50 protein-coding genes and 1 pseudogene (1 of these 51 cut by a window edge) are annotated in these 57,671 nt (G+C 73.3%); 47 read left to right on the top strand and 4 right to left on the bottom strand.

What is annotated here, in order from left to right; translation table 11 throughout:
* From ACH4SE_RS08170 to ACH4SE_RS08110, 13 genes are all read left to right on the top strand, one after another.
* Positions 1-871 carry the 3' portion of a glycosyltransferase family 4 protein gene (locus tag ACH4SE_RS08170; protein ID WP_398542484.1) on the top strand. It extends 290 nt beyond the left edge of the window, so the window shows 871 of its 1,161 coding nt (coding positions 291-1,161); its start codon lies beyond the left edge, outside the window; it ends in the stop codon at positions 869-871.
* A gap of 11 nt (positions 872-882) precedes the next feature.
* Complete coding sequence (locus ACH4SE_RS08165) at positions 883-1,434, top strand: hypothetical protein (RefSeq protein WP_398542483.1); 552 nt, start codon at positions 883-885, stop codon at positions 1,432-1,434.
* Positions 1,435-1,578: 144 nt separating this feature from the next.
* Positions 1,579-2,490 (top strand): pyridoxal 5'-phosphate synthase lyase subunit PdxS, encoded by a 912-nt coding sequence (gene pdxS, locus ACH4SE_RS08160; RefSeq protein WP_398542482.1) that lies wholly within the window; start codon positions 1,579-1,581, stop codon positions 2,488-2,490.
* A gap of 6 nt (positions 2,491-2,496) precedes the next feature.
* Positions 2,497-3,087: a pyridoxal 5'-phosphate synthase glutaminase subunit PdxT gene (gene pdxT, locus ACH4SE_RS08155; RefSeq protein ID WP_398542481.1), complete on the top strand. Its 591-nt coding sequence runs from the start codon at positions 2,497-2,499 to the stop codon at positions 3,085-3,087.
* A 64-nt stretch (positions 3,088-3,151) separates the two neighbouring features.
* Complete coding sequence (locus ACH4SE_RS08150; protein WP_398542480.1) at positions 3,152-3,904, top strand: YebC/PmpR family DNA-binding transcriptional regulator; 753 nt, start codon at positions 3,152-3,154, stop codon at positions 3,902-3,904.
* A gap of 116 nt (positions 3,905-4,020) precedes the next feature.
* Complete coding sequence (gene ruvC, locus ACH4SE_RS08145; RefSeq protein WP_398542479.1) at positions 4,021-4,665, top strand: crossover junction endodeoxyribonuclease RuvC; 645 nt, start codon at positions 4,021-4,023, stop codon at positions 4,663-4,665.
* A complete protein-coding gene (gene ruvA, locus ACH4SE_RS08140; protein WP_398542478.1) occupies positions 4,662-5,273 on the top strand; it encodes a Holliday junction branch migration protein RuvA in 612 nt (203 codons plus the stop codon). Before ruvC ends, ruvA begins: the two co-directional genes overlap by 4 nt.
* Before the next feature lie 59 nt (positions 5,274-5,332).
* A complete protein-coding gene (gene ruvB / locus ACH4SE_RS08135; RefSeq protein ID WP_398542477.1) occupies positions 5,333-6,442 on the top strand; it encodes a Holliday junction branch migration DNA helicase RuvB in 1,110 nt (369 codons plus the stop codon).
* 159 nt (positions 6,443-6,601) lie between these two features.
* Positions 6,602-7,072, top strand: coding sequence for a preprotein translocase subunit YajC (yajC, locus tag ACH4SE_RS08130; RefSeq protein WP_398542476.1), 471 nt, complete (start codon positions 6,602-6,604; stop codon positions 7,070-7,072).
* A 78-nt stretch (positions 7,073-7,150) separates the two neighbouring features.
* Positions 7,151-8,911: a protein translocase subunit SecD gene (gene secD / locus ACH4SE_RS08125; protein WP_398542475.1), complete on the top strand. Its 1,761-nt coding sequence runs from the start codon at positions 7,151-7,153 to the stop codon at positions 8,909-8,911.
* Complete coding sequence (gene secF / locus ACH4SE_RS08120) at positions 8,911-10,098, top strand: protein translocase subunit SecF (protein ID WP_398542474.1); 1,188 nt, start codon at positions 8,911-8,913, stop codon at positions 10,096-10,098. Before secD ends, secF begins: the two co-directional genes overlap by 1 nt.
* A gap of 154 nt (positions 10,099-10,252) precedes the next feature.
* Positions 10,253-10,813, top strand: coding sequence for an adenine phosphoribosyltransferase (locus tag ACH4SE_RS08115; protein WP_398542473.1), 561 nt, complete (start codon positions 10,253-10,255; stop codon positions 10,811-10,813).
* Positions 10,814-10,954: 141 nt separating this feature from the next.
* Positions 10,955-13,414 (top strand): RelA/SpoT family protein, encoded by a 2,460-nt coding sequence (locus ACH4SE_RS08110; RefSeq protein ID WP_398542472.1) that lies wholly within the window; start codon positions 10,955-10,957, stop codon positions 13,412-13,414.
* Between the two features lie 113 nt (positions 13,415-13,527).
* On the opposite strand, the gene ACH4SE_RS08105 is transcribed toward ACH4SE_RS08110, so the two are convergent.
* On the bottom strand, positions 13,528-14,757 hold the full coding sequence (locus ACH4SE_RS08105) for a DUF349 domain-containing protein (protein WP_398542471.1): 1,230 nt from the start codon (positions 14,755-14,757) through the stop codon (positions 13,528-13,530).
* Positions 14,758-14,927: 170 nt separating this feature from the next.
* On the bottom strand, positions 14,928-15,788 hold the full coding sequence (locus ACH4SE_RS08100; protein ID WP_398542470.1) for a peptidylprolyl isomerase: 861 nt from the start codon (positions 15,786-15,788) through the stop codon (positions 14,928-14,930).
* A 354-nt stretch (positions 15,789-16,142) separates the two neighbouring features.
* On the opposite strand from ACH4SE_RS08100, the gene ACH4SE_RS08095 reads away from it, so the two are divergent.
* From ACH4SE_RS08095 to rpsD, 5 genes are all read left to right on the top strand, one after another.
* Positions 16,143-16,856: an MBL fold metallo-hydrolase gene (locus ACH4SE_RS08095; RefSeq protein WP_398542469.1), complete on the top strand. Its 714-nt coding sequence runs from the start codon at positions 16,143-16,145 to the stop codon at positions 16,854-16,856.
* An 11-nt stretch (positions 16,857-16,867) separates the two neighbouring features.
* Entirely contained in the window at positions 16,868-18,130 is a 1,263-nt protein-coding gene (gene hisS / locus ACH4SE_RS08090; RefSeq protein WP_398542468.1) for a histidine--tRNA ligase, read from the top strand.
* Between the two features lie 102 nt (positions 18,131-18,232).
* Complete coding sequence (locus ACH4SE_RS08085; protein ID WP_398542467.1) at positions 18,233-18,889, top strand: vitamin K epoxide reductase family protein; 657 nt, start codon at positions 18,233-18,235, stop codon at positions 18,887-18,889.
* A gap of 58 nt (positions 18,890-18,947) precedes the next feature.
* Positions 18,948-20,303, top strand: a complete 1,356-nt coding sequence (locus ACH4SE_RS08080) for a replication-associated recombination protein A (RefSeq protein ID WP_398542466.1) — start codon at positions 18,948-18,950, stop codon at positions 20,301-20,303.
* Positions 20,304-20,580: 277 nt separating this feature from the next.
* Positions 20,581-21,195 carry a 30S ribosomal protein S4 gene (gene rpsD / locus ACH4SE_RS08075; protein WP_398542465.1) on the top strand — a complete coding sequence of 205 codons (615 nt, stop codon included), beginning with the start codon at positions 20,581-20,583 and terminating at the stop codon, positions 21,193-21,195.
* Positions 21,196-21,216: 21 nt separating this feature from the next.
* On the opposite strand, the pseudogene ACH4SE_RS08070 reads toward rpsD, so the two are convergent.
* A pseudogene (locus ACH4SE_RS08070) lies at positions 21,217-23,367 on the bottom strand (ATP-binding protein).
* 338 nt (positions 23,368-23,705) lie between these two features.
* Here ACH4SE_RS08070 and ACH4SE_RS08065 point away from each other — a divergent pair.
* The 16 genes from ACH4SE_RS08065 (at position 23,706) to fusA (ending at position 41,262) form a co-directional block, all read left to right on the top strand.
* Positions 23,706-24,122 carry a DUF948 domain-containing protein gene (locus ACH4SE_RS08065; RefSeq protein ID WP_398542464.1) on the top strand — a complete coding sequence of 139 codons (417 nt, stop codon included), beginning with the start codon at positions 23,706-23,708 and terminating at the stop codon, positions 24,120-24,122.
* A 5-nt stretch (positions 24,123-24,127) separates the two neighbouring features.
* Positions 24,128-24,466 carry a DUF6167 family protein gene (locus ACH4SE_RS08060; RefSeq protein ID WP_398542463.1) on the top strand — a complete coding sequence of 113 codons (339 nt, stop codon included), beginning with the start codon at positions 24,128-24,130 and terminating at the stop codon, positions 24,464-24,466.
* Positions 24,466-27,135: an alanine--tRNA ligase gene (gene alaS, locus ACH4SE_RS08055; protein ID WP_398542462.1), complete on the top strand. Its 2,670-nt coding sequence runs from the start codon at positions 24,466-24,468 to the stop codon at positions 27,133-27,135. Before ACH4SE_RS08060 ends, alaS begins: the two co-directional genes overlap by 1 nt.
* Positions 27,132-27,644, top strand: coding sequence for a Holliday junction resolvase RuvX (gene ruvX, locus ACH4SE_RS08050; protein ID WP_398542461.1), 513 nt, complete (start codon positions 27,132-27,134; stop codon positions 27,642-27,644). Before alaS ends, ruvX begins: the two co-directional genes overlap by 4 nt.
* A gap of 101 nt (positions 27,645-27,745) precedes the next feature.
* On the top strand, positions 27,746-29,632 hold the full coding sequence (gene mltG / locus ACH4SE_RS08045; protein ID WP_398542460.1) for an endolytic transglycosylase MltG: 1,887 nt from the start codon (positions 27,746-27,748) through the stop codon (positions 29,630-29,632).
* Positions 29,633-29,672: 40 nt separating this feature from the next.
* Positions 29,673-30,518, top strand: a complete 846-nt coding sequence (locus ACH4SE_RS08040; RefSeq protein WP_398542459.1) for a shikimate dehydrogenase — start codon at positions 29,673-29,675, stop codon at positions 30,516-30,518.
* Positions 30,519-30,621: 103 nt separating this feature from the next.
* On the top strand, positions 30,622-31,806 hold the full coding sequence (gene aroC / locus ACH4SE_RS08035) for a chorismate synthase (RefSeq protein WP_398542458.1): 1,185 nt from the start codon (positions 30,622-30,624) through the stop codon (positions 31,804-31,806).
* On the top strand, positions 31,803-32,345 hold the full coding sequence (locus ACH4SE_RS08030; protein WP_398542457.1) for a shikimate kinase: 543 nt from the start codon (positions 31,803-31,805) through the stop codon (positions 32,343-32,345). The genes aroC and ACH4SE_RS08030 overlap by 4 nt, the downstream gene beginning before the upstream one ends.
* The gene (aroB, locus tag ACH4SE_RS08025; RefSeq protein ID WP_398542456.1) at positions 32,342-33,469 is read left to right on the top strand and encodes a 3-dehydroquinate synthase; all 1,128 of its coding nucleotides are present in this window, start codon (positions 32,342-32,344) and stop codon (positions 33,467-33,469) included. The genes ACH4SE_RS08030 and aroB overlap by 4 nt, the downstream gene beginning before the upstream one ends.
* A complete protein-coding gene (gene aroQ, locus ACH4SE_RS08020; RefSeq protein WP_398542455.1) occupies positions 33,466-33,906 on the top strand; it encodes a type II 3-dehydroquinate dehydratase in 441 nt (146 codons plus the stop codon). Before aroB ends, aroQ begins: the two co-directional genes overlap by 4 nt.
* Positions 33,907-33,974: 68 nt before the next feature.
* Entirely contained in the window at positions 33,975-34,931 is a 957-nt protein-coding gene (locus tag ACH4SE_RS08015; RefSeq protein ID WP_398542454.1) for an AAA family ATPase, read from the top strand.
* A 199-nt stretch (positions 34,932-35,130) separates the two neighbouring features.
* Entirely contained in the window at positions 35,131-36,264 is a 1,134-nt protein-coding gene (locus ACH4SE_RS08010) for a M24 family metallopeptidase (RefSeq protein ID WP_398542453.1), read from the top strand.
* Positions 36,265-36,318: 54 nt separating this feature from the next.
* Complete coding sequence (efp, locus tag ACH4SE_RS08005; protein WP_398542452.1) at positions 36,319-36,885, top strand: elongation factor P; 567 nt, start codon at positions 36,319-36,321, stop codon at positions 36,883-36,885.
* 2 nt (positions 36,886-36,887) lie between these two features.
* Complete coding sequence (gene nusB / locus ACH4SE_RS08000) at positions 36,888-37,313, top strand: transcription antitermination factor NusB (RefSeq protein ID WP_398542451.1); 426 nt, start codon at positions 36,888-36,890, stop codon at positions 37,311-37,313.
* 106 nt (positions 37,314-37,419) lie between these two features.
* A complete protein-coding gene (locus ACH4SE_RS07995) occupies positions 37,420-38,874 on the top strand; it encodes a pyridoxal phosphate-dependent decarboxylase family protein (protein ID WP_398542450.1) in 1,455 nt (484 codons plus the stop codon).
* Between the two features lie 342 nt (positions 38,875-39,216).
* Positions 39,217-41,262, top strand: a complete 2,046-nt coding sequence (fusA, locus tag ACH4SE_RS07990) for an elongation factor G (protein ID WP_398542449.1) — start codon at positions 39,217-39,219, stop codon at positions 41,260-41,262.
* Positions 41,263-42,248: 986 nt separating this feature from the next.
* On the opposite strand, the gene bldD is transcribed toward fusA, so the two are convergent.
* The gene (bldD, locus tag ACH4SE_RS07985) at positions 42,249-42,749 is read right to left on the bottom strand and encodes a transcriptional regulator BldD (protein ID WP_031515395.1); all 501 of its coding nucleotides are present in this window, start codon (positions 42,747-42,749) and stop codon (positions 42,249-42,251) included.
* A gap of 185 nt (positions 42,750-42,934) precedes the next feature.
* Here bldD and pyrR point away from each other — a divergent pair, with 185 nt between their 5' ends.
* The 13 genes from pyrR to metK all read left to right on the top strand — a co-directional run bounded on the left by pyrR (position 42,935) and on the right by metK (position 57,671).
* Positions 42,935-43,558 carry a bifunctional pyr operon transcriptional regulator/uracil phosphoribosyltransferase PyrR gene (gene pyrR, locus ACH4SE_RS07980; protein WP_398542448.1) on the top strand — a complete coding sequence of 208 codons (624 nt, stop codon included), beginning with the start codon at positions 42,935-42,937 and terminating at the stop codon, positions 43,556-43,558.
* Positions 43,559-43,653: 95 nt separating this feature from the next.
* Positions 43,654-44,634 carry an aspartate carbamoyltransferase catalytic subunit gene (locus ACH4SE_RS07975; RefSeq protein WP_398542447.1) on the top strand — a complete coding sequence of 327 codons (981 nt, stop codon included), beginning with the start codon at positions 43,654-43,656 and terminating at the stop codon, positions 44,632-44,634.
* Positions 44,635-44,636: 2 nt separating this feature from the next.
* Positions 44,637-45,929, top strand: coding sequence for a dihydroorotase (locus ACH4SE_RS07970; protein ID WP_398542446.1), 1,293 nt, complete (start codon positions 44,637-44,639; stop codon positions 45,927-45,929).
* The gene (locus ACH4SE_RS07965) at positions 45,926-46,552 is read left to right on the top strand and encodes a hypothetical protein (RefSeq protein ID WP_398542445.1); all 627 of its coding nucleotides are present in this window, start codon (positions 45,926-45,928) and stop codon (positions 46,550-46,552) included. Before ACH4SE_RS07970 ends, ACH4SE_RS07965 begins: the two co-directional genes overlap by 4 nt.
* Positions 46,549-47,682, top strand: a complete 1,134-nt coding sequence (gene carA, locus ACH4SE_RS07960; RefSeq protein ID WP_398542444.1) for a glutamine-hydrolyzing carbamoyl-phosphate synthase small subunit — start codon at positions 46,549-46,551, stop codon at positions 47,680-47,682. The genes ACH4SE_RS07965 and carA overlap by 4 nt, the downstream gene beginning before the upstream one ends.
* Positions 47,675-50,989, top strand: a complete 3,315-nt coding sequence (carB, locus tag ACH4SE_RS07955; protein WP_398542443.1) for a carbamoyl-phosphate synthase large subunit — start codon at positions 47,675-47,677, stop codon at positions 50,987-50,989. Before carA ends, carB begins: the two co-directional genes overlap by 8 nt.
* Before the next feature lie 179 nt (positions 50,990-51,168).
* Positions 51,169-52,278 carry a quinone-dependent dihydroorotate dehydrogenase gene (locus ACH4SE_RS07950; RefSeq protein ID WP_398542442.1) on the top strand — a complete coding sequence of 370 codons (1,110 nt, stop codon included), beginning with the start codon at positions 51,169-51,171 and terminating at the stop codon, positions 52,276-52,278.
* On the top strand, positions 52,275-53,120 hold the full coding sequence (pyrF, locus tag ACH4SE_RS07945; RefSeq protein ID WP_398542441.1) for an orotidine-5'-phosphate decarboxylase: 846 nt from the start codon (positions 52,275-52,277) through the stop codon (positions 53,118-53,120). Before ACH4SE_RS07950 ends, pyrF begins: the two co-directional genes overlap by 4 nt.
* Positions 53,121-53,450: 330 nt before the next feature.
* Positions 53,451-53,774: an integration host factor gene (locus tag ACH4SE_RS07940; protein ID WP_031515413.1), complete on the top strand. Its 324-nt coding sequence runs from the start codon at positions 53,451-53,453 to the stop codon at positions 53,772-53,774.
* Positions 53,775-53,811: 37 nt separating this feature from the next.
* Positions 53,812-54,435, top strand: a complete 624-nt coding sequence (gmk, locus tag ACH4SE_RS07935; protein ID WP_398542440.1) for a guanylate kinase — start codon at positions 53,812-53,814, stop codon at positions 54,433-54,435.
* A 100-nt stretch (positions 54,436-54,535) separates the two neighbouring features.
* Complete coding sequence (gene rpoZ / locus ACH4SE_RS07930) at positions 54,536-54,808, top strand: DNA-directed RNA polymerase subunit omega (RefSeq protein WP_398542439.1); 273 nt, start codon at positions 54,536-54,538, stop codon at positions 54,806-54,808.
* Positions 54,809-54,947: 139 nt separating this feature from the next.
* A complete protein-coding gene (gene coaBC, locus ACH4SE_RS07925; protein ID WP_398542438.1) occupies positions 54,948-56,198 on the top strand; it encodes a bifunctional phosphopantothenoylcysteine decarboxylase/phosphopantothenate--cysteine ligase CoaBC in 1,251 nt (416 codons plus the stop codon).
* Between the two features lie 258 nt (positions 56,199-56,456).
* On the top strand, positions 56,457-57,671 hold the full coding sequence (gene metK / locus ACH4SE_RS07920; RefSeq protein ID WP_398542437.1) for a methionine adenosyltransferase: 1,215 nt from the start codon (positions 56,457-56,459) through the stop codon (positions 57,669-57,671).

Below are 57,671 nucleotides of genomic sequence, written 5' to 3'. Positions count from 1 at the left end.
CTCGCCGTCCCTCGGCCTGCTCGCCTGCTGGGCCGCGCAGGGCCCGATCGTGGCGACGTTCCACACCTCCAACCCGCGCTCACGCGCGATGATCGCCGCCTACCCGATCCTCCAGCCGGCGCTGGAGAAGATCCGGGCGCGCATCGCGGTGAGCGAGTACGCCCGCCGCACCCTCGTCGAGCACCTCGGAGGCGACGCCGTCGTCATCCCCAACGGCGTCGACGTCGACTTCTTCGCACGCGCCGAACCGCGCCCCGAGTGGCAGGGCGACACGATCGGCTTCATGGGCCGTATCGACGAGCCCCGCAAGGGCCTGCCGGTGCTGATGCGGGCGCTGCCCGCGATCCTCGCGGCCCGTCCGCGGACCCGGCTGCTGGTCGCCGGGCGCGGCGACACCGAGGAGGCCGTCGCGACACTCCCGGAACACCTGCGCGGACAGGTCGAGTTCCTCGGCATGGTCAGCGACGAGGACAAGGCCCGCCTGCTGCGCAGCGTCGACCTGTACGTCGCGCCCAACACCGGCGGCGAGTCCTTCGGCATCATCCTCGTCGAGGCGATGTCGGCGGGCGCCCCCGTCCTGGCCAGCGACCTGGACGCCTTCGCGCAGGTCCTCGCCCAGGGCACGGCGGGGGAGCTGTTCGGCAACGAGGACGCCGACGCGCTCGCCGAGGCCGCGCTGCGGCTGCTCGCCGACCCGGACCGCCGTGCCGCGCTGAGCGAGCGCGGCCGCGCGCACGTGCGGCGCTTCGACTGGTCGGAGGTGGGCGCGGAGATCCTCGCCGTCTACGAGACCGTCGCCGACGGCGCCGCGCGCGTCGCGACCGACGAACGCACACGGCTGCGCGGCTTCTTCGGACCGGCGCGCCGGTAGCCTTGCCGCCCGTGACCACCACCATCATCTGGATCGCGGTGGCGCTCGTCGCCGTCGGCCTCTACCTGAGCTGGACGGCGGGGCGCCTGGACCGGCTGCACGCCCGCATCGACGCCGCACGCGCCGCGCTCGACGCGCAGCTGCTGCGGCGCGCCTCGGTCGCGCAGGAGCTCGCGACCGCCGGCGTCCTCGACCCGGCCGCCTCGATCGTGCTGTACGAGTCCGCCCACGCCGCCCGGCAGGCCGAGCCCGAGCAGCGCGAGGTGGCCGAAAGCGAGCTGAGCCAGGCCCTGCGGGCGGTCTTCCCGGACACCGACGCGGTCGGCGAGGTGCGCGCCGCGCCCGGCGGGACCGCCGCGGTCGGCGAGCTGACGCAGGCGGTGCGCCGGGTGCCGATGGCCCGCCGCTTCCACAACGACGCGGTGCGCGCCGCCCGCGCCGTACGCGAGCACCGCGTCGTGCGCTGGCTGCGGCTGGCCGGGCACGCGCCCTTCCCGCTGGCCTTCGAGATGGACGACGAGCCCCCCGCGCCGCTGACCTCGGAGGGCGCGGGCGTACCGTAGGAGGTGCCCGCGGGACCGGTGGCACCACCGGTGACCTGCGGCGGGAGCCACCCGAGGCGAATTGGCCCTTTCCCGTGGCCACGCCCCACCGGAGGATGGGTGGGGTTTGCCAGCCAGCCACCGTCATCAGTGAGTGAGGTCACCGTGTCCACCACACCGTCCACCGCCAGCACCCCGGAGACCGGCACCGCGCGTGTCAAGCGCGGTATGGCCGAGCAGCTCAAGGGCGGCGTGATCATGGACGTCGTCACCCCGGAGCAGGCCAAGATCGCCGAGGACGCCGGCGCCGTCGCCGTCATGGCGCTGGAGCGCGTTCCGGCCGACATCCGCGCGCAGGGCGGTGTGGCCCGGATGTCCGACCCCGACATGATCGAGGGCATCATCGGCGCCGTCTCCATCCCGGTGATGGCGAAGTCCCGCATCGGCCACTTCGTCGAGGCGCAGGTGCTCCAGTCGCTCGGTGTGGACTACATCGACGAGTCCGAGGTGCTGACCCCCGCCGACGAGGTCAACCACTCCGACAAGTGGGCCTTCACCACCCCCTTCGTGTGCGGCGCCACCAACCTCGGCGAGGCCCTGCGGCGTATCGCCGAGGGCGCGGCCATGATCCGCTCCAAGGGCGAGGCCGGCACCGGCAACGTCGTCGAGGCGGTGCGCCACCTGCGCCAGATCCGCGGTGAGATCGGCCGCCTGAGGGCGCTCGACAACCACGAGCTGTACGCCGCCGCCAAGGAGCTGCGCGCGCCGTACGAGCTGGTCAAGGAGGTCGCCGAGCTGGGCAAGCTGCCCGTCGTGCTGTTCTCCGCCGGCGGTGTGGCCACTCCCGCCGACGCCGCCCTGATGCGGCAGCTCGGCGCCGAGGGCGTCTTCGTCGGCTCGGGCATCTTCAAGTCCGGCGACCCGGCCAAGCGCGCCGCGGCGATCGTCCGCGCGACCACCTTCTTCGACGACCCGAAGGTCATCGCGGACTCCTCCCGCAACCTCGGCGAGGCGATGGTCGGCATCAACATCGACACGCTGCCCGAGTCCGAGCAGTACGCCAAGCGCGGCTGGTAGGACCGTATGACCCGGCCCACCATCGGCGTGCTCGCCCTCCAGGGCGACGTGCGCGAACACCTTGTGGCGCTGGCCGCGGCGGACGCCGCGGCCGGCCCGGTCCGCCGCCCCGAGGAGCTGGCCGGTCTCGACGGCCTGGTCGTCCCCGGCGGCGAGTCCACCACCATCTCCAAGCTGGCCGTGCTGTTCGGCCTGATGGAGCCGCTGCGCGCGGCGATACGCGGCGGCCTGCCGGTCTACGGCACGTGCGCCGGTCTGATCATGCTCGCCGACAAGATCCTCGACCCCCGGTCGGGCCAGGAGACCTTCGGCGGCATCGACATGATCGTGCGCCGCAACGCCTTCGGGCGGCAGAACGAGTCCTTCGAGGCCTCCGTCGAGATGGCGGAGGTCCCCGGCGGGCCGGTCGAGGGCGTCTTCATCCGCGCACCCTGGGTCGAGTCGGTCGGCGCGCAGGCCGAGGTGCTCGCCGAGCACCGCGGCCACATCGTGGCCGTCCGGCAGGGGAACGTGCTCGCCACGTCCTTCCACCCGGAACTGACCGGCGACCACCGCGTGCACGAACTCTTCGTGTCCGCCGTACGCGCCGCCGGATGATCCGATCCCGGTAGGATCGAGCGAGCCGAAGAACAGCAATGGGTGACGCGAAGGAGACTGTCGGATGTCCGGCCACTCTAAATGGGCTACGACGAAGCACAAGAAGGCCGTGATCGATGCCAAGCGCGGCAAGCTCTTCGCGAAGCTGATCAAGAACATCGAGGTTGCGGCCCGGACCGGTGGCGCGGACCCGGACGGCAACCCGACGCTCTTCGACGCCATCCAGAAGGCGAAGAAGAGCTCCGTCCCGAACAAGAACATCGACAGCGCGGTCAAGCGCGGTGCGGGCCTGGAGGCCGGCGGCGCCGACTACCAGACGATCATGTACGAGGGCTACGGGCCGAACGGCGTTGCCGTCCTCATCGAGTGCCTGACCGACAACCGCAACCGCGCGGCCTCCGACGTCCGCGTGGCCATGACCCGCAACGGCGGCTCCATGGCCGACCCGGGCTCGGTGTCGTACCTGTTCAACCGCAAGGGCGTCGTGATCGTCCCCAAGGGCGGGCTGTCCGAGGACGACGTGCTCGGCGCGGTCCTGGACGCCGGCGCGGAGGAGGTCAACGACCTCGGCGAGTCCTTCGAGGTGATCAGCGAGGCCACCGACCTGGTGCCGGTCCGCAAGGCGCTCCAGGAAGCCGGTATCGACTACGACTCGGCGGACGCCAACTTCCTGCCCACCATGCAGGTGGAGCTGGACGAGGAGGGCGCCCGCAAGATCTTCAAGCTGATCGACGCGCTGGAGGACAGCGACGACGTGCAGAACGTCTTCGCCAATTTTGACGTGAGCGACGAGGTCATGGAGAAGGTCGACGCCTGACGCGAGCAGCGGGCGGGCCGGGCGGGAACACACCTGCCCGGCCCGCCCTTTGTTGTCGGTGCGAACCGATAGCCTGCGGGAACGGGCGGACGAGTGTGCGAGGGAAGGGGGCGGCGGTGCGGGTGCTCGGTGTGGACCCGGGGCTCACCCGGTGCGGTATCGGCGTGGTCGACGGCACCGCGGGCCGCCGGCTGGCGATGGCCGGTGTGGGCGTCGTGCGGACCCCGGCGGATGCGCCGGTCGGCGAGCGGCTGGTGCTGGTCGAGCAGGGGATAGAGGCCTGGCTCGACGAGTACGGGCCCGACGCCGTCGCCGTGGAGCGCGTCTTCAGCCAGCACAACGTCCGGACGGTGATGGGGACGGCGCAGGCCAGCGCCGTCGCGATCCTGTGCGCCGCCCGTCGCGGCCTGCCCGTCCACCTGCACACCCCCAGCGAGGTCAAGGCGGCCGTCACCGGCAGCGGCCGCGCCGACAAGGCCCAGGTCGGAGCCATGGTGACGCGGCTGCTGCGGCTGGACGCCCCGCCGAAGCCGGCGGACGCCGCGGACGCGCTGGCCCTCGCCATCTGCCACATCTGGCGCGGCCCGGCCACCGACCGGCTGCTGCGCGCGGCCGCCGGCCAGGCCGCCTCCGCCGGCGTACGCCCCCCGGCCGCGGTCGCCGCCCGCGCCGCCGCGGGCCGCCCCCGGCGGGCCGCCGCCCCCCGCCCCGCCGCATCCGCCGGCACCGACGCCGTACGCAACCAGGAGTCCGCCCCGTGATCGCCTTCGTCAGCGGCCAGGTCGCCGCGCTCGCGCCCGACGCCGCCGTGATCGAGGTCGGCGGGGTCGGCCTGGCCGTGCAGTGCGCGCCGGGCACCCTCGCCGGGCTGCGCATCGGCTCCCCGGCCCGGCTGGCCACCTCGCTGGTCGTCCGGGAGGACTCGCTCACCCTCTACGGCTTCGCCGACGACGACGAGCGGCAGGTCTTCGAACTGCTCCAGACCGTCAGCGGGGTCGGCCCGCGGCTGGCCCAGACCATGCTGGCCGTGCACGCCCCCGACGCGCTGCGGGCCGCGGTCGCCGCGGGTGACGAGAAGGCGCTCACCGCCGTGCCCGGCATCGGGAAGAAGGGCGCGCAGCGACTGCTGCTCGAACTGAAGGACCGGCTCGGTGCCCCCGTCGGCACCGGTGCCGTGCCCCCCGCCGCCGCCGCGGGACCGGCGCCCTGGAACGAGCAGCTGCACGCCGCCCTGCTCGGCCTCGGCTACGCGGCCCGCGAGGCGGACGAGGCGGTCGCCGCCGTCACCCCGCAGGCCGAGGCGGCGGACCGGCCCGACGTGGGGGCGCTGCTGCGCAGCGCGCTCCAGTCCCTCAACCGCACCCGCTGACCGCGCCCGCCCCCGCATTCCGTCCGAGCCCGAGCCGAGAGACCCGAGAGACCACACTCATGAACTGGGACGCCGCCGAAGACGCCGCCGGGCCCGACCGCGCCGACGGCGCGTTCACCGACCGGCTGGTGGGTGCCGCGGCCGACGGTGACGACCAGGCCGTCGAGGCCGCCCTGCGGCCCCGGGACCTGGACGAGTTCGTCGGCCAGGAGCGGGTCCGCGAGCAGCTGGGCCTGGTCCTGCAGGCCGCCCGCAAGCGCGGCGGCACCGCGGACCACGTGCTGCTCTCCGGGGCCCCCGGCCTCGGCAAGACCACCCTGTCCATGATCATCGCCGCCGAGATGGGCGTGCCGATCAGGATCACCTCGGGGCCGGCCATCCAGCACGCCGGCGACCTGGCCTCGATCCTGTCCTCGCTCACCGAGGGCGAGGTGCTCTTCCTCGACGAGATCCACCGCATGTCCCGGCCCGCCGAGGAGATGCTGTACATGGCGATGGAGGACTTCCGGGTCGACGTGATCGTCGGCAAGGGTCCGGGGGCCACCGCCATCCCGCTGGAGCTGCCGCCCTTCACCCTGGTCGGCGCGACGACCAGGGCGGGGCTGCTGCCGCCGCCGCTGCGCGACCGCTTCGGCTTCACCGGGCACATGGAGTTCTACGCCCCCGCCGAGCTGGAACGGGTGATCCACCGCTCGGCCGGACTGCTGGACGTCACGATCGACGCCGACGGGGCCGCGGAGATCGCCGGCCGCTCCCGCGGCACCCCGCGCATCGCCAACCGGCTGCTGCGCCGGGTCCGGGACTACGCGCAGGTCAGGGCGGACGGCACGGTCGACCGGGCGACGGCTGCCGCGGCCCTGGAGGTCTACGAGGTTGACGCGCGCGGCCTGGACCGGCTGGACCGTGCGGTGCTTCATGCCCTGCTGTCCCTTTTTGGCGGCGGTCCTGTGGGTTTGTCCACACTTGCTGTCGCCGTGGGGGAGGAACGTGAGACTGTTGAGGAGGTCGCCGAGCCCTTCCTCGTCAGGGAGGGGCTGCTGGCCCGCACCCCGCGGGGCAGGGTGGCGACCGCTGCCGCATGGGCGCACCTGGGCCTCGTACCCCCGCATGCCACCGGGGGGCAGGGCGCGGGAGGAGGACCGGGACAGACCGGGCTGTTCGGGCCGTGACGCGGCTCGGCTCGTCCGATCAGGAACCCCAGTGCCATGCTTGGCGTTGTTCCAGCGGCGAGCCAGCGCTTAGACTCCGCCGACGCCCTTCCTCCGGAGCGGCACTCACATCCCGAAACCCAGGCCGGCACCGCCGGCCGTGCGAAGGAACGTCAGACCGTGAATCCCCTGATCCTCATCTTCATCGTCGCGATCGGCGGCATGCTGCTCATGACGAGGTCCGCGAAGAACAAGCAGCGCCAGGCCCTCGAAATGCGGGAGAAGATGGAGCCCGGCACCGGGATCCGTACCATCGGCGGCATGTACGCCGTGGTGAAGGAGGTCAACCAGGAGACGGTCCTGCTGGAGCTGACCGACGGCGTGCACGCGCACTTCACCAAGGGCGCCATCTCCGCCGTGCTCAGCGAGCAGGAGTTCAACCGCATCGTCCACGGCATCGAGCCCGACGAGATTGACGACGCGGACGCCGACGGCGAGGACGCAGGCGCCGTCGAGGCCGAGGGCGCGGAGGACACCGCGCAGGACGGCACGCACGGCGACGCCGGTACCGCGGCGGCCGACGGGGACCGGGTGGAGTTGAAGAAGACCGAGGACGAGCCGGGGGCGGGCGGCTCGGCCCCCGCCAAGTAAGGGTCATGTTCGCGCAACACTCGTCACCGTCCGCGGGCGCGCAGGCCCCGGTGCGGTAGGACAGGGAGACACAAGAAGGTGGCAGCAGCCAAGAAGGGCCGCAGGCCCTCGGGGAGCCAGGGTTACCCCGGGCGCGCTCTGGCCGTGATCCTCATCGCCCTGGTGGCGCTGACCGGTGGGATCTTCCTCACCGGTGACCGCACACCCCGGCTCGGCATCGACCTCGCCGGCGGCGTGAGCATGACCCTGACCGCCCGCCCCGGCCAGGGCGACGCGGTGAACAAGGCGAACATGAACACCGCGGTCAACATCATCAGCAACCGGGTCAACGGCCTGGGCGTCTCCGAGGCGGAGGTGCAGACCGAGGGATCGAAGAACATCATCGTCAACATCCCGAAGGGCACCAACGCCGATCAGGCGGAGAAGCAGGTCAACACCACGGCGAAGATGTACTTCCGCCAGGTGCTCGCGGCGGGTGCCGGTGCGCCCGCGCCGGCGACGCCGACCCCGAGCGCCTCGGGCAGCGCCACCCCGTCTCCCAGCTCCAGCAGCACGGCGACCCCCAAGGCCACCGGCAGCGCGAGCAGCAGCCCCTCGGCCAGCTCCTCCGCGCAGGGCCGCGCGCTCAGCGGCGCCCTGACGTCCTCGGTCGACAAGGCGCCCACCCCGATGCCCACCCCGTCGGCGACGGACGGCGCGGGCGCGGCCGGCGGTGACAGCGACACCAGCATCCCCGCCGACCTCCAGGCGAAGTACCAGGCGCTCGACTGCACCAACCCCAAGCAGCGCGCCGCCGCCCAGGAGGCCGCCGGCGACCCGAACCAGAAGGTCGTCACCTGCGGTGACGAGGGCGGTGTCTGGCAGAAGTACGTGCTCGGCAAGTCCGTCATCGACGGCAAGCGCATCTCGGGCGCCAACGCGGCCTTCGACACCCAGCAGGGCAACGGCTGGGTCGTCAACCTGACGTTCGACTCCAAGGGCGCCGGCCAGTTCACCTCCGTGACCAGCAACCTGGCCAGCCAGCAGGACCCGAACAACCGCTTCGCGATCGTGCTGGACGGCAACGTCCAGTCCGCCCCCTCGGTCCACGAGGCCCTGCCCGGCGGCAGCGCGCAGATCTCCGGCTCCTTCAAGCAGCGGGAGGCCCAGGACCTGGCGAACGTGCTCAAGTACGGTTCGCTGCCGCTGGCGTTCGACATCTCCGACAAGACCACCGTCTCGGCCGCCCTCGGCGGCGAGCAGCTGCACGGCGGCCTGGTGGCCGGCGCCGTCGGCCTGGCGCTGGTCGTGCTCTACATGTTCGCCTACTACCGCGGACTGAGCCTGGTCGCCATCGCGAGCCTCATGGTCTCCGCGGGCCTGACCTACACGATCATGTGCCTGCTCGGCCGGGCCATCGGCTTCGCGCTGAACCTGCCCGCCGTCGCCGGTGCGATCGTGGCCATCGGTATCACCGCCGACTCCTTCATCGTCTTCTTCGAGCGCATAAGGGACGAGCTGCGCGAGGGCAGGTCGCTGCAGCCCGCGGTGGCCCGCGGCTGGCCGCGCGCCCGGCGCACCATCCTGGTGTCCGACTTCGTGTCCTTCCTCGCCGCGGCGGTGCTCTACGTCGTGACCGTCGGCAAGGTCCGTGGCTTCGCCTTCACGCTGGGCCTGACGACGCTGCTCGACGTCGCGGTGGTCTTCCTGTTCACCAAGCCGCTGATGACGATCCTGGCGCGCCGCACGTTCTTCGCGAGCGGCCACAAGTGGTCGGGGCTCAACCCGCAGAGCCTCGGAGTCAAGGCGCCGCTGCGCCGTGTCCGCCGTGCCCACAGCACCGAGACGAAGGAAGCCTGATGTCCAAGCTCGGCACTCTCGGTCACCGGCTGCACCGCGGCGAGGTCAGCTACGACTTCGTCGGCAAGCGGAAGATCTGGTACGGCGTCTCCATCCTGATCACGGTCGTCGCGATCGTGGGCCTGGTGGTGAACGGCCTCAAGCTCGGCATCGAGTTCAAGGGCGGCGCGGTCTTCACCACGCCGAAGGCCCCGTACTCGACCTCGCAGGTGCACGACATGATCGCCGGCGACACCGCCGGGCACCCGGCGACGATCCAGAAGCTGGGCAACGGCGGCCTGCGCATCCAGGTCAGCGACATCTCCACGCAGACCTCCAAGGAGGTCCAGGGGAAGATCGCCAAGGACCTCAAGCTCGCACCGTCGAAGATCGACGCGGAGATCGTCGGCCCGAGCTGGGGCAAGGAGATCTCCAAGAAGGCCCTCCAGGGCCTGATCATCTTCCTGGTGCTGGTGGTCATCTACCTGGCCATCGCCTTCGAGTGGCGCATGGCGATCGCGGCCCTCGTCGCCCTGCTGCACGACCTGACGATCACCACCGGTGTGTACGCGATCGTCGGCTTCGAGGTCACGCCGGGCACGGTCATCGGCCTGCTCACGATCCTCGGTTACTCCCTCTACGACACCGTCGTCGTCTTCGACGGTCTGAAGGAAGCCACCAAGGACATCACCAAGCAGAACCAGAGGACCTACAGCGAGCTGGCCAACCGCAGCCTGAACGGCACCCTGGTCCGGTCGATCAACACCACCGTGGTCGCCCTGCTGCCGGTCGCCGCGCTGCTCTTCATCGGCGGCGGCCTGCTCGGCGCCGGCGTGCTCAACGACATCGCGCTCGCGCTCTTCGTCGGCCTCACCGCCGGCGCCTACTCCTCGATCTTCATCGCCACCCCGATCGTGGCGGAGCTGAAGGAGCGGGAGCCGCAGATGCGGTCGCTGCGCAAGCGGGTGCTGGCCAAGCGCAAGGCGGACGCGGTCAAGGCCAAGGAGGCCGTCGCCCGCGGTGAGGACCCGGAGGAGCCGTCCGACGCGCTCCCCGGCGACGACGACGGTGAGGTCGAGGACGAGGCGGCCGCCACGGCGGGCGCCGGAGTGGTCTCTCCGCGCGGCCAGAACGGTACGCGCCCGCGCACCCAGCCGCGCGGCGGCGGCCGCGGCGGCCGGGGCCGCCCGTCCGGCCGGCGGCGCTGACACCGCGCCGCACACGCAGGACCCGAGGGAGCCGCCCGGTCGCCACGGCCGGGCGGCTCCCGCACGTCCGGCGGGGGACAATGGAGCGCACGCCGCCGCCCGTCACCCGCCCCCCTCCCGCCCCTACGACCGAGAAGAGCCGAGGAACCCCCTGATGACCACCACGGAGACCCCGTCCGCCGAGCTGCGCGAGCTGCTGATCGCCCACATCAGGGACGTCCCGGACTACCCGGAGCCCGGGGTGATGTTCAAGGACATCACCCCCCTGCTGGCCGACCCGGTGGCCTTCGGTGCGCTCGTCGAGGCCCTCGCGGCGCTGTGCGCCCGGCACGGTGCCACCAAGGTCGTCGGCCTGGAGGCGCGCGGCTTCATCCTGGCCGCGCCCGCGGCGGTTCGGGCCGGGGTCGGCTTCGTCCCCGTGCGCAAGGCGGGCAAGCTGCCCGGCACCGTGCACGGGCAGACGTACCAGCTGGAGTACGGCACCGCGGAGATCGAGGTGCACACCGACGCCTTCGCCCCCGACGACCGGGTGCTGGTGATCGACGACGTGCTGGCCACCGGGGGCACCGCGGAGGCCGCCGTGGAGCTGATCCGCCGGGCCGGCGCGACCGTGGCGGGCCTCTCGGTCCTGCTGGAGCTGAGCTTCCTCGGGGGGCGCGAGCGCCTGCTCCCCGCGCTCGGCGGAGCTCCGCTGGACGCGCTGATCACCGTCTAGCGGCCCCGGCGCCCCCGGGCGTCCCACGAGCCGTGCCACGTACCGCCCGCCGGCGCGGGGGAGGGCGCCCGGGCACCGCGCGCGCCCGGGTGCCGGCACAGGTCGATACCATGGGATTTCTACCGCGCGTGAGGAGTGCACTTGCCAGACAAGGCCCAGCCCCTCGGCGGCGCGGGCGGTACGGAACCGGCCCCGCGCGGCACGGACGCGCCCGCGCACACCCCCGGCGAGTCCGAGCCGAAGCCGGCGCCGCCCGCCGTCCGGCCGGTCCGCACCCCGGGCAGCGTGGCCCCGACGCGCCCCGGCGCGTCCTCCAGCAGGGTGCGCGCGCGGCTGGCCCGGCTCGGCGTGCAGCGCTCCAGCCCGTACAACCCCGTGCTCGAACCGCTGCTGCGGGTCGTGCGCGGCAACGACCCCAAGGGCGACACCGCCCAGCTGCGGCAGATCGAGGCCGCCTACCAGGTCGCCGAGCGCTGGCACCGCGGACAGAAGCGCAAGAGCGGCGACCCGTACATCACCCACCCGCTCGCCGTCACGACGATCCTGGCCGAGCTGGGCATGGACCCGGCCACCCTGATGGCCGGGCTGCTGCACGACACCGTCGAGGACACCGAGTACGGCCTCGACCAGCTGCGCCGCGACTTCGGCGACCAGGTGGCGCTGCTGGTGGACGGTGTCACGAAGCTGGACAAGGTCAAGTTCGGCGAGGCCGCCCAGGCCGAGACCGTGCGCAAGATGGTCGTGGCGATGGCCAAGGACCCGCGCGTGCTGGTGATCAAGCTCGCCGACCGGCTGCACAACATGCGCACGATGCGCTACCTCAAGCGGGACAAACAGGAGAAGAAGGCCCGCGAGACGCTTGAGATCTACGCCCCGCTGGCGCACCGGCTGGGCATGAACACCATCAAGTGGGAGCTGGAGGACCTGGCCTTCGCCATCCTCTATCCCAAGATGTACGACGAGATCGTGCGGCTGGTGGCCGAGCGCGCGCCCAAGCGCGACGAGTACCTGGCGATCGTCACCGACCAGGTGCAGCAGGACCTGCGCGCGGCCCGTATCAAGGCCACCGTCACCGGACGCCCCAAGCACTACTACAGCGTCTACCAGAAGATGATCGTCCGCGGCCGCGACTTCGCGGAGATCTACGACCTGGTCGGCATCCGGGTCCTGGTCGACACCGTCCGTGACTGCTACGCGGCGCTCGGCACGATCCACGCGCGGTGGAATCCGGTCCCCGGCCGGTTCAAGGACTACATCGCGATGCCGAAGTTCAACATGTACCAGTCGCTGCACACCACCGTGATCGGCCCCAGCGGCAAGCCCGTCGAGCTGCAGATCCGCACCTTCGACATGCACCGCCGCGCGGAGTACGGCATCGCCGCGCACTGGAAGTACAAGCAGGACGCGGTGGCCGGCGCGTCCAAGGTCCGCACCGACAGCCCGCGCTCGGACAAGAAGGACGACGCGGTCAACGACATGGCGTGGCTGCGGCAGCTGCTGGACTGGCAGAAGGAGACGGAGGACCCGGGCGAGTTCCTGGAGTCGCTGCGCTTCGACCTGTCGCAGAGCGAGGTCTTCGTCTTCACGCCGAAGGGCGACGTGATAGCGCTGCCCGCGGGCGCCACCCCGGTGGACTTCGCGTACGCGGTGCACACCGAGGTCGGCCACCGCACGATAGGCGCCCGGGTCAACGGGCGCCTGGTGCCGCTGGAGTCGACGCTCGACAACGGCGACCTGGTCGAGGTCTTCACCTCCAAGGCGGCCGGCGCGGGGCCGTCGCGGGACTGGCTGGGCTTCGTCAAGTCCCCCCGGGCGCGCAACAAGATCCGCGCGTGGTTCTCCAAGGAGCGCCGCGAGGAGGCCGTCGAGCACGGCAAGGACGCCATCGCGCGCGCCATGCGCAAGCAGAACCTGCCGATCCAGCGGGTGCTGACCGGTGACTCGCTCGTCACGCTGGCGCACGAGATGCGCTACCCCGACATCTCCGCGCTGTACGCCGCGATCGGCGAGGGCCACATCACCGCGCAGTCGGTGGTGCAGAAGCTCGTCGACGCGCTCGGCGGCGAGGAGGGCGCGACCGAGGACGTCGAGGAGATCACCGCCCCGCCGCAGACCGGGCGCAGCAAACGGCGGGGGATCGCCGACCCGGGCGTGGTCGTCAAGGGCACGAGTGACGTGTGGGTGAAGCTGTCGCGCTGCTGCACGCCGGTGCCCGGCGACCCGATCATCGGCTTCGTCACGCGCGGCAACGGGGTGTCGGTGCACCGGGCGGACTGCGTCAACGTCGACTCGCTGTCGCAGCAGCCGGAGCGGATCATCGACGTCGAGTGGGCGCCCACCCAGTCGTCGGTCTTCCTGGTCGCGATCCAGGTGGAGGCGCTGGACCGCTCCCGGCTGCTCTCGGACGTCACGCGGGTGCTGTCCGACCAGCACGTCAACATCCTGTCCGCGGCCGTGCAGACCTCCCGGGACCGGGTGGCCACCTCGCGCTTCACGTTCGAGATGGGCGACCCCAAGCACCTGGGGCACGTCCTGAAGGCCGTACGCGGCGTCGAGGGCGTCTACGACGTCTACCGCGTCACCTCCGGCCGCCAGCGGTAGCGCGGGCCCACAGCGGAGCCCTGGGCGCCGCCGCGGGCCGGGCCGTGACGGCGAACGGCTCCCGGTGCACCACGCACCGGGAGCCGTTCGCCGTCACATGCCGCAGGCCGTGGTCAGCCGCCGAACTCCTGAAGGCCCTTGAGCGCCTGGTCCAGCAGCGCCTGGCGGCCCTCCAGCTCGGCGGCGAGCTTGTCCGCCTTGGCGGTGTTGCCCGCCGCGCGCGCCGCGTCCACCTGGCCGCGCAGCTTGTCCACCGCCGCCTGGAGCTGGCCGGTCAGGCCCTGGGCACGGGCCCGCACCTCGGGGTTGGTGCGCCGCCACTCGGCTTCCTCGGACTCCGCGAGCGCCCGCTCGACGGCGTGCATCCGCGACTCGATCCGCGGCCGGGCGTCGCGCGGCACGTGGCCGATGCCCTCCCAGCGCTCGTTGATCGCGCGGAAGGCGGCGCGGGCCGCCTTCAGGTCGGTCACCGGCAGCAGCTTCTCGGCCTCGACGACCAGCTGCTCCTTGGCCGCCAGGTTGTCGCGCTGCTCGCCGTCCCGCTCGGCGAAGACCTCCGCGCGGGCGGCGAAGAAGACGTCCTGCGCCCCGCGGAAACGATTCCACAGGTCGTCCTCGGCCTCGCGCTGCGCGCGGCCGGCCGCCTTCCACTCGGTCATCAGCTCGCGGTAACGGGCCGCGGTCGGGCCCCAGTCGGTGGAGTCCGACAGCGACTGCGCCTCGGCGACCAGCTTCTCCTTGGTGCGCCGGGCCTGCTCGCGCTGCGCGTCCAGCGACGCGAAGTGCGCCTTGCGGCGCTTGGAGAACACCGAGCGCGCGTGGCTGAAGCGGTGCCACAGCTCGTCGTCGCTCTTGCGGTCCAGCCGGGGAAGGCCCTTCCAGGTGTCGACCAGCGCGCGCAGCCGCTCACCCGCGGTCCGCCACTGCTCGCTCTCCGCCAACTGCTCGGCCTCGGCGACCAGTTGCTCCTTGGCAGCCCTGGCCTCCTCGCTCTGCCGGGCCTTGGCGGCACGGCGCTCCTCGCGCCGCGAGTCGACCAGCGCGACGAGCGCGTCCAGCCGGACGGCCAGCGCCGCCAGGTCGCCGACCGCGTGCCCCTCGTCCACGGCCGCCCGCAGGTGCTCGATCGCGGCCAGCGCGTCCTTGGGCGCGAGGTCCGTGGTCCGCACCCGCCGTTCCAGGAGGCCGATCTCCACGACGAGCCCCTCGTACTTGCGCTCGAAGTAGGCGAGGGCCTCCGCCGGGGAGCCCGCCTGCCACGAACCGACCTCCTTCTCCCCGTCGGCCGTACGCACGTACACGGTCCCCGTCTCATCGACGCGGCCCCACGGGTCGCTGCTCACAGCGCCTCCTCCACGTGATGCCCGGCCGGGTGGCGGCTCGACGGCATCGTCCACAGTGTCTCCCCGGCGCAATCCCCGGGTGAATCTCCGGCCGGGCTGTGCGCACGGACCGGTCCAACGCCAACATAGGCGACCATCGCCCCGGCTGTCCGCATCCGATGCGGCGGGAATCAGGATTTGCCGACGGTCGCCTTGTTGATGACGACGGTGGCGTTCGGCGCCCCGTCACCCTGCCCGCCGCTGTTCTCGCCGGCGCCCGCGATCTTGTCCAGCACCTTGAGCCCGTCGGCGCTCAGGGTGCCGAACGGAGTGTAGTTGGGCTGCAGCGGACTGTCCTTGTAGACGAGGAAGAACTGGCTCCCGCCGGTGTTCGGGCCGCTGTTGGCCATCGCCACGGTGCCGGCCGGGTACGTGACCACACCGCTGGCGTCGGCCTTGCCGAACGCCGTCAGGTTCTCGTCCGGCAGCGAGTAGCCCGGGCCGCCGCTGCCGGAGGCCGTCGGGTCGCCGCACTGGAGCACGTAGATGCCCGTCGTGGTGAGCCGGTGGCAGCGCGTGTGGTCGAAGAAGCCGTGGTCGGCGAGGAACTTGAAGGAGTTCACCGTCTCCGGCGCCTTCGCCGCGTCCAGCGTGACCGGCATCGTGCCGCACGTGGTGTCCAGGGTGAAGGTGTACTTCGCGCCCTTGTCGATCGCCATCTTCGGCTTCGACTTCCAGGACGCCGTGCCCGGGTTGCCCGCGGCGGGCTTCTTGCACGGGTCGGGCGCCGCGGTCGCCGCCGCGCTCGCGCTGCCCGAAGCGCTCGGTGTGGCGGAGGCGCTCGCGCCCGCGGCGTCGTCCTTCTTCTTGGAGCTGCCGTCGAAGGCCCCCGCCGCCCACGCCCCGCCGGTCCCCGCCAGGGCGACCACCACGACGGCCGCGATCGCCGCGTTGCGCTGGCGCGCCTTGCGCTGGTGATTCACCCTGCGATTCTGCTGCCGCTCGAACTTCTCCCGGGCGAGCTGCCGCCGCCGCTGATCCTTGGTGACCACTTCGCCTGCTCCCGGTCGCTGGGCCGGACAACTGCCGGCCGCCTCCTGTACGCGTGTGCGCGTCTGCGTCTGTCTGGGTAAGTCTGGTGCGGTTTGCTGTGCGTCTGCTGGGGCGTGCACCCGGCCCGCGGAAGCATTCTGCCGCAGGCCGTGTGAGCTGTGCCTTTGCTGTGGGTCCACGGCGCGGGCCCGGACCCGTACGAGGGTGTGTGCGCAGATCTTCGCGTCCCGTGGCCGGTCGAGTCCAGTCCGCAAACACGCCGATGCACGCCCGATACGAGTTCGCGACCGCGATGTTCCCGCCGGTAGGCTCGTGAGCTGCCGACACCGCCCGCGGACGACAGAAGGACGAACGTGCTCATTGCCGGGTTCCCCGCCGGGGCCTGGGGGACCAACTGCTACGTGGTCGCCCCCGCCGCCGGTGAGGAGTGCGTGATCATCGACCCGGGCCACCTCGCGGCCCAGGGCGTCGAGGACATGCTCGCCAGACACCGCCTCAAGCCCGTCGCCGTCGTCCTCAGCCACGGCCACGTCGACCACGTCGCCTCGGTCGTCCCGGTGTGCGGCGCGCACGGCGTACCGGCCTACCTGCACCCCGCCGACCGCTTCATGCTCACCGACCCCGAGAAGGCGCTCGGCGGCAGCATCGGCGCGGCCCTGATGGGGGAGCTGACCATCGGCGAGCCCGACGACCTGCGGGAGCTCACCGACGGCAGCACGCTGTCGCTGGCCGGGCTGGAGTTCTCCGTCGCGCACGCGCCCGGCCATACCAAGGGGTCGGTGACCTACCGGCTGCCGGAGGCCGCGGACGTCCCGTCCGTGCTCTTCTCCGGCGACCTGCTGTTCGCCGGCTCCGTCGGACGCACCGACCTGCCCGGGGGCTCCACGCCCGAGCTGTACGAGTCGCTGGCCCGCGTGTGCCTGCCGCTCGACGACTCCACCGTGGTGCTGTCGGGGCACGGCCCCCAGACGACCATCGGCCGCGAGCGCGCCACCAACCCGTACCTGGGCGAGGTGGCCCGCGGCCAGGGAGCACCGGACCCGGCGGCTCCCCGACGAGGATTGTGACGACTGCTGACGTGAGCACCATCCAGGCCCCCAAGGGCACCTACGACCTGCTGCCGCCGGACTCGGCCGTCTACCTCGCGGTGCGCGAGGCCATCGCGGCACCGGCCCGCCGGGCGGGCTACGGCTACGTGGAGACCCCCGGCTTCGAGCACGTGGAGCTGTTCTCCCGCGGGGTCGGCGAGTCCACCGACATCGTGACCAAGGAGATGTTCACCCTCACCACCAAGGGCGGCACCGAACTGGCGCTGCGTCCCGAGGGCACCGCCTCGGTGCTGCGCGCGGCGCTGGAGGCCAACCTGCACAAGGCGGGCAACCTGCCGGTCAAGCTCTGGTACTCGGGCTCCTACTACCGCTACGAGCGCCCGCAGGCCGGGCGTTACCGGCACTTCTCGCAGGTCGGCGCGGAGGCGATCGGCGCCGAGGACCCGATGCTGGACGCCGAGCTGATCATCCTGGCCACCGACGCCTACCGCACCCTGGGCCTCGGCCAGGTGCGGCTGCTGCTGAACTCGCTCGGCGACCGCGAGTGCCGCCCCGTCTACCGCGCCGCGCTCCAGGACTTCCTGCGCGGTCTGGACCTCGACGAGGACACCCGCCGCCGGATCGAGATCAACCCGCTGCGGGTGCTGGACGACAAGCGCGAGTCCGTGCAGCGGCAGCTCACCGGGGCGCCGAAGATCTCCGACCACCTGTGCGAGGCGTGCAAGGCCTACCACGAGCAGGTGCGCGAGCTGCTGACCGCGGCGGGCGTGGCCTACGAGGACGACCCGAGGCTGGTGCGCGGCCTGGACTACTACACCCGCACCACCTTCGAGTTCGTGCACGACGGCCTCGGCTCGCAGTCCGCGGTCGGCGGCGGCGGGCGCTACGACGGCCTGTCGGAGATGCTCGGCGGCCCGGCGCTGCCCTCGGTCGGCTGGGCGCTCGGCGTGGACCGCACGGTGCTCGCGCTGCGCGCCGAGGGCGTCGAACTGCCGCTGCCCCGGTCGACCGACGTGTACGCGGTGCCGCTCGGCGAGGAGGCCCGGCGGGTGCTCTTCGGCGTGGTGACGCAGCTGCGCAGGGAGGGTGTCGCGGCGGACTTCGCGTACGGCGGCAAGGGCGTGAAGAACGCCATGAAGTCGGCCAACCGCTCCGGCGCCCGCTTCGCGCTCGTCGCCGGCGACCGGGACCTGGCCGACGGGGTGGCCCAGCTCAAGGACCTCGACAGCGGCGAGCAGGTCGCGGTGCCGCTCGACGCGGTCACGGCCGCCGTCAAGGAGCGGCTGGCCTGAACCGCTCCTTCGTGTACCGGGGCGGTGCAGGCTTATTCCCTCCTGACCGCCCTGGTGCACAATGAGTGTGCCCGCCCCCACGGATCTGAGAGATCGGCGACCATGACGACTTCCGCCCTGGACGAGACGCGTACCTCCGGAGAGAGCGCACCACGCCCGGCCGAAGGCATCGTGGCGGGCAGGGCGTTCACCTGGCTGCTGCTGGTCTGCGGGGCGCTGGGCCTGCTCGCCTCGTTCGTCATCACCGACGACAAGTTCAAGCTGCTCCAGGCCAAGGTCGAAGGCAAGTCGTACACCCCGGGGTGCAGCCTCAACCCGATCATCTCCTGCGGCAGCGTGATGGAGAGCGACCAGGCGCACGTCTTCGGCTTCCAGAACCCGATCATCGGCCTGGTGGCCTTCCCGGTGCTGATCACCCTGGCCGTGGGCATGTTCGCGGGCGCCCGCTACAAGGCCTGGTTCTGGTACGGGCTGCAGGCCGGCGGGCTGTTCGGCGTGTGCTTCATCAGCTGGCTCCAGTACCAGACGATCTACAACATCAACGCCATCTGCCTGTGGTGCTGCCTGGCCTGGATCGTGACCATCGCCACCTTCTGGTACACCGCGGTGCACAACATCAAGCACGGCCTGTACAAGGTGCCGGCCAAGGCGAAGGCGCTGGTGCTGGAGTTCCACTGGGTCGTGCCGGTGCTGTGGTACGGCGTCATCGCGATGCTGATCCTGGTGCACTTCTGGTACTACTGGAAGACCGTCATCTGACCTGGTCCGGACCGTCCGCGGAAGCCGGTTGTCGGTGCCGTGACCTAGGCTTCAGGACGTGGAGCCAGACCTTTTCACCGCCGCCGCCGAGGAACGCCGGGAACGCGACCCGGGTGCCAGCCCGCTCGCCGTGCGGATGCGCCCGCGCACCCTGGACGAGGTCGTCGGGCAGCAGCACCTGCTGCGGCCCGGCTCACCGCTGCGGCGCCTGGTGGGGGAGAGCGGCGGCGGGCCGGCGGGGCCCTCGTCGGTGATCCTGTGGGGCCCGCCCGGCATCGGCAAGACGACGCTGGCGTACGTGGTGAGCAAGGCCACCAACAAGCGCTTCGTGGAGCTCTCGGCGATCACCGCGGGCGTCAAGGAGGTCCGCGCGGTCATCGAGAGCGCCAAGCGGCAGTCCGGCGGCTTCCAGCGCGAGACGGTGCTCTTCCTCGACGAGATCCACCGCTTCAGCAAGGCCCAGCAGGACTCGCTGCTGCCCGCCGTGGAGAACCGCTGGGTCACCCTCATCGCGGCCACCACGGAGAACCCGTACTTCTCGGTGATCTCCCCACTGCTGTCCCGCTCGCTGCTGCTGACCCTCGAACCGCTCACCGACGACGACGTGCGCGGGGTGCTGCGCCGCGCGCTCGCCGCCGAGCAGGGCCTCGCGGGCGCGGTGGCCCTGCCGGAGGACGCCGAGGACCACCTGCTGCGGATCGCCGGCGGCGACGCCCGCCGGGCGCTCACCGCGCTGGAGGCGGCCGCGGGAGCGGCGCTGGCCAAGGGCGAGGACACCGTCACCCTGGCCACCCTGGAGCAGACCGTCGACCGCGCGGCCGTCGCGTACGACCGGGACGGCGACCAGCACTACGACGTGGCCAGCGCCCTCATCAAGTCCATCCGCGGCTCGGACGTGGACGCGGCGCTGCACTACCTGGCCCGGATGATCGAGGCGGGGGAGGATCCGCGGTTCATCGCCCGGCGGCTGATGATCTCGGCGAGCGAGGACATCGGCCTCGCCGACCCGACCGCGCTGCCCACCGCCGTCGCCGCCGCGCAGGCGGTCGCGATGATCGGCTTCCCGGAGGCGTCGCTGATCCTGTCGCACGCCACCATCGCGCTCGCGCTCGCGCCCAAGTCCAACGCGGCGACCACCGCGATCGGCGCGGCGCTCGCCGACGTCAAGGCCGGCAAGGCGGGCCCCGTCCCGGCGCACCTGCGCGACGGCCACTACAAGGGCGCCGCCAAGCTCGGCCACGCGCAGGGCTACGTCTACCCGCACGACGTGCCCGGCGCCGTCGCCGCCCAGCAGTACCTGCCGGACACGCTCGCCGGGCGCCGCTATTACGAGCCGACCCGCTACGGGGCGGAGGGCCGCTACGCCGACGTCCTGGAGTGGGTGCGCGGCCGGCTGGAGGGCAGGGGCGAGTAGCCGCAGCGGGCCTGCGGGCCGCTGCGGGCCGTGATCCGCGGCACAGCGGGGGGTGGCGGCCGGGCGGTGGGAATGGGCCGCCGCCGGGCCGGGTTACGCTCGCACGGAGTGCGCGCGCCGTACGGCCGGCAGGCCGCCGGGCGCTCCTTCCTCCTCGGGACGCGGCTGACCGCGCCGCGGCCTTCTCCGGCCGCCGTGCGGGGTTCCCCTGGTCGAAACCTGCGTACTCCTTCAGTTAAGGTAAGCCTTACCTAATTTCGATGGAGGTTCGACGCACGTGAACCAGTCGCGTCCCAAGGTCAAGAAGTCCAGGGCACTGGGCATCGCGCTGACCCCGAAGGCGGTCAAGTACTTCGAGGCCCGCCCCTACCCGCCGGGCGAGCACGGCCGCGGCCGCAAGCAGAACAGCGACTACAAGACGCGGCTGCTGGAGAAGCAGCGACTGCGCGCCCAGTACGACGTCAGCGAGCGGCAGATGCAGCGCGCGTACGACGCGGCCAAGAAGGTCGCCGGGCTGCGCACCGGTGAGGCGCTGATCATCGAGCTCGAACGGCGCCTCGACGCCCTGGTGCTGCGCGCGGGTCTGGCCCGCACCATCTACCAGTCCCGCCAGATGGTCGTGCACGGCCACATCGAGGTCAACGGCCGCAAGGTCGACAAGCCGTCCTTCCGGGTCCGCCCCGACGACGTCGTCCAGGTCCGCGAGCGCTCCCGGGAGAAGACGCCCTTCCTGGTCGCCCGCGAGGGCGGCTGGGCCGGCGAGGGCGAGACCCCGCGCTACCTCCAGGTCAACCTGCAGGCGCTCGCCTTCCGGATGGACCGCGACCCCCACCGCAAGGAGATCCCGGTGATCTGCGACGAGCAGCTCGTCGTGGAGTACTACGCCCGCTGAGCCCCCGCACGGGCCCGTACGTCAGCCCGCCGCCTCCGGAGAGGCGGCGGGCTCGTGCGTACGGGGGGCGGGAGGCCGCGCCGCACCGCGCTGCTCCGCCGGGCCCGCGCCGCCCCGCGGCCGGTTCAGCGCCCGGTGCGCCGCCGCGTCCAGGCCCAGGAGGGCGCCCTCGCCGAGCGCCGCCGCGTAGGCCGCGTCGCCCAGCGCCGCCCGCACCCGCTGCTCGCACACCGCGTGCGGGGCGTTGAAGTACCGCGAGCCGAACAGCCGCAGGCCCACCGAATCCCACAGCCGCCGCGCCGCGCCCTGCAGCACCGCCGCCTCGTACGGCGCCCCCTCGCCCTCGGTCACGAGCGCCAGCAGCTCCAGTGCGAGCACCGTGCCCACCAGGTCGTCGAAGCTGTGGTCGATCGCGAGCGCCTCCTCGGCGAACCGCCGTGCCCGCTCCGGCCGCCCGTCCAGCCAGGCCGCGTACGCCAGCACGTACAGCGCGTAGGCCAGCGTCCACCGCTCCCCGTGGTCGGCGCAGATGTCGCGGACCTCCTCCGCCAGGCGCACCGCCCTGGCGACGTCGCCCTGGAAGGCGACCGCCATCGCCAGCTCCACCTGCGCCATCAGCACGTTGCTGTTCAGCTCGCCGATCCTGCGGTAGCGCAGCAGGGCGTCGCCGATGAAGCGCTCGGCACGCGGCATGTCGTCCGACACCAGCGCCAGGCAGCCGAGCCGGTGCACGGCGTACGCCTCCGCGGTCGCGTTCCCCGCCGCGAGCGCCTACTCGCGGCAGTCCTGGAGCACCGCGAGCGCCGCCGCCGAGTCGCCCTGCAGCAGGGCGACGTAGCCGTACACCCACATCGCCTTCGCCCGCGCCTCCGACGGCTCCGCCGGGACCTCCAGGGCCCGGTCCAGCCAGTGCCGGCCCTCCGCGAGCCGCCCGCAGCCCACCCAGCAGAACCACAGCGTGCCCGCGAGGTACTGGCCCACCGCCGGGTCCTCCGCCGCCTCGCCCGGCAGCCCGTCGAAGCTGAACTCCAGGGCCAGCCGCAGGTTCGGCAGATCCGCCGCGACGCGCGCGGCCACCTCCGCCTGCCGTGGGCTGAACCAGTCCAGCTCGCACCAGGTCGCCACGCCGAGGTACCAGTCGCGGTGCCGCCGCCGCACCCGCGGCTCGTCGCCCAGCGCCGCCAGCCACCCGGCGCCGTACTCGCGCACGCTCTCCAGCATCCGGTAGCGGACCAGGTCCTCACCGTCCTCCTCGCGGGCCAGCACCGACTGCGCCACCAGCGCCGCGACCGCCTCCACCACGTCGTCCTCGGCGAGCCCGGTGCCCGCGCAGACGTACTCGGCGGCGTCCAGGTCGAAGCGCCCGGCGAAGACCGACAGCCGGGCCCACAGGAGCCGCTGCGCCGGACTGCACAGCTCGTGGCTCCAGCCGATCGCGGTACGCAGCGCCCGGTGCCGTTCCGGCGCGCTCGGGTCACCGCCGGTCAGCAGCCGGAAGCGGTCGCCGAGCCGGTCGAGTAACTGCTCCACCGACAGCGCGCGCAGCCGCACCGCCGCGAGTTCCAGCGCCAGCGGCAGTCCGTCCAGCCTGGCGCACAGCTCGGTCACGGCCGCGCGGTTGGCCGGCGTCACGGCGAAACCGGGCAGCACGGCGGCCGCCCGGTCGGCGAACAGCTCCACCGCCTCCGACCCGGGCGGCAGCGGCCGCAGCGGCAGCAGCCGCTCACCCGTGATGCCGAGCGCCCTGCGGCCGGCGGCCAGCACGCGCAGCCCCGGACTGCGCCGCAGGAGTTCGGCGACCAGCTCCGCGCAGGCGTCCGCGAGGCGGTCGAAGCCGTCGAGGACGAGCAGCACGTCACGCCCGGCCAGATGCTCGACGAGCGCGGCGCGCGGCGCCCTGCTGGTGTGGTCCGGCAGCCGCAGCGCCTCGGCGAGGGTGTGCTCCAGCAGGTCCGCGGCGGGCAGCGCGGCCAGTTCGGCGAGGTGGACGCCGTCGGTGAAACGGTCCTGCAGAGCGGCGGCCGCGCGCAGCGCGAGGCGGGTCTTGCCGACGCCGCCCGCGCCGGTCACCGTCACCAGGCGTTCCGCTCCGCGGAGGGCGGCGGTGACCTGCTCCACGTCGGGCGCCCGGCCGACGAAGCGGGTCAGCTCCGCTGGGAGGTTCGTCCTCATGACTGACGGAGCGTACCGGTACGTTCGCGCTCCGTACAACGGCGCCTGCGGGCTGCGCCTGGCGGTGGGGCCGCGCCCGGGCGCCTCCTGCGGTGGGTGCCGCGGCCTTCCCGCCGCCGCGGCCGGCCGCGCGGTCCCCCGCGCTCCCGGACGACGCCGACCCCGCGCGGCGAGGTCAACCACGGGGGGAGCGGCGACCCGCGCGCGCAACCCGCCACCCGCCGCAGGATCCGCCCCGGCGGATCACGGCACCCGGGGGTAAAGCGGTGCGGGGCCCGGCCCGCGGGGCGGTAAGGTCGGGAGTCACTGACCTGGGGACCAGAGGAAGGCGCGGCAAGGTGTCCGGTGGAGAGGTGGCCGGCGTAGCCGGCCTGATCGTGGCGGTGTTCTGGGCGATCCTCGTGTCGTTCCTGGCCGTCGCGCTGGCGCGGCTGGCCCGCACGCTGCGGAGCACCACCGAGCTGGTGGCCGGCATCACGGAACAGGCCGTTCCGCTGCTCGGCGAGGCCTCGGACGCCCTGCGCTCGGCGCACGCCCAGCTGGACCGGGTCGACACGATCACCGCGGACGTGGCCGAGGTGACGGCCAACGCCTCCGCGCTCTCCTCCACTGTCGCCAGCACTTTCGGCGGCCCCCTGGTGAAGGTCGCGGCCTTCGGCTACGGGGTGCGGCGGGCGGTCGGGCGGCAGGCCCGGGCCGGCGCGGACGTGCCGGCCGCAAGGCGGCGCGGACGCCGCAACCGCTCGAAGGACTGAGGCCCATGTTCCGCCGTCTGTTCTGGTTCCTGACCGGTGCCGCCACCGGTGTGTGGGCCACCAGGAAAGTCAGCCGCGCGCTGCGCCGGCTGAGCCCCGACAGCCTCGCCGCGACCGCCGCGGACCGCGCGCTGGAGACCGGCGCGCGGCTGCGCGAGTTCGCCGCCGACGTCAGGTCGGGGATGGCGCAGCGCGAGGGCGAGCTGCAGGACGCGCTGGGCCTGACCGGCGGTGAGCCCGACCGGGCCGCCCGCCGCCCCGCACCGCGGGAACTGGACACCGACCTCCCGGCACCGCGCCGGGGCATCGCGTACAACCCGTACGACCGGAAGGACGAACACTGATGGAGTCGGCAGAAATCCGCCGCCGCTGGCTGCGCTTCTTCGAGGAGCGCGGGCACACCGTTGTGCCGTCGGCGTCCCTCATCGCCGACGACCCGACGCTGCTGCTGGTCCCGGCGGGCATGGTGCCCTTCAAGCCGTACTTCCTCGGCGAGGTCAAGCCGCCCTTCGCGCGGGCCACCAGCGTGCAGAAGTGCGTCCGTACCCCGGACATCGAAGAGGTCGGCAAGACCACCCGGCACGGCACGTTCTTCCAGATGTGCGGCAACTTCTCCTTCGGCGACTACTTCAAGGAAGGCGCCATCCGCTACGCCTGGGAGCTGCTCACCGAGCCCCTGGACAGGGGCGGTTACGGCCTGGAGCCGGAGAAGCTCTGGATCACCGTCTACGAGGAGGACGACGAGGCCGAGCAGATCTGGCGGGACGTCATCGGCGTCCCCGCCGAGCGGATCCAGCGGCTCGGCAAGGGCCCGAACTTCTGGTCCATGGGCGTGCCCGGCCCGTGCGGTCCGTGCTCGGAGATCAACTACGACCGCGGCCCGGAGTTCGGCGCCGAGGGCGGTCCCGCCGTCAACGACGAGCGCTACGTGGAGATCTGGAACCTGGTCTTCATGCAGTACGAGCGCGGCGCGGGCGAGGGCAAGGAGGACTTCCCGATCCTCGGCGACCTGCCCGCCAAGAACATCGACACCGGCCTCGGCCTGGAACGCCTCGCGATGATCCTGCAGGGCGTCCGCAACATGTACGAGACCGACACCCTGCGGGTCGTGATCGACAAGGCCACCGAGCTGACCGGCGTGCCCTACGGCCGCTCGCACGACACCGACGTGGCGCTGCGCGTGGTCGCCGACCACATGCGCACCTCCGTCATGCTCATCGGCGACGGCGTCACGCCCGGCAACGAGGGCCGCGGCTACGTGCTGCGCCGCATCATGCGCCGCGCCATCCGCAACATGCGGCTGCTGGGCGCCCACGAGCCCGTGGTGGCCGAGCTGCTGGACGTCGTCATCGGCATCATGGGCCTGCAGTACCCGGAGCTGGTCACCGACCGGGGGCGCATCGAGACCGTCGCGCTCGCCGAGGAGGCCAACTTCCTCAAGACGCTCAAGACCGGCACCAACATCCTCGACACCGCGGTGACGGAGACCAAGGCCAAGGGCGGCACGGTGCTCGCCGGCGACCAGGCCTTCCTGCTGCACGACACATGGGGCTTCCCGATCGACCTCACCCTGGAGATGGCCGCCGAGCAGGGGCTGTCCGTGGACGAGGACGGCTTCCGGCGGCTCATGAAGGAGCAGCGCGACCGCGCCAAGGCCGACGCCCGCGCCAAGAAGACCGGCCACGCCGACCTGTCCGCCTACCGCGAGGTCGCCGACCGCACCGGCGGCACCGAGTTCACCGGCTACGCCGTGGACCGCAACGAGGCCACCGTCGTCGGCCTGCTGGTGGACGGCCTGCCGTCGCCCGCCGCCACCGAGGGCGACGAGGTCGAGGTCGTCCTGGACCGCACGCCGTTCTACGCCGAGGGCGGCGGCCAGCTCGCCGACACCGGGCGCATCCGGGTCGAGGGCGGCGCCGTCGTCGAGGTCCGCGACGTGCAGCAGCCCGTGCCCGGCGTCAGCGTGCACAAGGGTGTCGTCCAGGTCGGCGAGGTCACCGTCGGCGCCTCGGTGCTCGCCCAGATCGACCAGGTGCGCCGCCGGGCCATCGCCCGCGCCCACAGCGCCACCCACCTGACCCACCAGGCGCTGCGCGACGCCCTCGGCCCCACCGCCGCCCAGGCCGGCTCGGAGAACTCGCCCGGCCGCTTCCGCTTCGACTTCGGCTCGCCCACGGCCGTCCCCGGCACGGTGCTCACCGACGTCGAGCAGAAGATCAACGAGGTGCTGGCCCGCGAACTCGACGTCACCGCCGAGATCCTGCCGATCGCCGAGGCCAAGCGGCAGGGCGCCATCGCGGAGTTCGGCGAGAAGTACGGCGAGCAGGTGCGCGTCGTCACCATCGGCGACTACTCCAAGGAGCTGTGCGGCGGCACGCACGTCGGCAACACCGCCCAGCTCGGCCTGGTCAAGCTGCTCGGCGAGTCCTCCATCGGCTCCGGCGTGCGCCGGGTCGAGGCCCTGGTGGGCGTGGACGCGTACAACTTCCTGGCCCGCGAGCACACCGTCGTCGCCCAGCTGACCGAGCTGGTCAAGGGCCGCCCGGAGGAGCTGCCCGACAGGATCGCCGGGATGCTCGGCCGGCTCAAGGACGCCGAGAAGGAGATCGAGCGCTTCCGCGCCGAGAAGGTGCTCCAGGCCGCCGCCGGGCTCGCCGAGAGCGCCGAGGACGTCAAGGGCGTCGCCCTGGTCACCGGCACGGTGCCGGAGGGCACCGGCGCCGACGACCTGCGCAAGCTGGTCCTCGACGTGCGGCAGCGCGTCACCGGCGGCCGCCCGGCCGTGGTGGCCCTGTTCACCGTGGTCAAGGGCCGCCCGCTGACCGTGGTCGCCACCAACGAGGCCGCCCGCGAGCGCGGCGTCAAGGCCGGCGAGCTGGTGCGCACCGCCGCCACGGCGCTCGGCGGCGGCGGTGGCGGCAAGGACGACGTGGCGCAGGGCGGCGGCCAGAACCCGGCCGCGGTGCCCGAGGCCGTCGAGGCCGTGCGCCGGCTCGTCGCCGAGAAGGCGTGAGCGTGCACGACGCGGCAGGCGGCGCCGAGCCGCCGCGGCCCGCCCTGCGGCGCGGCCGGCGGCTCGGTGTCGACGTCGGGGACGCCAGGATCGGGGTCGCCTCGTGCGACCCGGACGGCATCCTGGCCACCCCCGTCGAGACGGTCCCGGGCCGCGACGTGCCGGCCGCGCTGCGCCGGCTGGCCCAGATCACCGCGGAGTACGAGCCGATCGAGGTCGTCATCGGGCTGCCGCGGTCACTCAACGGAACCGAGGGCCCGGCCGCGGCCAAGGTGCGGGCCTTCGCGCAGGGTGTGGCGAAAATCATCAGCCCCGTGCCCGTGCGGCTGGTGGACGAGCGGATGACCACCGTGACGGCCGCGCAGGGCCTGCGCGCCTCGGGGGTGAGGTCGAAGAAGGGACGCTCCGTAGTCGATCAGGCAGCCGCGGTCATCATTCTGCAGAGTGCCCTGGAAGCCGAACGGCTGTCGGGCAGAGCTCCCGGGGAGAGCATCCAATCCTCTCCCTGATCGCGATACGGTAACGTTCCGCGCGACACGGCGGCGCCTCATGGCGCCGCCCGTTTCGCAAGGTCGGCAGGCCCGATGCCGGCCGCGTACCAAGGGGACCGATGACTGACTATGGCCGGGGCTCCGGCTCCGAACCGTGGGACCCGGACGATCCGCTGTTCGGCGACACGTACGACCGGGGTCAGGGATACCAGCAGCAGCCGCAGGGACAGTACGGCGGCGACTGGCAGGACCCGTACGGCACAGGCCAGCACCAGCAGCAGTACCCGCAGCAGGGCGACGGCCAGTACCCGCAGCAGCAGTACGGGCAGCAGGGCTACCCGCAGCAGCACGGCAGCACCGGCCAGTACCCGCAGGAGGGCGGCTACCCGCAGCAGGGCGGCTACGACACCGGTTCCCACCAGACGTACGGCACGGGCACGCACGGCACCTACGACACCGGCACCTACGACACCGGCGGCCACGGCACGTACGACACGGGCAGCCACGGCACGTACGACACCGGCTCGCACCAGTCCGGCGGCTACGGCGCCCAGGAGGCCTACGGCCACGGCCCGCAGGATCCGTACGGCACAGGCCGGCACCAGCAGCACACCGGCTACTACGACCAGTCCGGCGGCTACCCGCAGCAGCCGCAGTACCGGCAGCCCCCGCAGCCCGGCCCCGCCGGCGGGCAGCCCGCGGGCGGTCCGGGCCAGGGCCCCGTCCAGGGGCATCCGGAGCAGCCCGCGCCCGGCACCCGGCCGCAGGAGCCGCGGAGCACGCCGCTGCGCGGCGGCCCGGCGGCCACCGACTGGGACGCCGGCGAGGACAAGCACCCGCGCGAGCACAACTTCTTCGCCGACCGCGACGACGACGATGACGACGACGCCCCGGCGAGCGACAGCCGCACCGACGGCCGCCGCGCCGGGCGCGACCAGCAGGGCGGCCGCAAGCGCCGCAGCGGCTGCGCGTGCTTCGTCGTCGCGCTCGTGCTCGTCGGCGGGCTCGCCGGCGGCGGCTACTACGGCTACGGCGTCTACCAGGACCACTTCGGCCCGGCCCCCGACTACTCCGGCCAGGGCTCCGGCTCGGTGCAGGTCACCATCCCCAAGGGCGCGACCCTGACCACCATGGGCAACCTGCTCAAGGAGGCCGGCGTGGTCAAGAGCGTCGAGGCCTTCACGACCGCGGCCAACAAGAACCCCAAGGGCACGAGCATCCAGGCCGGCGTCTACCTGCTCAACAAGCAGATGTCGGCCGACTCCGCCGTCGCGATGATGCTGGACCCCAAGTCGCAGAACGCGATGATCATCGCCGAGGGCATGCGCGACAAGCAGATCTACGCGGCGATAGATACCAAGCTCGGCCTGAAGGCCGGCACCACCCAGGCCGTCGCCAAGGCGAAGTACAAGACCCTGGGCCTGCCGGACTGGGCCGTCGTCGGGCACAACGTCAAGGACCCGCTGGAGGGCTTCCTCTTCCCGGCGAAGTACAGCGTCGCCAAGGGCATGAAGCCCGAGGAACTGCTCAAGCAGATGGTCAGCCAGGCCAACGCGGAGTACCAGCAGCTCAACCTCGCGGACGAGGCCGGGAAACACGGCCTGTCCGGCCCGTACCAGCTGCTCACCGTCGCGAGCCTGGTGCAGGCGGAGGGCAAGACGGACGACGACTTCCGCAAGATGGCCAAGGTCGTCTACAACCGGCTGGACCCGGCCAACAAGCAGGGCACCAACGGCCTGCTGCAGTTCGACTCGACGTACAACTACGTCAAGAACCGCAGCCAGGAGAAGATCTCCAACAACGAGATCCTCTCGCTGAAGGACAAGTACAACACCTACGTCTACCGGGGCCTCCCGCCCGGCCCGATCGGCAACCCGGGCGTCGAGGCGCTCAAGGCCGCGATGAACCCGGACTCGGGCCCCTGGTACTTCTTCATCTCCAAGGACGGCAAGACCACCGAGTTCACCGAGACGCGCTCGGAGTTCGAGAAGATCAAGAACGACTAGCGGCCCAGCGGCCACCGGCAAGAAGCGAGCGACGACCCCAGTGAACCCCACCGCACCCTCCGGCGGCGCCCGCCGCGCCGCCGTGCTCGGCTCGCCGATCGCCCACTCGCTGTCCCCGGCGCTGCACCGCGCCGCGTACACGGCGATGGGGCTCGACGGCTGGCGCTACGACCGCTTCGAGGTCGACGAGGCGGCCCTCCCGGCCTTCCTCGCCGGCCTCGACCCGGCGGAGTGGGCCGGGCTGTCGCTGACCATGCCGCTCAAGCGCGCGGTGATCCCGCTGCTGGACGAGGTCACGCCCACCGCCGCGTCCGTCGAGGCCGTCAACACCGTGGTGTTCGGCCCCGGCGGGCGCCGCGGCGACAACACCGACATCCCCGGGCTGCTCGCCGCCCTGGACGAGCGCGGCATCACCACCGTGCCCTCCGCCGCCGTGCTCGGCGCCGGCGCCACCGCGTCCTCGGCGCTCGCCGCCCTCTCGCGCATCTGCACGGGCGAGGTCACCGCGTACGTCCGCAGCGCCGGCCGCGCCGCCGAGATGCGGCAGTGGGGCGAGCGGCTCGGTGTGGCCGTGCGCACCGCCGGCTGGGACGGCGCGGCGGCGGCCTTCGGCGCCCCGCTGGTGATCGCCACCACCCCCGCGGGCGCCGCCGACCACCTCGCCGCCCACGTCCCCGGCCACCCCGGCGCCCTCTTCGACGTCCTCTACCACCCGTGGCCCACCCCGCTGGCCGCCGCCTGGTCGGCCCGCGGCGGCACCGTGCTCGGCGGCCTCGACCTGCTCGTCCACCAGGCCGTCCTCCAGATCGAGCAGTACACCGGCCGCACCGGCGTCCCCGTGGACGCGATGCGCGCGGCGGGCGAGTCGGCCCTCGGCGCCGGCTGACCGCGCGACCCCCCGTCCCGCACCCTGGACGCAGGTCAGGGCCGGGACGCGAAACGTGGGAGGATCGGGGCGAGAACGGCAGGGCTTTGTCGAGGGAGCACCGTTGAGCAGGTTGCGCTGGCTGACCGCGGGGGAGTCGCACGGCCCCGCACTCGTGGCGACGCTGGAAGGGCTGCCCTCCGGGGTACCCGTCACCACCGGCCTGGTGGCCGACGCGCTCGCGCGGCGGCGGCTCGGCTACGGGCGCGGGGCGCGGATGAAGTTCGAGCGCGACGAGGTGACCTTCCTCGGCGGCGTACGCCACGGCCGCACCATGGGCAGCCCGGTCGCGGTCATGGTCGGCAACACCGAGTGGCCCAAGTGGGAACAGGTCATGGCGGCCGACCCGGTCGACCCGGAGATCCTCGCCGGGCTCGCCCGCAACGCCCCGCTGACCCGGCCCCGGCCCGGCCACGCCGACCTCGCCGGTATGCAGAAGTACGACCTGGACGAGGCCCGGCCCGTCCTGGAGCGCGCCAGCGCCCGGGAGACCGCGGCCCGTGTCGCGCTCGGCGCCGTCGCCCGCTCCTACCTCAAGGAGACCACCGGCATCGAGATCGTCTCGCACGTCGTCGAACTCGCCGCCGCGAAGGCCCCGTACGGGGTGCTGCCGGTGCCCGCGGACGAGGCCCGGCTCGACGAGGACCCGGTGCGCTGCCTCGACGCCGACGCGAGCAAGCGGATGGTCGCCGAGATCGACCAGGCCCACAAGGACGGCGACACCCTCGGCGGCGTCGTCGAGGTGCTCGCCTACGGGGTTCCGGTCGGGCTCGGCTCGCACGTCCACTGGGACCGCCGGCTCGACGCCCGGCTCGCCGCCGCGCTCATGGGCATCCAGGCCATCAAGGGCGTCGAGGTCGGCGACGGCTTCGACCTCGCCCGCGTCCCCGGCTCGCAGGCGCACGACGAGATCGTGCCCGGCCCCGACGGCATCCGCCGCAGCTCCGGGCGCTCCGGCGGCACCGAGGGCGGGATGAGCACCGGCGAGCTGCTGCGGGTGCGCGCCGCGATGAAGCCCATCGCGACCGTGCCGCGGGCGCTCGCGACCGTCGACGTCACCACCGGTGAGCCCGCGCAGGCCCACCACCAGCGCTCCGACGTGTGCGCGGTGCCCGCCGCCGGCATCGTCGCGGAGGCCATGGTCGCGCTCGTGCTCGCCGACGCCGTCGCCGAGAAGTTCGGCGGCGACTCCGTCGCACAGGTCCGGCGCAACGTGCAGGACTACCTCGACCACCTGGTCGTCCGGTGACGGCGCCCGGCGCGGGCACCGCCGGCGGACCCCCCGCCGTGGTGCTGGTCGGGCCGCCCGGCGCGGGCAAGTCCACCACGGGCCGCATCCTCGCCGAACGCCTCGGCGTCGGCTACCGCGACACCGACGCCGACATCGAGGCGACCGCGGGCAAGCCGATCCCGGACATCTTCGTCGACCAGGGCGAGCCGCACTTCCGCGCGCTGGAGCGCGCCGCCGTCCGCGACGCGCTGGCCGGCCACGGCGGTGTCCTCGCGCTCGGCGGCGGCGCCGTCATGGACGCCGGGACCCGCGCCCTGCTCGACGGCCTGCCGGTGATCTTCCTCGACGTCGGCCTGCACTCCGCCGTCCACCGCGTCGGCCTCGACGCCCCGCGTCCGCTGCTCGCCGTCAACCCGCGGCAGCGCTGGCGGGAGCTGATGGAGGCACGCCGTCCGCTCTACACCGAAGTCGCCAGGGCCGTCGTCCCCACCGACGACCGCACCCCCGAGGACGTGGCCGACGCCGTCCTCGACGCACTCCAGCTGAAGGACGCATGAGCGACACCCCCGGGACCACCCCCGCCGCCGACCCGACCGCGCCCCCGGTCCGCATCACCGTCGCCGGGACGGCCGGAACCGATCCGTACGACGTGCTCGTCGGCCACCAGCTGCTCGGCGAGCTCCCCGGGCTCATCGGGGAGAAGGCCAGGCGTGTGGCCGTCGTGCACCCCGAGGCGCTGGCCGGCACCGGTGAGGCCGTCCGCGACGACCTCGCCGAGCAGGGCTACGAGGCCGTCGCCGTCCAGGTGCCCAACGCCGAGGAGGCCAAGACCGCCGAGGTCGCCGCCTACTGCTGGAAGGCGCTGGGCCAGAGCGGCTTCACCCGCACCGACGTCATCGTCGGCGTCGGCGGCGGCGCCACCACCGACCTCGCCGGCTTCGTCGCCGCGAGCTGGCTGCGCGGGGTCCGCTGGATCGCCGTACCCACCACGGTGCTCGGCATGGTCGACGCGGCCGTCGGCGGGAAGACCGGCATCAACACCGCCGAGGGCAAGAACCTCGTCGGCGCCTTCCACCCGCCCGCCGGCGTCCTGTGCGACCTCGCCGCCCTGGACTCGCTGCCCGCCAACGACTACGTCAGCGGTCTCGCCGAGATCATCAAGGCCGGCTTCATCGCCGACCCGGTCATCCTCGACCTGATCGAGGCCGACCCCGAGGGCGCCCGCAGCCCCGGCTACGCCCGCACCGCCGAGCTGGTCGAACGCGCCATCCGCGTCAAGGCCCAGGTCGTCTCCAGCGACCTGAAGGAATCCGGCCTGCGGGAGATCCTCAACTACGGCCACACGCTCGCCCACGCCATCGAGAAGAACGAGCGCTACCGGTGGCGGCACGGCGCCGCCGTCTCCGTCGGGATGGTCTTCGCCGCCGAACTCGGCCGCCTCGCCGGCCGTCTCGACGACGCCACCGCCGACCGGCACCGCGCCGTCCTCGGCGCGGTCGGCCTGCCGCTCACCTACCGCGGCGACCAGTGGCCGCGGCTGCTGGAGACGATGAAGGTCGACAAGAAGTCCCGCGGCGACCTGCTGCGCTTCATCGTCCTCGACGGCCTGGCCAAGCCCACCGTCCTGGAAGGCCCCGACCCCGCGATCCTGCTCGCCGCCTACGGGGAGGTGTCCGCGTGACCCGCCCGGTCCTCGTCCTCAACGGGCCCAACCTCGGCCGCCTCGGCTCCCGTGAGCCCGACGTCTACGGCTCCACCTCGTACGCGGGGCTCGTCGAGCGCTGCACGTCCTTCGGCACGGAGCTCGGCTTCGCCGTCGAGGTCCGCGAGACCAACGACGAGGGCGAGCTCATCCGCTGGCTGCACGAGGCGGCCGACGGGCGGGTGCCCGTCGTCCTCAACCCCGGTGCGTTCACGCACTACTCCTACGGCCTGCGCGACGCCGCGGCCCAGAGGACCGCGCCCCTCGTCGAGGTGCACATCTCCAACCCCTACGCGCGCGAGGCGTTCCGCCACGAGTCCGTGATCGCCCCGGTGGCCACGGGCACGATCGCCGGCTTCGGCCTCACCTCCTACCTGCTCGCCCTGCAGGCGCTGGCCGACCTCCCCGCCGCGTAGGGCCGGGCCCCGCAGGGGGGCGGGCGCCGCGCGGGAGAGCACCCGCCGGCCGGTGGCCCGGGACCACGGTGAACTCCCTGAGGGCCGGTGACCACCCGGCCCCCGGTGGGGCCTGCCACGCGGTTCCCCGCGCCCCCGGTCCGCTGCCCCGCGGCGCGGCCGCACGTGCCGCCCTCCGCCGGGGGGCGGCCGCGAAAACCCGTCCGGCCGGGGCAGGGCACCGGGGACGTTTCGCGCGCGTTCACCAAACGAAGCACGGGAACGGTACCGTTCCATGTCAACCCGCGCGGCAGCGCACACCGCACGAGATGGAGTCGGCCGACATGCAGCACGCTGTGGGGGCGCCGCAGCCCGGCGGGGGCCCGACGCCCCCGGCCGTAAGCGTGACCGGGCACTTCCCGCTGCCGCCGGCGGCCCCGGTCCAGGCGCCCGTACCGGACGCCAACGGCTCGCTGGGCGGCGCCGCCCAGGGCCCGGTGGCCGTCCTGCTGATCGGCGCCGCGGGCGCCGGGAAGACGACCATCGCCCGCCACTGGGCCGACAACCGCGGCGCCCCGACCGCGCACATCAGCCTGGACGACGTGCGCGAGTGGGTGCGGGCCGGGTTCGCCGACCCGCAGGCGGGCTGGAACGAGCACTCCGAGGCCCAGTACCGGCTCGCCCGGCGCACCTGCGGATTCGCGGCACGCAACTTCCTGGCCAACGGGGTGTCCTGCATCATCGACGACGCCGTCTTCCCCGACCGCCCGGCGGTCGGGCTCGGCGGCTGGAAGCGGCACGTGGGGCCCGGCCTCGTCCCCGTGGTGCTGCTCCCGGGCCTGGACATCGTCCTGACCCGCAACGCCGAGCGCTCCGGCAACCGACGGCTCTCCGACGAGGAGGTCGCCCGTATCCACGGGCGGATGGCCGGCTGGTACGGATCCGGCCTGCCGATCATCGACAACTCCCACCTCGACGTCGCGGCCGCCGCCGCGGCCCTCGACCGCGTGGTGCTGCGCAGTTTGCAGGGCCCTCCGACGTGGTAGCCCCCGCCCCGTCGGGGGCGCGGGGAACCGCGCGGGCAGCCACCCGCCGGACGGCCTTCCGGGCCGGTGACGGCCCGTGCCGCGGAGGGGCGGGGCGCGTACTTCCCCGCGGCGCCGTGAGCGCCCGCCGCCGCGCGCGGCGGCACCGCAAGGAGGCCGAAAACGGGCGAGGGCCGACACGTCGACTTAAGCTCGCCGCATGGCGGAGGTGCATGGGATCCGGCGGGACCGGCTGCGCGAGCGATGCGCCGCGGCAGGCGCGGCCGCCGCGCTGATCACGCGACCGGCGAACGTCCGGTACCTGACCGGCTGCGCGCCGCCCGGCTCCGCGCTGCTGGTCGGGCCGGACACCGAGGACACCCTCGTCCACCTGCGGCCGCCGCCGGACGACGAGGGCGCGGGCGCCGACCCGCGCAGTGCGGGGGAGCGGCCCCCGGAGGACCTGCGGGCCGCCGTGCTGCCCTCGCCGGACGGTGACGCAGCCGTGGCGGCGGCCACGCTCGCGCGCGAGCAGCGCGCGGGGTCCCTCGCCGTCGAGGAGCACCACCTCACCGTGGCGCGCCACCGCGCCATCCGCTCGGTCGCGAACGGTATGCCGATGTCCGACCTCGGCGGGGCCGTGGAGCAGCTGCGGCTGGTCAAGGACGAGCACGAGATCGCGGCGCTGCGGATCGCCGCGGAGATCGCCGACCAGGCGCTCGGCGAGCTGCTGGAGTCGATCCTGGTGGGCCGCACCGAGCGGCACCTGGCGCTGGAGCTGGAGCGGCGCCTCGTCGACCACGGGGCGGACAGCGCGGCCTTCCCCACCTCCGTGGGCACCGGGCCCAACAGCGGCACCGCCCGGCACGTACCGACGGACCGGCGGGTCGAGGAGGGCGACTTCCTCACCGTGCGGCTCGGCGCGTGCTATCGCGGCTACCGCTGCGAGGTGGGCCGCACGTTCGTGATCGGCACGGCTCCGGCAGGCTGGCAGATCGACCTGTACGACCTGGTCTTCCACGCCCAGCGGGCCGGCCGTGAGGCCCTGGCACCCGGTGTGGCCTGCCGGGACGTCGACCGGGCGAGCCGGCAGCCGCTGGTCGCGGCGGGGCACGGCGACGGCGTCGCCCAGTGGTCGGGGCACGGTGTGGGCCTGGAAATCGACGAGGACCCTCAGTTGTCACCTGCGGCCATGGGTAAACTGGACGCTTGCGTGCCGGTCACCGTCGAGCCGGGGGTCCACCTTCCGGGCCGCGGCGGGGTCCGCATCGACGACACACTCGTCGTACGCCCCGCGGCGGACGGCGGGCCCGAGCTACTCACCATCACGACCAAGGAACTCCTCGCCCTGTGACGGGCAGGGGGTATCCGCGGTCCCCGAAGCAGCACATTCAGGAGATCCGCAACCGTGGCCACCACGAACGACCTCAAGAACGGCCTCGTGCTCAAGCTGGACGGCGGTCAGCTCTGGACCGTAGTCGAGTTCCAGCACGTCAAGCCCGGCAAGGGCCCCGCCTTCGTGCGCACCAAGCTGAAGCACGTGCTCTCCGGGAAGGTCGTCGACAAGACCTTCAACGCGGGTGTGAAGGTCGAGACCGCCAACGTCGACAAGCGCGGCATGCAGTTCTCCTACAAGGACGGCACCGACTTCGTCTTCATGGACACCGAGACCTACGACCAGATCCACATCAGCCCCGAGGTCGTCGGCGACGCCGCCAACTACCTGCTGGAGGGCTTCGACGCCACCGTGGCGATGTACGAGGGCGCGCCGCTGTACGTCGAGCTGCCCGCGGCCGTCGAGCTGGTCATCGAGTACACCGAGCCGGGCGTCCAGGGCGACCGCTCGACGGGCGGGTCCAAGCCGGCGCGACTGGAGACCGGCTACGAGATCGGTGTCCCGCTCTTCATCACCACGGGTGAGAAGGTCAAGGTCGACACCCGTACGGGCGACTACCTCGGCCGGGTGAACAGCTAACCGTGGCCGCACGGAACAAGGCCCGCAAGCGCGCCTTCCAGATCCTCTTCGAGGCGGACCAGCGGGGCGCCGACCCGGTGACCGTCATGGCGGACTGGATCCGGCTCGCCCGGACCGACGACCGGCAGCCGCAGGTCACCGAGTACACGATGCAACTGGTCGAGGGCTACGCGGCGCACGCCGAGCCGATCGACGAGCTGCTGTCGCGGCACGCCGTGGGCTGGACGCTGGACCGGATGCCCGCCGTCGACCGCAACGTGCTGCGGCTCGGCGCGTACGAGCTGATCTGGGAGGACGACGTCCCGGACGCGGTGGTGCTGGACGAGGCGGTGGAGCTGGCCAAGGAGTTCTCCACCGACGAGTCGCCGTCCTTCGTCAACGGCCTGCTCGGCAGGCTCATGGAGCTCAAGCCGACCCTGCCGCGCTAGCCGCGGGGTCCCGCGCGTACCCCTGACCAGGCCCGACAGCAGAAGGTGAACAATATTCTGCTTCGGGCCTGGTGCATGCCGCACGTCGTGGCCTAGATTCCCGCGCATGGACGATGCGGCCGCCCCCGGCGACGACACGATCCTGGCCGACCTGGAGCGGCTGCGGGCGGCCGACCTGCCCGTGCACGGCGGCCGCACGATGGCCTACGTGTACGACGCCGGGCTCGCCGGCCTGGACGGGCTGGCCGCCCGCGCACACGCGGCGTACGCGGGCGTCAACGGACTGGACATGACCGCCTTCCCCAGCGTCGTCGCGCTGGAGAACGACATCGTCCGGCAGGCCGCGGCCCTGCTCGGCGGCGGCCCGGGCACCGCCGGCACCTTCACCAGCGGCGGCACCGAGAGCTGCCTGCTCGCGGTGCTCACCGCCCGTGAGCACGCCGCCCGCACCCGGGGGGTCACCGCGCCCGAGATCGTGCTGCCGCACACCGCGCACGCCGCCTTCCACAAGGCCGCCGCGCTCTTCGGGCTCACCCCCGTCACCGTCCCCGTCGACCCCCGCACCTTCCGGGCCGACCCGCACGCCACGGCCGCCGCTCTCACCGACCGCACCGCCCTGGTCGTCGTCTCCGCGCCCTCGTACGCGCACGGGGTCGTCGACCCGGTGGCCGCCGTCGCCGCGGCCGCCGCCGAGCGCGGGGTGCTCTGCCACGTCGACGCCTGCATCGGCGGCTGGTACCTCGGCCACCGGCGGCTCGCCGGCGGGATCGCGCCGCCGCCGCCGTTCGACCTGGCCGTGCCCGGCGTCACCTCGCTGTCGGTCGACCTGCACAAGTACGGCTACACCCCCAAGGGCGCGTCCGTCCTGCTCTTCCGCGACGCCGAGCTGCGCCGGCACGGCTGGTTCGCCCACGCCTCCTGGCCCGGCTACCCGGTCGTCAACGCCACCTTGCAGGGCACCAAGTCCGCCGGTCCGCTCGCCGCCGCCTGGGCGGTGCTGCGCAAGGTCGGCACCGCCGGCTACACCGACCTGGCCCGCAGGGTGCACGAGGCCACCGGACGGCTCGTCGAGGGCGTCGAGCGCATCGAGGGCCTGCGCGTGCTGGGCGCGCCCGACGCCTCCCTGGTCGCGGTGGCCGCCGCCGAGGAGGGGATCGACCCCTTCGTCGTCGCCGACGAGATGCGGCTGCGCGGCTGGTACCTCCAGCCGCAGCCCGCGTACGGCCCGTCACCGGCCAACGTGCACCTGACCATGACCGCCGCCGTCGCGGAGGAGGCCCTGGTCGACGAACTGCTCGCCGAACTCGCCGCCGCGGTGGCGCGGGCCCGCGCGCGGGGACCCGCGACCGCCGACCCGGCCGTCGCCGCGGCCGCGGCCGGGCTCGACCCCGCGGCACTCGGGCCGGAGGAGGTGGCCTTCGCGCTCGGCGTCGCCGGGGTCGGCGCGGACGGCGCACTGCCGGAGCGGATGGCGCCGGTGCTCGCCGTACTCCAGGCGCTGCCCGCGCCGCTGACGGAGCGTCTGCTGCCCGAGGTCGTCGCGCGGCTGTACACCGCCTGAGCCCGCGGCCCCGCGGGGGACGCCGAAAATGCCGTGCCCGCCGCGGATCCGCCGCGCTACGCTCACGCCCATCAACCGCGCGCCCCGCCACCACGAGGGCGCGCCCGCCGACGAACGAGGGGAGACGGCCGTGCGTACCGCCGCCGCCATCCCCGCGACGCGGCACCGGGTGATCCTGGTGTCCTCGTGCCTCCGGCGCCGGCTGCGCGGCCGGCCCCGGACCCCCTGACGCACCCTCACGCCCCGCCCGCCCGGACGCCTCTGCGGCCGGTGCCGCGGGCCCGGTGCGCCCCGGGGGAATCGCGCCGCCCGTTTCCCGGATCACCCGAAAGGCCCAGGGCCGTGCGCAGCACCCGCACCCGTCAGACCGCCAACCCGCTCGCGACCGTCCGCAACATCGGCATCCTCGCCCATGTGGACGCGGGCAAGACCACCGTCACCGAGCGGATCCTCTATCTCACCGGCGCCACCCACAAACGCGGCGAGGTCCATGACGGCACCACCGTCACCGACTTCGACCCGCAGGAGCGCGACCGCGGCATCACCATCTTCGCCGCCGCCGTCTCCTGCGACTGGGCCGGCCACCGGATCAACCTCATCGACACGCCCGGCCACGTCGACTTCGCCGACGAGGTCGAACGCTCGCTGCGCGTCCTCGACGGCGCGGTCGCGGTCTTCGACGCGGTCGCCGGCGTCGAGCCGCAGAGCGAGTCGGTGTGGCGGCAGGCCGAGCGGCACGGCGTCCCGCGCATCGCCTTCGTCAACAAGCTGGACCGGGCCGGCGCGGACCTCGACGCCGCGGCCGAGTCCATCCGGCAGCGGCTGCACACCGTACCGCTGGTCGTGCAGCTGCCGATCGGCCGCGAGGACGGCTTCACCGGCGTCGTCGACCTCGTGGCGATGCGTGCGCTGGTGTGGGCGGACGGCGCCGCCCCGTGCACGGAGGGCGACATCCCCCCGGAGCTGCGGGACGAGGCCGCGCGGCGCCGCCGGCTGCTGGAGGAGACGGTGGCCGGGCTGCACCCGGCCGCGCTGGAGGAGTTCTGCGCCGGACGGGCGCTGAGCCCGCAGGCGCTGACCGCGGTGCTGCGCGACCTCACCCGTGACGGCGGGGCCGTCGTCGTGCTGTGCGGCTCGGCCTACCGCAACCGCGGCGTCGAACCGCTGCTGGACGCGGTCGCCGCCTACCTGCCCTCGCCGCTGGACGTCCCGGCGGTGCGCGGCCGGGCGGGCGACGGGCCCGCCGAACGGCCCGCCGACCCGGCGGCGCCCTTCGCGGGGCTGGTGTTCAAGGTCAACGCGACCGCCACCGGGCGGCTCACGTTCCTGCGGGTCTACTCGGGCACGCTGCGGAAGGGGGACACGGTGCTGGACGCGGGCGCCCGGCGCGCCGAACGCGTCGGCCGCATCCTGCGGGTGCAGGCCGACCGGCACGCCGAGGCCGAGCAGGCCGTCGCCGGGGACATCGTCGCCGTCGTCGGCCCCAAGGGCGCGCGCCCCGGGACGACGCTGTGCACGCCCGGCGCGCCGCTGGTCCTGGAACCGCCGGTGACGGCCGAGCCGGTCGTCTCGGTCGCCGTCGAGGCCGCGCGCAACGCCGACACCGAACGGCTCGTCGCCGCGCTCGCCCGGCTCGCGGAGGAGGACCCGTCGCTCGCCGTCCGCACCGACGCGGAGACCGGCCAGCTCCTCCTGGCCGGCATGGGCGAGCTGCACCTGGAGGTGGCGGTGGAGAAGGTGCGCATCGACCACGGCATCCGGGTCGCGGTCGGCCCCCCGCAGGTCTCGTACCGGGAGACGGTGCTCCGCGGGGTCACCGGCCACGTCCACCGGCACGTCAAGCAGGACGGCGGCGCCGGGCAGTACGCGCACGTCGTGATCGACGTCGCCCCGCACGGCGGGGGAGAGGAGGGGTTCGTGTTCGCGTCCACCGTGACCGGCGGGCGGGTACCGCGCGAGTACGTGCGCGCGGTGGCGGACGGCTGCCGGGACGCGCTCGCCGAAGGGCCGCTCGGCGGGCACCCCGTCACGGGGCTGCGGGTCGACCTGACGGACGGAGCCACGCACCCCAGGGACTCGTCCGAGCTCGCCTTCCGCACCGCCGGCCGCGACGCCCTGCGGGCGGCGCTGAGGGAGTGCGAGGTCGGGCTCCTGGAGCCGGTCGCCGAGGTCACGGTGACCACGCCGGACGACTGCGTCGGGGCGGTCCTCGGCGACCTCGCCGCGCGGCGGGGGCGGGTGGCCGGCCAGCGTTCCGTGGCCGGCGCCACGGAGGTCACGGCGACGGTGCCGCTCGCCCGCCTCTTCGGCTACGCCGGATCCCTGCGGGGACGCACGCAGGGGCGTGCCACCTTCACCACCCGCTCCGCGGGGTACGCGCCCGTCTGACGGCTCCCCCCCACCGGGCCCCGCGGTTCCCCCGGCGGGGGGCGCCTTGGCCCACGCGGCCAGCCGACCGTGCGTCGGCGGCTTCCCGCCGCGGGGCGCCCGCGCCTTCGGGCGGTGCCCGCCCGGGGTGCGCGGGCGGGCACCGCCGCGGGGGGGGGGTGCCCGCGCCTGGCGGCGCGCCGCTTCGGGCGGTGCCCGCCTGGGGTGCGTGGGCGGGTGTCCCGCCGTGGGGGGGTGCCCGCGCCTGGCGGCGCGCCGCTTCGGGCGGTGCCCGCCTGGGGTGCGGTGGCGGCTGTCCCGCCGCGGGGGTGCCCGCGCCTGGCGGCGCGGGGTGTTCCCACCCCCACCACCCGTGCGGGACAGATGTCGGCTGACGGTCCGCCTGTGGGGCGCATTCGCCGTCGGGGGCGAGCCGCAGTCCCCGAACCACATTCACCCCCACCGGCAGGCAGCCGCCACACCGGCCCGGGAGGGGGACGATCCGGGGGAGCCCCCGCAGGAATGCGCACCCCACCGCCCCACGAACACGTCATGACGTCAGACGCGCATTCCGAGGAGGTACCCCCGGAGTGGCACCCGACCCCACCCCCGCACAGACAGCGCGATGCCCCGCCGGGCAACCCGGGGGCGCGAGGAACTGCGCGAGCAACCCCCCACCCGGAGCAAGGTCGCGCGGGCCACCGCACGTGGCACCCCGCAGCGCCGAGGGGCGCGGGGAGCGACGCGGTCAGCCACGAGGCAACCGGCGGTCGCGCGGGCCACCGCAATGGGCGCGCCGGGAAGCCGGCCCCAGTGGGGCAGGGCCCCGGGGCGGCGGGAAGCCGGGCTCAGAAGGGCGGGGCCCCGGGGCGCCGGGAGCCGGGTGGCGGGAAGCCGGCCCCAGTGGGGCTGGGCCCCGGGGCGGCGGGAAGCCGGACTCGGCGGGGGCGGAGCCCCGGGGAGGGGGGACCGCCCCGGGGCGGGACGTTTCTGCTCAGGGAAGGGCGTCAGCCCTCTTCGTGCTGGACCGCCCGGCGGGCGTCGGCGTCGAGGACGCCCCAGCCGATGAGCTGCTCGGTCAGGACCGAGGGCGACTGGTCGTAGATCACGGCGAGCGTGCGCAGGTCGTCCTGCCGGATCGACAGCACCTTGCCGTTGTAGTCGCCGCGCTGGCTCTGGATCGTCGCGGCGTACCGCTGGAGCGGGCCGGCCTTCTCCGGCGGGACCTGGGACAGACGCTCCAGGTCGAGGACCAGTTTCGGCGGCGGCTCGGCCGCACCGCCGGGGGTCGAGCCCGGCAGCAGCTCCTGCACCGGCACGCCGTAGAAGTCGGCGAGTTCGGCGAGGCGCTGGACGGTCACGGCGCGGTCGCCGCGCTCGTACGAGCCCACGACCACTGCCTTCCAGCGGCCCTGGGACTTCTCCTCGACACCGTGCAGCGACAGTCCCTGCTGGGTGCGGATGGCGCGGAGCTTCGCGCCGAGCTGTTTGGCGTAATCGCTGGACATATGGCTCCCCGGACGGAATCTCGGTGACTCACTGTGAGGTTACGCAGCGTAATCCGGGCTCGTCAAGCCGAAAGGGGCCGACCGGTCTCTGACCTGGGCGGTCCGGGTCACCTGATACGGTGAGGGCGTACCCCCGACGTCCTTTAACGCCCGTCCCGTGAGGCGGGGAAGGAGGTCCCCGACCCATGGTCGAGAACCGCACGACCGCCGAAGCCGTTACCGCCGGTACAGCCGGACCGCGGCAGGACCGGCCGGTCCTCGAGGCGCCCGACATCGCCCGCGTCCTCACCCGTATCGCCCACGAGATCGTCGAACGCGCCAAGGGCGCCGACGACGTGGTGCTCCTCGGCATCCCCACCCGCGGGGTCTTCCTGGCCCGCCGGCTGGCCGCCAAGCTGGCGGAGATCACCGGCCGGGAGACGGCGGTGGGCTCCCTCGACACCACGATGTACCGCGACGACCTGCGGCTGCGCCCACCGCGCGCGCTGGCCGCGACCGAGATCCCCGGCGACGGCGTCGACGGCAGGCTCGTCGTCCTCGTCGACGACGTGCTCTTCTCCGGCCGCACCATCCGCGCCGCCCTCGACGCGCTGGGCGACATCGGCCGCCCGCGGGCCGTCCAGCTCGCCGTCCTCGTCGACCGGGGCCACCGCGAGCTGCCGATCCGTGCCGACTACGTCGGCAAGAACCTCCCGACCTCGCAGCGCGAGACCGTCAGGGTGCTGCTCAGCGAGCAGGACGGGCGCGACAGCGTCCTGCTCGGGCAGCGCGACGCGGCACCGCGCAGCGGCACGGCTGCGGACGACTAGCGCCGTACGCGCGGGTCCCCGGCCGGGGACCCGCGCCGCCGCATGCCCGAAGGCCGCCCCGCCACGCCCCCGCACACCCGGAGACGAGACACCCCATGAAGCGCCACCTGATCTCGGCCGCCGACCTCACCCGTGACGACGCCCTGCTGATCCTCGACACCGCCGAGGAGATGGCCCGCGTCGCCGACCGGCCGATCAAGAAGCTCCCCACCCTGCGCGGCCGTACCGTCGTCAACCTGTTCTTCGAGGACTCGACGCGGACCCGCATCTCCTTCGAGGCGGCGGCCAAGCGGCTGTCCGCCGACGTCATCAACTTCTCCGCCAAGGGCTCCTCGGTCTCCAAGGGCGAGTCGCTCAAGGACACCGCGCTGACCCTGGAGGCGATGGGCGCCGACGCGGTCGTCGTGCGGCACCACTCGTCGGGGGCCCCGCACAACCTGGCCACCTCCGGCTGGATCAACGCCTCGGTGGTCAACGCCGGCGACGGCACGCACGAGCACCCCACGCAGGCGCTGCTGGACGCCTTCACGATGCGCCGCCACCTGTCGGGCGTGGGCCGCGACCTGTCCGGCCGCCGGGTCACGATCGTCGGCGACATCCTGCACAGCCGCGTCGCCCGCTCCAACGTCCAGCTGCTGGCCACCCTGGGCGCCGGCGTCACCCTGGTCGCGCCGCCCACGCTGCTGCCGATCGGCGTGGAGACGTGGCCGTGCGAGGTCTCGTACGACCTCGACGCGGTCCTCGCGAAATCCGACGCGGTCATGATGCTGCGGGTGCAGCGCGAGCGGATGAACGCCGCGTACTTCCCGACGGAGCGCGAGTACGCCCGCCGCTACGGCCTGGACGGGCGGCGGATGGCCGCGCTGCCCGGGCACGCCATCGTGATGCACCCCGGCCCGATGAACCGCGGCATGGAGATCACCGCCGAGGTCGCCGACTCGCCGCGCTGCACCGCCGTCGAGCAGGTCGCCAACGGCGTCAGCACCCGGATGGCGGTGCTCTACCTGCTGCTCGGCGGCTCCGAGCCGGCCCTGAGCACCGAACGACCCGCCCCCGGTACCGAGGAGAGCAAGTAACCATGAGCGACACCACCCTGATCCGCGGCGCGAAGGTCCTCGGCGGCGCCGCGCAGGACGTGCTGATCACCGGCGGTACGGTGACCGCCGTCGGCGAGGGGCTGGCGGCCCCCGAGGGCGCGGCGGTCGTCGAGGCCGCCGGGCACGTCCTGCTGCCCGGCCTGGTCGACCTGCACACCCACCTGCGCGAGCCCGGCCGTGAGGACTCCGAGACGGTGCTGACCGGCACCCGTGCGGCCGCGGCCGGCGGCTACACCGCCGTGCACGCCATGGCCAACACCTTCCCGGTCGCCGACACCGCGGGCGTCGTCGAGCAGGTCTGGCGGCTCGGCCGCGAGTCCGGCTACTGCGACGTCCAGCCGGTCGGCGCGGTCACCGTCGGCCTGGAGGGCAAGCAGCTCGCCGAGCTGGGCGCGATGGCCGACTCCGCCGCGCAGGTGCGGGTCTTCTCCGACGACGGCAAGTGCGTGGACGACGCGGTGATCATGCGCCGGGCGCTGGAGTACGTGAAGGCCTTCGACGGCGTCGTCGCCCAGCACGCGCAGGAGCCGCGGCTCACCGAGGGCGCCCAGATGAACGAGGGCACCGTCTCCGGGGAGCTGGGCCTGACGGGCTGGCCCGCGGTCGCCGAGGAGTCGGTCATCGCCCGTGACGTGCTGCTGGCCGCGCACGTCGGCTCCCGCGTGCACATCTGCCACCTGTCCACCGCGGGCTCGGTCGAGATCGTGCGCTGGGCCAAGTCGAAGGGCTGGGACGTCACCGCCGAGGTCACCCCGCACCACCTGCTGCTGACCGACGAGCTGGTCCGCTCCTACGACCCGGTCTACAAGGTCAACCCGCCGCTGCGCACCGAGGCCGACGTCATGGCGCTGCGCGAGGCGCTCGCCGACGGCACGATCGACTGCGTGGCCACCGACCACGCCCCGCACCCGCACGAGGACAAGGACTGCGAGTGGGCCGCCGCGGCCATGGGCATGATCGGCCTGGAGACCGCGCTGTCCGTGGTGCAGCACACCATGGTCGACACCGGCCTGCTCGACTGGTCCGGGGTCGCCGACCGGATGTCCGCCCGCCCGGCCGCCATCGGCCGGCTCGCCGGACACGGCCGGCCCGTCGCCCCCGGCGAGCCCGCCAACCTGGTGCTGGTCGATCCCGCATACCGTGGGACCGTCAATCCCGCGGGGTTCGCCTCCCGCAGCCGCAACACCCCGTACGCGGGCCGCGAGCTGCCGGGCCGGGTCGTCGCCACCTTCCTGCGGGGCCGCGCGACGGTCATGGACGGGAAGCTCGTATGACACCACTGGCACAGCTCACGCTGGCGGCGGCACGGGCCGACGGCAAGCACTCGGCGAAGGTCACCCACTGGGGCGACCGGATCGGCTGGATCGTCGGGCTGGTCCTGTTCGTCGGCCTGGTCTACTGGCTGATGCGGCAGGGGTGGCAGTGGCGCCGCACCCTCCAGGGCGGCCTGCCCGCCCTCCCGCAGGCCCCCGGCGCCACCGGCGAGGTGCTGCTGCGGGCCGAGGGCCGCTACCACGGCAGCACCACCGCCGGGCAGTGGCTGGACCGCATCGTCGCCCACGGCCTGGGCGTCCGCAGCCGCGCCGGGCTCACCCTCACCGGCCAGGGTCTGGACGTCGACCGCACCGGCGCACCCGGCTTCTTCGTCCCCACCGCCGCCCTGCGCGGCGCCCGGCTCGACAAGGGCATCGCCGGCAAGGTGCTCACCGAGGGCGGCCTGCTGGTCGTCACCTGGGAGCACGGCGGCACCCTCATCGACTCCGGCTTCCGCCTCGACACCGCCGCGCAGCACCCGGCGTGGGCCGAGCGGATCACCGAACTCAGCGGCGACAGCGCTGTCGCCTTCACCGGCTCCCGGCCGGAATCCGAGCAGCACCAGAAGGAAGGCGCGAAATGACGACCTCCACCCGGGCGGCGCGCACGCCCGCCGTACTCGTCCTGGAGGACGGCCGCACCTTCCGCGGCCGCGCCTACGGCGCGGTGGGGGAGACCTTCGGCGAGGCCGTCTTCTCCACCGGCATGACCGGTTACCAGGAGACCCTGACCGACCCCTCCTACCACCGGCAGGTGGTCGTCATGACCGCCCCGCACGTCGGCAACACCGGCGTCAACGACGAGGACCCCGAGTCCCGCCGCATCTGGGTGGCCGGCTACGTCGTCCGCGACCCGGCCCGCCGCCCGTCCAACTGGCGCTCCGTGCGCACGCTGGACGAGGAGCTGGCCGCGCAGGGCGTCGTCGGCATCAGCGGTGTCGACACCCGCGCCCTGACCCGGCACCTGCGCGAGCGCGGCGCCATGCGCGTCGGCATCTTCTCCGGCAACGCGCTGGCCGACGAGGGCACCCTGCTCGCGAAGGTCCGCCAGGCCCCCGAGATGACCGGCGCCGACCTGGCCGGCGAGGTCGCCACCGAGCAGGCGTACGTGGTGCCCGCCATCGGCGCGAAGCGCTTCACCGTCGCCGCCCTCGACCTCGGCATCAAGGGCATGACCCCGCACCGGATGGCCGAGCGCGGCATCGAGGTGCACGTGCTGCCCGCGAACGCGACCCCCGAGGAGGTCTACGCGACCTCGCCCGACGGCGTCTTCCTGTCCAACGGCCCCGGTGACCCCGCCACCGCCGACCTCACCGTCGTCCGGGAGGTCCTGGAGCGCGGCACCCCGCTGTTCGGCATCTGCTTCGGCAACCAGCTGCTCGGCCGCGCCCTCGGCTTCGGCACGTACAAGCTCAAGTACGGCCACCGCGGCATCAACCAGCCGGTGCAGGACCGCACCACCGGCAAGGTCGAGGTCACCGCGCACAACCACGGCTTCGCCGTCGACGCGCCCCTCGACGAGGTCAGCCAGACCCCGTACGGGCGCGCCGAGGTCAGCCACGTCTGCCTCAACGACCAGGTGGTGGAGGGCCTGCGGCTGCTCGACCGGCCCGCCTTCTCCGTCCAGTACCACCCCGAGGCCGCGGCGGGCCCGCACGACGCCGCGTACCTGTTCGACCGCTTCGTCAAGCTCATGGAGGCCCAGCGTGCCTAAGCGCACCGACATCCGGTCCGTTCTGGTCATCGGCTCGGGTCCGATCGTCATCGGCCAGGCCGCGGAGTTCGACTACTCGGGCACCCAGGCCTGCCGCGTCCTGAAGGCCGAGGGCCTGCGTGTCGTCCTGGTCAACTCCAACCCGGCCACGATCATGACCGACCCGGAGATCGCCGACGCCACCTACGTCGAGCCGATCACCCCGGAGTACGTCGAGAAGATCATCGCCAAGGAGCGCCCCGACGCGCTGCTGCCCACCCTCGGCGGCCAGACCGCGCTCAACACCGCGATCTCGCTGCACGAGAACGGCACGCTCGCCGAGTACGGCGTCGAGCTCATCGGCGCCAACGTCGAGGCCATCCACAAGGGCGAGGACCGCGAGCAGTTCAAGGGCGTCGTCGAGGCGGTCAACGCGAAGATCGGCCACGGCGAGTCCGCCCGCTCGGTCATCTGCCACTCGATGGAGGACGTCCTCGCCGGCGTCGAGACGCTCGGCGGCTACCCGGTCGTCGTCCGTCCCTCCTTCACCATGGGCGGCGCCGGCTCCGGCTTCGCGCACGACGAGGAGGAGCTGCGCCGCATCGCCGGCCAGGGCCTGACCCTGTCGCCGACGACCGAGGTGCTGCTGGAGGAGTCCATCCTCGGCTGGAAGGAGTACGAGCTGGAGCTGATGCGCGACAAGCACGACAACGTCGTGGTCGTCTGCTCCATCGAGAACTTCGACCCCATGGGCGTGCACACCGGCGACTCCATCACCGTCGCGCCCGCCATGACCCTCACCGACCGCGAGTACCAGGTCCTGCGCGACATCGGCATCGCCGTGATCCGCGAGGTCGGCGTCGACACCGGCGGCTGCAACATCCAGTTCGCCGTCAACCCCGAGGACGGCCGGGTCATCGTCATCGAGATGAACCCCCGGGTCTCCCGCTCCTCGGCGCTGGCGTCCAAGGCCACCGGCTTCCCGATCGCCAAGATCGCCGCCCGGCTCGCCGTCGGCTACACCCTCGACGAGATCCCGAACGACATCACCGAGAAGACCCCGGCGTCCTTCGAGCCCACGCTCGACTACGTCGTGGTCAAGGTGCCGCGCTTCGCCTTCGAGAAGTTCCCGGCCGCCGACCCCACCCTCACCACCACCATGAAGTCCGTCGGCGAGGCCATGGCCATCGGCCGGAACTTCACCGAGGCACTCAACAAGGCGCTGCGGTCGCTGGAGAAGAAGGGCTCGCAGTTCGACTTCGCGACCCCCGTCGACCCGGCCGCGAAGGCCGGGCTGCTGGAGCTCGCCGCCGTCCCCACCGACGGCCGGATCAACACCGTCATGACCGCGATCCGCGCCGGAGCCACCCCCGAGGAGGTCTTCGAGTCCACGAGGATCGACCCGTGGTTCGTCGACCAGCTGTTCCTCATCCACGAATACGCCGAGGAGCTGGCCGCCGCCGACCGCCTCGACCCCGGCCTGCTCGCCGAGGCCAAGCGGCACGGCTTCTCCGACGCCCAGATCGCCGGCATCCGCGGCCTGCGCGAGGAGACCGTCCGCGAGGTGCGGCACGCGCTCGGCATCCGCCCGGTCTACAAGACCGTCGACACCTGCGCCGCCGAGTTCGCCGCCGCCACGCCGTACTTCTACTCCTCCTACGACGAGGAGACCGAGGTCGCGCCGCGGAGCAGGCCCGCGGTGATCATCCTGGGCTCCGGGCCCAACCGCATCGGCCAGGGCATCGAGTTCGACTACTCCTGCGTGCACGCGTCCTTCGCGCTGCACGACGCCGGGTACGAGACGGTCATGGTCAACTGCAACCCGGAGACGGTCTCCACCGACTACGACACCTCCGACCGGCTCTACTTCGAGCCGCTCACCCTGGAGGACGTGCTGGAGATCGTGCACGCCGAGGAGCAGGCGGGCCCGGTCGCCGGTGTCGTCGTCCAGCTCGGCGGCCAGACCCCGCTGGGTCTCGCGCAGGCCCTCAAGGACAACGGCGTGCCGGTCGTCGGCACCTCGCCCGAGGCCATCCACCTCGCCGAGGACCGCGGCGCCTTCGGCCGTGTCCTCGCCGAGGCCGGGCTGCCCGCGCCCAAGCACGGCACCGCCACGTCCTTCCCCGGCGCCAAGGCCATCGCCGACGAGATCGGCTACCCGGTCCTCGTCCGGCCGTCGTACGTGCTGGGCGGCCGCGGCATGGAGATCGTCTACGACGAGGCGCGGCTCGCCTCGTACATCGCGGAGTCCACCGAGATCAGCCACGACCGCCCGGTCCTGGTCGACCGCTTCCTCGACGACGCCATCGAGATCGACGTCGACGCCCTCTACGACGGCCACGAGCTCTACCTCGGCGGCGTCATGGAGCACATCGAGGAAGCCGGTATCCACTCCGGCGACTCGGCGTGCGCGCTGCCGCCGATCACGCTGGGCGGCCACGACATCAAGCGGCTGCGCGCCTCCACCGAGGCCATCGCCCGCGGCGTCGGCGTCCAGGGCCTGATCAACATCCAGTTCGCGCTGGCCGGGGACATCCTCTACGTCCTGGAGGCCAACCCGCGCGCCTCCCGTACCGTCCCCTTCACCTCCAAGGCCACCGCCGTGCCGCTCGCGAAGGCCGCCGCCCGCATCTCGCTCGGCGCCACCATCGCCGAGCTGCGGGCCGAGGGCCTGCTGCCCGCCACCGGCGACGGCGGGGAACTGCCGCTGGACGCGCCGATCTCCGTCAAGGAGGCGGTGCTGCCCTGGAGCCGCTTCCGCGACCCGCAGGGCCGCGGCGTCGACACCGTCCTCGGCCCGGAGATGCGCTCCACCGGCGAGGTCATGGGCATCGACGCGGTCTTCGGCACGGCCTACGCGAAGTCCCAGGCCGGTGCGTACGGGGCCCTGCCCAGCAAGGGCCGCGCCTTCGTCTCGGTCGCCAACCGCGACAAGCGCGCCCTGATCTTCCCGGCCCGCGCGCTCATCGAGCACGGCTTCGAGCTGCTCGCCACCTCCGGCACCGCGGAGGTGCTGCGCCGCAACGGCATCCACGCGAAGGTCGTGCGCAAGCAGAGCGAGGGCGTCGGGCCCGAGGGCGAGCCCACGGTCGTGACCCTCATCCACGAGGGAGAGGTCGACCTGATCGTGAACACCCCGTTCGGCACGGGGGGCCGCCTGGACGGCTACGACATCCGTACGGCGGCGGTCGCGCGCGGCATCCCGTGCCTCACGACGGTCCAGGCGCTCGCGGCGGCCGTGCAGGGCATCGACGCGCTGACGCGCGGCGAGATCGGGGTCGGCTCCCTCCAGGAGCACGCCGCCCGCCTGGCCGCCAGCCGCGCCTGACCCTGCCGGGCAAGCGCCCTGTCAGGGCGCGGGGAACTGCGCGCGCGGCCGCCCACCGGCCGGTGGTCCGGTACGCCACCGGACCACCGGGCGGTGGCGGCTGCGGCGCCGTGTGCGCCGCGCGCAGTCCCCGCGCCCCGGGCGGGGCGCGCCGAACCGTACGACGGAGAAAGCGACGCATGTACGCACTGCTCTTCCGGATGCTCTTCCGGCGGATGGACGCCGAGAAGGCGCACCACCTGGCCTTCGGGTGGATCCGGGCCGCCGCCCGGACGCCCGGACTGCGGGCGCTGGCCGCCCGCGTGCTGGCCCCGCGGTACCTGGCGCTGCGGACGACCGCCTTCGGGCGGACGATGCCCGGGCCGTTCGGCCTGGCGGCGGGCTTCGACAAGAACGCCGTCGCCGTGGACGGCATGGCGATGCTCGGCTTCGACCACGTCGAGATCGGCACGGTCACGGCGCAGCCGCAGCCCGGCAACCCGCAGCCGCGGCTCTTCCGGCTGGTGCCGGACCGCGCGCTGATCAACCGGATGGGATTCAACAACGACGGCTCCGCCGCCGTCGCGGCCCGGCTCGCGGCGCGCCGGGCGGTCTTCCCGGTGACCGTGGGCGTCAACATCGGCAAGACCAAGGTCGTCCCCGAGGGTGAGGCCGTACAGGACTACGTCACCTCCGCCGAGCGGCTGGCGCGGCACGCGGACTACCTCGTCGTCAACGTGTCCTCGCCGAACACCCCGGGGCTGCGGAACCTCCAGGCCACCGAGGCGCTGCGGCCGCTGCTGGCCGGGGTGCGGGAGGCGGCCGACCGGGCGGTGCCCGGACGGCGGGTGCCGCTGCTGGTCAAGATCGCGCCGGACCTCGCCGACGAGGACGTGGACGCGGTCGCGGACCTCGCCCTTGAGCTGGGGCTCGACGGCGTCATCGCCACCAACACCACCGTCGCCCGCGAGAGCCTGGGCCTGACCGGCGACCCCGCGATCGCGGCCGAGACCGGCGGGCTGTCCGGGGCCCCGCTGAAGGACCGCTCGCTGGAGGTGCTGCGGCGGCTGTACGCGCGGGTCGGCGACCGGATCACGCTGGTCGGGGTCGGCGGCGTGGCGGACGCCGAGGACGCCTGGCAGCGCATCCTGGCCGGTGCGACGCTCGTGCAGGGCTACAGCGCCTTCATCTACCGGGGGCCGTTCTGGATGCGGGCGGTCCACAAGGGGCTGGCCGCCCGGCTGGCCGCGAGCCCGTACGCCACCCTTGCCGACGCGGTCGGCGCCGACACCAGGAAGGCCACCCCGTGACCACTGAGCAGGAGCCCTTCGGCGCGCGGCTGCGCCGGGCCATGGACACCCGCGGGCAGCTGTGCGTCGGCATCGACCCGCACGCCTCGCTGCTCGCCGAGTGGGGCGTCGGTGACGACGTCGCGGGCCTGGAGCGCTTCGCGATGACAGCCGTCGAGGCGCTGGCGGAGCAGGTGGCGGTGCTCAAGCCGCAGTCGGCGTTCTTCGAGCGCTTCGGCTCGCGCGGTGTCGCGGTGCTGGAGCGGGCCGTCGCGGCGGCCCGGCAGGCGGGCGCGCTGGTGCTGATGGACGCCAAGCGGGGCGACATCGGCTCGACGATGGCCGCGTACGCCGCCACGTACCTGGACCCCTCCTCGCCGCTGTTCAGCGACGCGGTCACGGTCAGCCCGTATCTGGGCTTCGGCTCGCTGCGGCCCGCCCTGGACGCGGCGCGGGCGGCGGGCGCGGGTGTCTTCGTGCTGGCGCTGACGTCGAACCCGGAGGGCGCCGAGGTGCAGCGGGCGACGGCGGCGGACGGCCGGCCGGTCGCCCAGGTGGTGCTGGACGCCGTGGCCGGGGAGAACGACGGGGAGTCCCCGCTGGGCTCGGTCGGCGCGGTCGTCGGGGCGACGCTGGGCCAGGCCGGGGTCGACCTCGCGGTGAACGGCCCGCTGCTGGCCCCGGGCGTCGGCGCGCAGGGCGCGACCGCGGCCGACCTGCCGGCCGTCTTCGGCGCCGCGCTCGGCAACGTGCTGCCGAGCGTGAGCCGCGGGGTGCTGCGGCACGGCCCGGACGCGGCGGCGCTGCGCGGGGCCGCGCAGCGGTACGCCGACGAGGTCCGCACGGCCCTCGCGGCGGTCTGACGGGCCCCGGCGGGGCCGGGAGCTGCACCAAGCGGGGCAATAGTGCGGTAATACCTGCGGGTAATACGGTCGAATATCGAACAGAAAAAGGGCCGGATTCAACCACCGGCGACTTTGCGCCCGCAAGGTGTTCCCCTTTGTCCCAAATATCCCCTCGGATCAAGGCTGACCAGGACTTTTCGACTGTTCTCGCTGACTTGAGCCGTCCGGACCGCTAGTCTCCGACAGGAGCGCGCAGTTCATCCGCGCAGCTCCTCACCCCGCACCTGCGGGGCGAGTGTGTTCCACACGGTCCATATCCGATTGCTCTACTTCCGAGGTGACGTAGGCGTGGCTCTTCCGCCCCTTACCCCTGAACAGCGCGCTGCCGCGCTCGAAAAGGCCGCCGCGGCTCGCCGGGAGCGCGCCGAGGTCAAGAACCGACTGAAGCACTCCGGCGCGTCCCTGCACGAGGTCATCAAGCAAGGCCAGGAGAACGACGTCATCGGCAAGATGAAGGTCTCCGCCCTGCTCGAGTCCCTTCCCGGTGTCGGGAAAGTGCGCGCCAAGCAGATCATGGAGCGGCTCGGCATCTCCGAGAGCCGCCGGGTGCGCGGTCTTGGCTCGAACCAGATCGCTTCCCTCGAGCGGGAGTTCGGCGGCACCGCCGCCTGATGTCCCAGGTCCTCCGGGAACCAGGGATAATCGCTCCATGAGCTCTGCTGTCTCCCGGGGGGCCGCCGGCCCCCTCGCTACGCAGGGGGCCACTGCGGCCCCCCCGGTCAGACGTCCGCGACTGACCGTGCTCTCCGGCCCCTCAGGGGTCGGCAAGAGCACGGTCGTCGCCCACCTGCGCACCGTGCACCCCGAGGTGTGGCTCTCGGTGTCGGCGACGACCAGAAAGCCCCGCCCCGGTGAACGGGAGGGTGTGCAGTATTTCTTCGTCGACGACGACGAGTTCGACAAACTCGTCGCCAACGGCGAACTGCTGGAGTGGGCCGAATTCGCCGGCCACCGCTACGGCACCCCGCGGCAGGCGGTCCTCGACCGGCTCGCCGCCGGCGACCCGGTGCTGCTGGAGATCGACCTCCAGGGCGCCCGGCTGGTCCGCGAGTCGATGCCGGAGGCCGATCTGGTCTTCCTCGCCCCGCCCAGCTGGGAGGAACTGGTCCGCCGGCTCACCGGCCGGGGCACCGAGTCGCCCGAGGTGATCGAGCGCCGACTGGCCGCGGCCCGCATCGAACTGGCCGCCGAGTCGGAGTTCGACCGCACCCTTGTCAACACCTCCGTCGAGGATGTAGCGCGTGAGCTGCTAGCCTTGATGCAGATCGACTGAGTGGCATCTTCGTCCCGCGCGCCGGACCCACGTCCGGCTTCCGCGCCCGCCACCCGGTCCGCACCGTCCACTCGTTCCCGTCAGTAGGGGTAGGTAGAGCGTGTCCTCTTCCATCACCGCGCCCGAGGGCATCATCAACCCGCCGATCGACGAGCTGCTCGAGGCGACCGACTCCAAGTACAGCCTGGTGATCTACGCGGCCAAGCGTGCCCGCCAGATCAACGCGTACTACTCCCAGCTCGGCGAGGGCCTGCTGGAGTACGTCGGCCCGCTGGTGGACACCCACGTCCACGAGAAGCCCCTGTCGATCGCGCTGCGCGAGATCAACGCGGGTCTGCTGACCTCCGAGGCCGTCGAGACCCCGGCCGGCTGAGCAGCCGCACCGCGCACACACGTACACAGCACCACCACAGGCCCGGCGGCGCGACCGCCGGGCCTGTGGTGTGTCATGGGACCAGCGGCCCCGGCGCGAACGGGGCCGGTGAGGGCGCCACGGCAGACGGGAGAGACGCATGGAGCGGCAGGCGGACGGCGGTACGGCGGGGGGCCGCCCCCGGGTCGTGCTCGGTGTCGGCGGCGGCATCGCGGCGTACAAGTCCTGCGAGCTGCTGCGGCGGCTCACCGAGTCCGGCCACGACGTCACCGTGGTGCCGACCGAGTCGGCGCTGAACTTCGTGGGCGCCGCCACCTGGTCGGCGCTGTCCGGCCACCCGGTCGCCACCGGCGTCTGGACCGGTGTCCACGAGGTGCCGCACGTCCGGATCGGCCAGCACGCCGACCTCGTGGTCGTCGCCCCCGCCACCGCCGACCTGCTCGCCCGGGCCGCCCACGGCCTGGCCGACGACCTGCTCACCAACACCCTGCTCACCGCCCGCTGCCCGGTCGTCTTCGCCCCCGCCATGCACACCGAGATGTGGGAGCACCCCGCCACGCAGGAGAACGTCGCCACGCTGCGCCGCCGCGGCGCCGTCGTGGTGGAGCCCGCGGTCGGCCGTCTGACCGGCGTCGACACGGGCAAGGGCCGGCTGCCCGAGCCCGCGGAGATCTTCGAGGTCTGCCGCCGGGTGCTGGCCCGCGGCGGCCTCAGCCGGGACCTGGCCGGCCGCCACGTGGTGGTCAGCGCCGGCGGCACCCGCGAGCCGCTCGACCCCGTCCGCTTCCTCGGCAACCGCTCCTCCGGCAAGCAGGGCTACGCGCTCGCCCGTACCGCGGTCGCGCGCGGCGCCCGGGTCACGCTCGTCGCCGCCAACACCGCGTTGCCGGATCCCGCGGGCGCCGACGTGGTGCCGGTCGGCACCGCCCGGCAGCTGCGCGAGGCGGTGCTCGCCGCCGCCCGGGACGCCGACGCGGTCGTGATGGCCGCGGCCGTCGCGGACTTCCGTCCGGTCCATTACGCGGACAGGAAGATCAAGAAGCGAGACGGCGAGGGGCCCGAGCCGATCCGGCTCACCGAGAACCCCGACGTCCTCGCGGGCCTGTCCGCGGAGCGCCCGCACCCCGGGCTGGTCGTGGTGGGCTTCGCCGCGGAGACCGACGACGTGCTCGCCAACGGGCGCAGGAAGCTCGCCCGCAAGGGCTGTGACCTGCTGGTCGTCAACGAGGTGGGGGAGGGCACCGCCTTCGGCACCGACGAGAACGCGGCCGTCGTCCTGGGTGCCGACGGCAGCGAGACCGCCGTGCCGTACGGCCCGAAGGAGGCACTCGCCGAGACCGTCTGGGACCTCGTGTCCGTCCGGCTCGGCGGCGCCCCCCGGACGGGCTGAGGGCCCCCGAGTAGGCCACCTCGCGGAAATCCCCCGAACGGGCGTGCCGAAACGGGCGGAAACCTGCGAAAAGCCGCCGTGGCAGGACCGATCGTCACACCGTCGGCGGAGGTGACGCAGGTCATGCCGCATCCAAGGAACGAGATGTCGTGTCCGCCCGGGCGGCGCGAACGATAAACTTGCCGCCGGAGTGCCGGGCGCAGCCCCGCGCACCCCACCACAAATCAGCCAGCAGCCGCTGCAACCCCAGGGAGCGATGTGTCCCGCCGCCTCTTCACCTCCGAGTCCGTCACCGAGGGCCACCCCGACAAGATCGCTGACCAGATCAGCGACACCATTCTCGACGCCCTGCTGACCGCCGACCCCGCCTCGCGCGTCGCGGTCGAGACGCTGATCACCACCGGCCAGGTGCACATCGCGGGAGAGGTGACGACGACCGCTTACGTGGACATCGCCACCCTCGTCCGCAACAGGATCCTCGACATCGGCTACGACTCGTCCAAGAAGGGCTTCGACGGCGCGTCCTGCGGCGTGTCGGTGTCCATCGGCGCGCAGTCCCCCGACATCGCCCAGGGCGTCGACACGGCCTACGAGGCCCGCGTCGAGGGCGCCGCGGGCGAGGACGACCTCGACAAGCAGGGCGCGGGCGACCAGGGCCTGATGTTCGGCTACGCCTCCGACGAGACGCCCGAGCTGATGCCGCTGCCCATCACGCTGGCGCACCGCCTCTCGCGGCGGCTGTCCGAGGTCCGCAAGAACGGGACGATCCCCTACCTGCGGCCCGACGGCAAGACGCAGGTCACCATCGAGTACGACGGCGACAAGGCCGTCCGCCTCGACACCGTCGTGGTGTCCTCGCAGCACGCCTCCGACATCGACCTGGAGTCGCTGCTCGCGCCCGACATCCGCGAGTTCGTCGTCGAGGTCGAGCTCAAGGCGCTCATCGAGGACGGCATCAAGCTGGACACCGAGGGCTACAAGCTGCTCGTCAACCCCACCGGGCGCTTCGAGATCGGCGGCCCGATGGGCGACGCCGGCCTGACCGGCCGCAAGATCATCATCGACACGTACGGCGGCATGGCCCGCCACGGCGGCGGCGCCTTCTCCGGCAAGGACCCGTCCAAGGTCGACCGCTCCGCGGCGTACGCGATGCGCTGGGTGGCCAAGAACGTCGTCGCCGCCGGGCTCGCGGCGCGGTGCGAGGTGCAGGTCGCCTACGCCATCGGCAAGGCGGAGCCGGTCGGCCTCTTCGTCGAGACCTTCGGCACGGAGAACGTGGACGTCGAGAAGATCGAGCAGGCGATCTCGCAGGTCTTCGACCTGCGGCCGGCCGCGATCATCCGCGACCTCGACCTGCTGCGCCCCATCTACGCGGCCACCGCCGCCTACGGGCACTTCGGGCGCGAGCTTCCCGACTTCACGTGGGAGCGCACCGACCGTGTCGAAGCGCTCCGCTCGGCCGCGGGGCTCTGA

Origin of the sequence: Streptomyces sp. NPDC020983 (assembly GCF_044333485.1) — a bacterium.
Taxonomy (GTDB): domain Bacteria; phylum Actinomycetota; class Actinomycetes; order Streptomycetales; family Streptomycetaceae; genus Actinacidiphila.
Note: the sequence above shows the minus strand (reverse complement) of the source record. Positions and strands in the feature narration are given on the sequence as shown.

Excerpts from the sequence above, each read along its gene's own strand:
- pdxT (WP_398542481.1), top strand. The coding sequence starts at position 2,497 with ATGACCCGGCCCACCATCGGCGTGCTCGCCCTCCAGGGCGACGTGCGC.
- ACH4SE_RS08150 (WP_398542480.1), top strand. The coding sequence starts at position 3,152 with ATGTCCGGCCACTCTAAATGGGCTACGACGAAGCACAAGAAGGCCGTG.
- ruvB (WP_398542477.1), top strand. The coding sequence starts at position 5,333 with ATGAACTGGGACGCCGCCGAAGACGCCGCCGGGCCCGACCGCGCCGAC.
- secF (WP_398542474.1), top strand. The coding sequence starts at position 8,911 with ATGTCCAAGCTCGGCACTCTCGGTCACCGGCTGCACCGCGGCGAGGTC.
- ACH4SE_RS08115 (WP_398542473.1), top strand. The coding sequence starts at position 10,253 with ATGACCACCACGGAGACCCCGTCCGCCGAGCTGCGCGAGCTGCTGATC.
- ACH4SE_RS08085 (WP_398542467.1), top strand. The coding sequence starts at position 18,233 with ATGACGACTTCCGCCCTGGACGAGACGCGTACCTCCGGAGAGAGCGCA.
- ACH4SE_RS08060 (WP_398542463.1), top strand. The coding sequence starts at position 24,128 with ATGTTCCGCCGTCTGTTCTGGTTCCTGACCGGTGCCGCCACCGGTGTG.
- alaS (WP_398542462.1), top strand. The coding sequence starts at position 24,466 with ATGGAGTCGGCAGAAATCCGCCGCCGCTGGCTGCGCTTCTTCGAGGAG.
- mltG (WP_398542460.1), top strand. The coding sequence starts at position 27,746 with ATGACTGACTATGGCCGGGGCTCCGGCTCCGAACCGTGGGACCCGGAC.
- aroB (WP_398542456.1), top strand. The coding sequence starts at position 32,342 with ATGAGCGACACCCCCGGGACCACCCCCGCCGCCGACCCGACCGCGCCC.
- ACH4SE_RS08010 (WP_398542453.1), top strand. The coding sequence starts at position 35,131 with ATGGCGGAGGTGCATGGGATCCGGCGGGACCGGCTGCGCGAGCGATGC.
- ACH4SE_RS07995 (WP_398542450.1), top strand. The coding sequence starts at position 37,420 with ATGGACGATGCGGCCGCCCCCGGCGACGACACGATCCTGGCCGACCTG.
- bldD (WP_031515395.1), bottom strand. The coding sequence starts at position 42,749 with ATGTCCAGCGATTACGCCAAACAGCTCGGCGCGAAGCTCCGCGCCATC.
- pyrR (WP_398542448.1), top strand. The coding sequence starts at position 42,935 with ATGGTCGAGAACCGCACGACCGCCGAAGCCGTTACCGCCGGTACAGCC.
- ACH4SE_RS07975 (WP_398542447.1), top strand. The coding sequence starts at position 43,654 with ATGAAGCGCCACCTGATCTCGGCCGCCGACCTCACCCGTGACGACGCC.
- ACH4SE_RS07970 (WP_398542446.1), top strand. The coding sequence starts at position 44,637 with ATGAGCGACACCACCCTGATCCGCGGCGCGAAGGTCCTCGGCGGCGCC.
- ACH4SE_RS07965 (WP_398542445.1), top strand. The coding sequence starts at position 45,926 with ATGACACCACTGGCACAGCTCACGCTGGCGGCGGCACGGGCCGACGGC.
- carA (WP_398542444.1), top strand. The coding sequence starts at position 46,549 with ATGACGACCTCCACCCGGGCGGCGCGCACGCCCGCCGTACTCGTCCTG.
- ACH4SE_RS07950 (WP_398542442.1), top strand. The coding sequence starts at position 51,169 with ATGTACGCACTGCTCTTCCGGATGCTCTTCCGGCGGATGGACGCCGAG.
- gmk (WP_398542440.1), top strand. The coding sequence starts at position 53,812 with ATGAGCTCTGCTGTCTCCCGGGGGGCCGCCGGCCCCCTCGCTACGCAG.
- coaBC (WP_398542438.1), top strand. The coding sequence starts at position 54,948 with ATGGAGCGGCAGGCGGACGGCGGTACGGCGGGGGGCCGCCCCCGGGTC.